Origin of the sequence: Mycobacterium sp. E2699 (assembly GCF_001666745.1) — a bacterium.
Lineage (GTDB): Bacteria > Actinomycetota > Actinomycetes > Mycobacteriales > Mycobacteriaceae > Mycobacterium.
Genome location: NZ_LZJH01000063.1, coordinates 57,672 through 114,978, shown reverse-complemented (window position 1 = coordinate 114,978; position 57,307 = coordinate 57,672). Strand labels below are relative to the sequence as shown.

General features: G+C 69.0%; 49 protein-coding genes, 1 tRNA gene and 2 pseudogenes (2 of these 52 only partly in view). 21 read left to right on the top strand and 31 right to left on the bottom strand.

All coding sequences use genetic code 11. From position 1 onward, the window contains the following. Positions 1–894: the 5' portion of a menaquinone reductase gene (gene menJ, locus A5696_RS10290; protein ID WP_067877356.1), read on the bottom strand. It extends 333 nt beyond the left edge of the window; the window shows 894 of its 1,227 coding nt (coding positions 1–894); its start codon is at positions 892–894; its stop codon lies off the left edge, out of view. A gap of 15 nt (positions 895–909) precedes the next feature. Here menJ and grcC1 point away from each other — a divergent pair, with 15 nt between their 5' ends. From grcC1 to A5696_RS10275, 3 genes are all read left to right on the top strand, one after another. Next, positions 910–1,917 carry a nonaprenyl/(2E,6E)-farnesyl/geranylgeranyl diphosphat synthase gene (gene grcC1 / locus A5696_RS10285; protein WP_067877353.1) on the top strand — a complete coding sequence of 336 codons (1,008 nt, stop codon included), beginning with the start codon at positions 910–912 and terminating at the stop codon, positions 1,915–1,917. An 82-nt stretch (positions 1,918–1,999) separates the two neighbouring features. After that, positions 2,000–2,854 (top strand): zinc metalloprotease HtpX, encoded by an 855-nt coding sequence (gene htpX / locus A5696_RS10280; RefSeq protein WP_067877350.1) that lies wholly within the window; start codon positions 2,000–2,002, stop codon positions 2,852–2,854. A gap of 191 nt (positions 2,855–3,045) precedes the next feature. Continuing rightward, positions 3,046–3,402, top strand: coding sequence for a type II toxin-antitoxin system HicB family antitoxin (locus tag A5696_RS10275; protein ID WP_067877348.1), 357 nt, complete (start codon positions 3,046–3,048; stop codon positions 3,400–3,402). Here A5696_RS10275 and A5696_RS10270 read toward each other — a convergent pair. Together A5696_RS10270 and A5696_RS10265 are read right to left on the bottom strand one after the other, a co-directional pair. Then, positions 3,399–4,907: a SulP family inorganic anion transporter gene (locus A5696_RS10270; RefSeq protein WP_067877345.1), complete on the bottom strand. Its 1,509-nt coding sequence runs from the start codon at positions 4,905–4,907 to the stop codon at positions 3,399–3,401. The two genes, A5696_RS10275 and A5696_RS10270, sit on opposite strands and share 4 nt — an antisense overlap. Positions 4,908–5,108: 201 nt before the next feature. Further along, complete coding sequence (locus A5696_RS10265; RefSeq protein WP_067877342.1) at positions 5,109–6,134, bottom strand: NAD(P)H-dependent glycerol-3-phosphate dehydrogenase; 1,026 nt, start codon at positions 6,132–6,134, stop codon at positions 5,109–5,111. Between the two features lie 144 nt (positions 6,135–6,278). Here A5696_RS10265 and A5696_RS10260 point away from each other — a divergent pair, with 144 nt between their 5' ends. Continuing rightward, entirely contained in the window at positions 6,279–7,754 is a 1,476-nt protein-coding gene (locus tag A5696_RS10260; protein WP_067877416.1) for a trypsin-like peptidase domain-containing protein, read from the top strand. 4 nt (positions 7,755–7,758) lie between these two features. Here the strand turns inward: A5696_RS10260 and A5696_RS10255 are convergent, their stop codons facing one another. Together A5696_RS10255 and A5696_RS10250 are read right to left on the bottom strand one after the other, a co-directional pair. After that, positions 7,759–9,246, bottom strand: coding sequence for an NAD(P)/FAD-dependent oxidoreductase (locus tag A5696_RS10255; RefSeq protein WP_067877339.1), 1,488 nt, complete (start codon positions 9,244–9,246; stop codon positions 7,759–7,761). A 100-nt stretch (positions 9,247–9,346) separates the two neighbouring features. Further along, positions 9,347–9,838 carry a YajQ family cyclic di-GMP-binding protein gene (locus A5696_RS10250; protein WP_067877335.1) on the bottom strand — a complete coding sequence of 164 codons (492 nt, stop codon included), beginning with the start codon at positions 9,836–9,838 and terminating at the stop codon, positions 9,347–9,349. 70 nt (positions 9,839–9,908) lie between these two features. On the opposite strand from A5696_RS10250, the gene A5696_RS10245 reads away from it, so the two are divergent. The 3 genes from A5696_RS10245 (at position 9,909) to A5696_RS10235 (ending at position 10,882) form a co-directional block, all read left to right on the top strand. Further along, positions 9,909–9,994: transfer RNA gene (locus A5696_RS10245), tRNA-Tyr, on the top strand. 141 nt (positions 9,995–10,135) lie between these two features. Next, positions 10,136–10,402, top strand: a complete 267-nt coding sequence (locus A5696_RS10240; RefSeq protein ID WP_156738324.1) for a hypothetical protein — start codon at positions 10,136–10,138, stop codon at positions 10,400–10,402. Between the two features lie 132 nt (positions 10,403–10,534). Then, on the top strand, positions 10,535–10,882 hold the full coding sequence (locus A5696_RS10235) for a DUF732 domain-containing protein (protein WP_067877329.1): 348 nt from the start codon (positions 10,535–10,537) through the stop codon (positions 10,880–10,882). Positions 10,883–10,904: 22 nt separating this feature from the next. On the opposite strand, the gene A5696_RS10230 is transcribed toward A5696_RS10235, so the two are convergent. The 8 genes from A5696_RS10230 to A5696_RS10195 form a co-directional block, all read right to left on the bottom strand. Beyond that, positions 10,905–13,997 (bottom strand): NAD(P)-binding protein, encoded by a 3,093-nt coding sequence (locus A5696_RS10230; protein ID WP_067877327.1) that lies wholly within the window; start codon positions 13,995–13,997, stop codon positions 10,905–10,907. After that, positions 13,994–14,398, bottom strand: coding sequence for an SCP2 sterol-binding domain-containing protein (locus A5696_RS10225; RefSeq protein WP_067877324.1), 405 nt, complete (start codon positions 14,396–14,398; stop codon positions 13,994–13,996). Before A5696_RS10225 ends, A5696_RS10230 begins: the two co-directional genes overlap by 4 nt. After that, positions 14,391–15,413 carry a hypothetical protein gene (locus tag A5696_RS10220; protein WP_067877320.1) on the bottom strand — a complete coding sequence of 341 codons (1,023 nt, stop codon included), beginning with the start codon at positions 15,411–15,413 and terminating at the stop codon, positions 14,391–14,393. The genes A5696_RS10225 and A5696_RS10220 overlap by 8 nt, the downstream gene beginning before the upstream one ends. Continuing rightward, entirely contained in the window at positions 15,410–15,679 is a 270-nt protein-coding gene (locus A5696_RS10215) for a hypothetical protein (RefSeq protein WP_067877318.1), read from the bottom strand. The genes A5696_RS10220 and A5696_RS10215 overlap by 4 nt, the downstream gene beginning before the upstream one ends. Further along, on the bottom strand, positions 15,676–16,134 hold the full coding sequence (locus A5696_RS10210; RefSeq protein WP_067877315.1) for a hypothetical protein: 459 nt from the start codon (positions 16,132–16,134) through the stop codon (positions 15,676–15,678). The genes A5696_RS10215 and A5696_RS10210 overlap by 4 nt, the downstream gene beginning before the upstream one ends. Further along, entirely contained in the window at positions 16,131–17,315 is a 1,185-nt protein-coding gene (locus A5696_RS10205; protein ID WP_067877311.1) for a polyprenyl synthetase family protein, read from the bottom strand. Before A5696_RS10205 ends, A5696_RS10210 begins: the two co-directional genes overlap by 4 nt. A 15-nt stretch (positions 17,316–17,330) precedes the next feature. Next, positions 17,331–18,122, bottom strand: coding sequence for a hypothetical protein (locus tag A5696_RS10200; protein WP_067877308.1), 792 nt, complete (start codon positions 18,120–18,122; stop codon positions 17,331–17,333). A gap of 94 nt (positions 18,123–18,216) precedes the next feature. Next, a complete protein-coding gene (locus A5696_RS10195) occupies positions 18,217–22,530 on the bottom strand; it encodes an AAA family ATPase (protein ID WP_231964281.1) in 4,314 nt (1,437 codons plus the stop codon). A 269-nt stretch (positions 22,531–22,799) separates the two neighbouring features. Here A5696_RS10195 and A5696_RS10190 point away from each other — a divergent pair, with 269 nt between their 5' ends. Continuing rightward, complete coding sequence (locus A5696_RS10190) at positions 22,800–24,092, top strand: NRAMP family divalent metal transporter (protein ID WP_067877303.1); 1,293 nt, start codon at positions 22,800–22,802, stop codon at positions 24,090–24,092. On the opposite strand, the gene A5696_RS10185 is transcribed toward A5696_RS10190, so the two are convergent. Both A5696_RS10185 and A5696_RS10180 read right to left on the bottom strand, forming a co-directional pair. Then, complete coding sequence (locus tag A5696_RS10185; protein ID WP_067877301.1) at positions 24,089–25,102, bottom strand: cation diffusion facilitator family transporter; 1,014 nt, start codon at positions 25,100–25,102, stop codon at positions 24,089–24,091. The genes A5696_RS10190 and A5696_RS10185 overlap by 4 nt on opposite strands. A 267-nt stretch (positions 25,103–25,369) precedes the next feature. Then, complete coding sequence (locus tag A5696_RS10180) at positions 25,370–26,014, bottom strand: DUF5134 domain-containing protein (RefSeq protein ID WP_067877298.1); 645 nt, start codon at positions 26,012–26,014, stop codon at positions 25,370–25,372. A 629-nt stretch (positions 26,015–26,643) separates the two neighbouring features. On the opposite strand from A5696_RS10180, the gene A5696_RS10175 reads away from it, so the two are divergent. Beyond that, positions 26,644–26,910 carry an SHOCT domain-containing protein gene (locus tag A5696_RS10175; RefSeq protein WP_067877413.1) on the top strand — a complete coding sequence of 89 codons (267 nt, stop codon included), beginning with the start codon at positions 26,644–26,646 and terminating at the stop codon, positions 26,908–26,910. Positions 26,911–26,957: 47 nt separating this feature from the next. On the opposite strand, the gene A5696_RS10170 is transcribed toward A5696_RS10175, so the two are convergent. Then, entirely contained in the window at positions 26,958–28,277 is a 1,320-nt protein-coding gene (locus A5696_RS10170; RefSeq protein WP_067877295.1) for a hypothetical protein, read from the bottom strand. Positions 28,278–28,550: 273 nt separating this feature from the next. Between A5696_RS10170 and A5696_RS10165 the strand changes: the two genes are divergently transcribed. Continuing rightward, positions 28,551–29,963 carry an amidase gene (locus A5696_RS10165; protein ID WP_231964280.1) on the top strand — a complete coding sequence of 471 codons (1,413 nt, stop codon included), beginning with the start codon at positions 28,551–28,553 and terminating at the stop codon, positions 29,961–29,963. Here the strand turns inward: A5696_RS10165 and A5696_RS29140 are convergent. From A5696_RS29140 to A5696_RS10135, 7 genes and pseudogenes are all read right to left on the bottom strand, one after another. After that, positions 29,945–30,832, bottom strand: coding sequence for an N-acetylmuramic acid 6-phosphate etherase (locus A5696_RS29140; protein ID WP_369803320.1), 888 nt, complete (start codon positions 30,830–30,832; stop codon positions 29,945–29,947). The genes A5696_RS10165 and A5696_RS29140 overlap by 19 nt on opposite strands. A gap of 117 nt (positions 30,833–30,949) precedes the next feature. Further along, a pseudogene (locus tag A5696_RS29135) lies at positions 30,950–31,747 on the bottom strand (BadF/BadG/BcrA/BcrD ATPase family protein); the annotation flags it as partial. Then, positions 31,692–32,630: a DUF1254 domain-containing protein gene (locus A5696_RS10155; protein ID WP_067877406.1), complete on the bottom strand. Its 939-nt coding sequence runs from the start codon at positions 32,628–32,630 to the stop codon at positions 31,692–31,694. The pseudogene A5696_RS29135 and the gene A5696_RS10155, both read right to left, overlap by 56 nt. 57 nt (positions 32,631–32,687) lie before the next feature. Continuing rightward, positions 32,688–33,923, bottom strand: coding sequence for a cytochrome P450 (locus tag A5696_RS10150; protein ID WP_067877288.1), 1,236 nt, complete (start codon positions 33,921–33,923; stop codon positions 32,688–32,690). Positions 33,924–34,026: 103 nt separating this feature from the next. After that, on the bottom strand, positions 34,027–34,482 hold the full coding sequence (locus A5696_RS10145) for a nuclear transport factor 2 family protein (protein ID WP_067877284.1): 456 nt from the start codon (positions 34,480–34,482) through the stop codon (positions 34,027–34,029). 31 nt (positions 34,483–34,513) lie between these two features. Next, on the bottom strand, positions 34,514–35,716 hold the full coding sequence (locus tag A5696_RS10140; protein WP_067877281.1) for an MFS transporter: 1,203 nt from the start codon (positions 35,714–35,716) through the stop codon (positions 34,514–34,516). A gap of 22 nt (positions 35,717–35,738) precedes the next feature. Next, on the bottom strand, positions 35,739–36,626 hold the full coding sequence (locus tag A5696_RS10135; RefSeq protein WP_067877278.1) for an NYN domain-containing protein: 888 nt from the start codon (positions 36,624–36,626) through the stop codon (positions 35,739–35,741). 105 nt (positions 36,627–36,731) lie between these two features. Between A5696_RS10135 and A5696_RS10130 the strand changes: the two genes are divergently transcribed. Continuing rightward, positions 36,732–37,604: an alpha/beta fold hydrolase gene (locus A5696_RS10130; RefSeq protein ID WP_067877274.1), complete on the top strand. Its 873-nt coding sequence runs from the start codon at positions 36,732–36,734 to the stop codon at positions 37,602–37,604. Between the two features lie 3 nt (positions 37,605–37,607). Here A5696_RS10130 and A5696_RS10125 read toward each other — a convergent pair whose 3' ends face one another. Continuing rightward, complete coding sequence (locus tag A5696_RS10125) at positions 37,608–38,849, bottom strand: cytochrome P450 (RefSeq protein WP_067877270.1); 1,242 nt, start codon at positions 38,847–38,849, stop codon at positions 37,608–37,610. A 95-nt stretch (positions 38,850–38,944) separates the two neighbouring features. Between A5696_RS10125 and A5696_RS10120 the strand changes: the two genes are divergently transcribed. Together A5696_RS10120 and A5696_RS10115 are read left to right on the top strand one after the other, a co-directional pair. Continuing rightward, entirely contained in the window at positions 38,945–39,304 is a 360-nt protein-coding gene (locus A5696_RS10120) for a hypothetical protein (protein ID WP_068278893.1), read from the top strand. Between the two features lie 38 nt (positions 39,305–39,342). Beyond that, a complete protein-coding gene (locus A5696_RS10115) occupies positions 39,343–39,711 on the top strand; it encodes a hypothetical protein (protein WP_067877260.1) in 369 nt (122 codons plus the stop codon). Between the two features lie 3 nt (positions 39,712–39,714). Here A5696_RS10115 and A5696_RS10110 read toward each other — a convergent pair whose 3' ends face one another. After that, positions 39,715–41,850, bottom strand: a complete 2,136-nt coding sequence (locus A5696_RS10110; protein ID WP_067877257.1) for an FUSC family protein — start codon at positions 41,848–41,850, stop codon at positions 39,715–39,717. Between the two features lie 142 nt (positions 41,851–41,992). Here A5696_RS10110 and galT point away from each other — a divergent pair, with 142 nt between their 5' ends. The 5 genes and pseudogenes from galT to A5696_RS10085 all read left to right on the top strand — a co-directional run bounded on the left by galT (position 41,993) and on the right by A5696_RS10085 (position 45,653). After that, a complete protein-coding gene (gene galT / locus A5696_RS10105) occupies positions 41,993–43,075 on the top strand; it encodes a galactose-1-phosphate uridylyltransferase (protein ID WP_369803319.1) in 1,083 nt (360 codons plus the stop codon). Continuing rightward, the gene (locus tag A5696_RS10100) at positions 43,072–44,163 is read left to right on the top strand and encodes a galactokinase (RefSeq protein WP_067877252.1); all 1,092 of its coding nucleotides are present in this window, start codon (positions 43,072–43,074) and stop codon (positions 44,161–44,163) included. The genes galT and A5696_RS10100 overlap by 4 nt, the downstream gene beginning before the upstream one ends. Further along, on the top strand, positions 44,160–44,915 hold the full coding sequence (locus A5696_RS10095; protein WP_067877249.1) for a Mut7-C RNAse domain-containing protein: 756 nt from the start codon (positions 44,160–44,162) through the stop codon (positions 44,913–44,915). The genes A5696_RS10100 and A5696_RS10095 overlap by 4 nt, the downstream gene beginning before the upstream one ends. Positions 44,916–44,962: 47 nt before the next feature. Further along, positions 44,963–45,250: a hypothetical protein gene (locus A5696_RS28300; protein WP_067877246.1), complete on the top strand. Its 288-nt coding sequence runs from the start codon at positions 44,963–44,965 to the stop codon at positions 45,248–45,250. Next, a pseudogene (locus tag A5696_RS10085) lies at positions 45,235–45,653 on the top strand (ANTAR domain-containing protein). The gene A5696_RS28300 and the pseudogene A5696_RS10085 overlap by 16 nt, the downstream one beginning before the upstream one ends. Here A5696_RS10085 and A5696_RS10080 read toward each other — a convergent pair. Continuing rightward, positions 45,650–46,135, bottom strand: coding sequence for a hypothetical protein (locus A5696_RS10080; RefSeq protein WP_067877243.1), 486 nt, complete (start codon positions 46,133–46,135; stop codon positions 45,650–45,652). The pseudogene A5696_RS10085 and the gene A5696_RS10080 overlap by 4 nt on opposite strands. 100 nt (positions 46,136–46,235) lie before the next feature. After that, positions 46,236–46,913, bottom strand: a complete 678-nt coding sequence (locus A5696_RS10075; RefSeq protein WP_067877240.1) for an LpqN/LpqT family lipoprotein — start codon at positions 46,911–46,913, stop codon at positions 46,236–46,238. Between the two features lie 382 nt (positions 46,914–47,295). Between A5696_RS10075 and A5696_RS10070 the strand changes: the two genes are divergently transcribed. Further along, positions 47,296–49,941 (top strand): GH92 family glycosyl hydrolase, encoded by a 2,646-nt coding sequence (locus A5696_RS10070; protein ID WP_067877236.1) that lies wholly within the window; start codon positions 47,296–47,298, stop codon positions 49,939–49,941. 6 nt (positions 49,942–49,947) lie between these two features. On the opposite strand, the gene A5696_RS10065 is transcribed toward A5696_RS10070, so the two are convergent. Beyond that, positions 49,948–52,335 carry a lysylphosphatidylglycerol synthase transmembrane domain-containing protein gene (locus A5696_RS10065; RefSeq protein ID WP_067877233.1) on the bottom strand — a complete coding sequence of 796 codons (2,388 nt, stop codon included), beginning with the start codon at positions 52,333–52,335 and terminating at the stop codon, positions 49,948–49,950. A gap of 119 nt (positions 52,336–52,454) precedes the next feature. On the opposite strand from A5696_RS10065, the gene A5696_RS10060 reads away from it, so the two are divergent. Both A5696_RS10060 and A5696_RS10055 read left to right on the top strand, forming a co-directional pair. After that, the gene (locus tag A5696_RS10060; protein ID WP_067877230.1) at positions 52,455–53,396 is read left to right on the top strand and encodes a class I SAM-dependent methyltransferase; all 942 of its coding nucleotides are present in this window, start codon (positions 52,455–52,457) and stop codon (positions 53,394–53,396) included. Positions 53,397–53,398: 2 nt separating this feature from the next. After that, the gene (locus A5696_RS10055) at positions 53,399–54,346 is read left to right on the top strand and encodes a class I SAM-dependent methyltransferase (RefSeq protein WP_067877227.1); all 948 of its coding nucleotides are present in this window, start codon (positions 53,399–53,401) and stop codon (positions 54,344–54,346) included. A 48-nt stretch (positions 54,347–54,394) separates the two neighbouring features. On the opposite strand, the gene A5696_RS10050 is transcribed toward A5696_RS10055, so the two are convergent. The 3 genes in view from A5696_RS10050 to recB are tightly spaced (at most 35 nt apart) and all read right to left on the bottom strand, a layout consistent with a single transcriptional unit that may run on beyond the window. Beyond that, positions 54,395–55,090 carry a TVP38/TMEM64 family protein gene (locus A5696_RS10050; protein WP_067877224.1) on the bottom strand — a complete coding sequence of 232 codons (696 nt, stop codon included), beginning with the start codon at positions 55,088–55,090 and terminating at the stop codon, positions 54,395–54,397. Between the two features lie 35 nt (positions 55,091–55,125). Next, positions 55,126–56,901 (bottom strand): exodeoxyribonuclease V subunit alpha, encoded by a 1,776-nt coding sequence (gene recD / locus A5696_RS10045; RefSeq protein WP_067877222.1) that lies wholly within the window; start codon positions 56,899–56,901, stop codon positions 55,126–55,128. After that, on the bottom strand, positions 56,898–57,307 hold the end of the coding sequence (gene recB / locus A5696_RS10040; protein ID WP_067877219.1) for an exodeoxyribonuclease V subunit beta. 2,875 nt of this gene lie beyond the right edge of the window; 410 of the gene's 3,285 nt are visible here — the last part of the coding sequence; its start codon lies off the right edge, out of view; it ends in the stop codon at positions 56,898–56,900. The genes recD and recB overlap by 4 nt, the downstream gene beginning before the upstream one ends.

Genomic DNA, 57,307 nt, shown 5'->3' with positions numbered 1-57,307 from the left:
GAGCGGGTTGACGCACGCCGCCGCGTCGCCGATCAGCATCCAGTTGGGCCCGGCCACCCCGGAGACCGCGCCGCCCATCGGCAGCAGCGCCGACGACACCGCCCGCGGCTCGCCGGAAAAGCCCCATTCGTCGCGGCGCAGGTCGGTGTAGTAGGAGATCAGCGGCCGCAGCGCCAGGTCCGCCGGCCGCTTCGACGTCGACAGGGCCCCGACGCCGATGTTCACCTCGCCGTTGCCGAGCGGGAAGATCCAGCCGTAGCCGGGCAACACGGCGCCGTCGGGGGAGCGCAGTTCCAGGTGCGAGGTCAGCCAGGGGTCGTCGGCCCGCGGCGTGGTCAGGTAGCCGCGCGCCGCCACGCCGTACACCGTCTCCTGGTGCCAGTGCCGGCCCAGTTTGCGGCCCAGCGGCGAACGGGCCCCGTCGGCGACGATCAGCCGGCCGCACCTGACGTCGGTGCCGTCGGCCAGTGTCAGCGAAACCACGCGCCGCGACGAGTCATGATGCGGGGCAACCGCTTTCGTTCCGAGCAGCATCCGGGCCCCGGAGTCCTCGGCGCACTTGCGGATCCGGTCGTCCAGCTCGAAGCGGGCCACCGCGCTGCTGGTCGACGGGAACGACGGGCCGGGCCAGTCGATCTCCACCTCGCCGCCGAACCCGCTCATCCGCAGCCCGCGGTGCCGGATGCGGGTGTCGAGCCAGTCGCCGAGCCCCAGCAGTTCCAGCTCGGCGACCGCGCGCGGGGTCAGCCCGTCGCCGCACGGCTTGTCGCGCGGGAAGCCGGCGGAGTCGATGACGAGGACGTCGGCGCCGGCGCGGGCGGCCCAGGCGGCCGCCGCCGAGCCCGCGGGTCCGGCGCCGACGACCACCACGTCGGCCTTCATGTCCACGCCCACCAGTATGTTGGTCGGGTGAGGACTCCGGCGACGGTGGTGGCGGGCATTGACTTCGGGGACGCCGATTTCGCCGGCATCGTGCGCGACGGCGTCGGCCGGATCGAGCAGCTCATGGACACCGAGCTGCGCAGCGCCGACGCGGTGATGACGGACTCGCTGATGTATCTCTTCAAGGCCGGCGGCAAGCGGTTCCGGCCGCTGTTCACCGTGCTGTCGGCGCAGATCGGACCGAACCCGGAGGCGGCGGAGGTGACGATCGCCGGCGCGGTGATCGAACTGGTGCACCTGGCCACGCTCTATCACGACGACGTGATGGACGAGGCGGAGGTCCGCCGCGGCACGCCCACCGCCAACGTGCGCTGGAGCAACAACGTCGCGATCCTCGCCGGTGACTACCTGTTTGCGACGGCGTCGCGGCTGGTGTCGCGGCTGGGACCGGAGGCGGTGCGGCTCATCGCCGAGACGTTCGCCCAATTGGTGACCGGGCAGATGCGCGAGGGCCGGGGTGCCGCCGAAGGGGCGGATCCGGTCGAGCACTACCTGAAGGTGGTGTACGAGAAGACGGCCTGCCTGATCTCGGCGGCCGGCCGGTTCGGCGCGATGTTCGCCGGCGCCGATGGCGAGCAGGTGGACCGGCTGAGCCGGCTGGGCGGCATCGTCGGCACGGCGTTCCAGATCTCCGACGACATCATCGACATCGACAGCGACTCGCACGAGTCCGGCAAGCTGCCCGGGACCGACATCCGCGAAGGCGTGCACACCCTGCCGATGGTCTACGCGCTGCGAGAGCCGGGCCCCGAGGCTGCGCGGCTGCGCGAGCTGCTGTCCGGGCCCGTCGAGGACGACGCGGCGGTGGACGAGGCTTTGACGCTGTTGCGTGCGTCACCCGGCATGGCCAAGGCCAAGCACTTCCTGGAGCAGTACGCGGCCGAGGCCCGGCAGGAGCTGGCCCTTTTGCCCGACGCCCCCGGTCGGCGCGCGCTGGAGACGCTGGTCGACTACACGGTGAGTAGGCACGGTTAGCGCCCCTAACGGACCCAGCGGAACCCCGACCGCCTCTTCGGGCGTTCAATGGGCGATAGGCAATGCTCCAAGGAGGAGACCGATGACCTGGCATCCGCATGCCAACTGGCTGAAGACCTTCGCCCTGTTGGTCGGCATGTCCGCGTTGATCGTGTTTGTCGGCTCGCTGTTCGGCCGGACGGCGATGTGGCTGGCGGTGCTGTTCGCCATCGGCATGAACGCCTACACGTACTTCAACAGCGACAAGCTGGCGCTGCGGGCGATGCACGCGCAGCCGGTTTCCGAGCTGCAGGCGCCGGTGATGTACCGGATCGTGCGCGAGCTGGCCACGGCCGCGCACCAGCCGATGCCGCGGCTGTACATCAGCGACACCAACGCACCCAACGCGTTCGCCACCGGACGCAACCCGCGCAACGCGGCGGTGTGCTGCACCACCGGCATTTTGGAAATCCTCAACGAGCGCGAGCTGCGCGCCGTGCTCGGCCACGAGCTTTCCCACGTCTACAACCGCGACATCCTGATCTCCTGCATCGCCGGCGCCATGGCGTCGGTGATCACCGCCCTGTCCTACATGGCGATGTTCTTCGGCGGCGGAAACCGGGAGGGCGGCAATCCCTTTGCGATGCTGCTGGTTTCGTTGCTGGGGCCGATCGCCGCGACGGTGGTCCGGCTGGCCGTGTCCCGCTCGCGGGAGTACCAGGCCGACGAGTCGGGCGCCGTGCTGACCGGCGACCCGTTGGCCCTGGCGTCGGCGCTGCGCAAGATTTCCGGCGGGGTGCAGCTCGCGCCGCTGCCCCCGGAGCCGCAGCTGGCCAGCCAGGCTCACCTGATGATCGCCAACCCGTTCCGCGCGGGCGAGCGGATCGGTTCGCTGTTCTCGACGCACCCGCCGATCGAGGACCGCATCCGTCGGCTCGAGGAGATGGCGAGGGGCTGAGAGCTTCCCCCCAGCTTTGGTAGCGCATGCGCTACCGATTCCTGGGGAAGTCGCATGGTCTGGAGAGGCGCTCTCCGCTGGGATGATTGGCTCCCGAACCTGGTGGCGCATCTGCTACCAAAGAGGCCCGAAGCTCTCCCTGGGGATGAGTGACTCGCGAATCCGGTAGCGGATGCGCTCTCAAATTCCGCGTGGACCGTTACACCTACCGCGCTGAATGGTCGCCTCATTACAACGAGTACGTCGGCGTGTGCGTCGAACTGCCTTACCTGAGGCGCGAGGCGCCGACCGCCCCGGAGGCCGTCGCCGCCATCCAGGAGGCACTCGTGGAACACCTATGCACCCTGCGCGCCTGCGGGGATCCCATCCCCGCACCGCTTTCCGAACGCCGTTACAGCGGGACGTTCAGCGTCAGGACATCACCGGAGCTGCACGCGCGGCTGGTTCTGGAGTCCATCGAGCAGGGGGTGTCGATGAACCAGTGGATAGTCCAGAAGCTCAGCGGGCGGGCGCCCAGCAGCACGTTCGGGCTGTCCGGTTTCGATTAAGCCGCGCGTCGTTCGGCAACCGCGTCGCCGGTCCGGCTTCCGAGGTGCCCGGTCTCGAACATCCCCCGGACCTCGACCGTGCCGCCGGTGGCCTCGAACTGCCGCTGCCAGTCGTTGATCGCCTGATGCGCGGCGTGGTCGAGGTAGTTGACCGAAAGGTCCACCGTGACCGCGGCGCCGGCAGGAACGGACGCCAGCACGCGCGTCAGCCGTGGCAGCGCCAGGAAGGTGCATGCCGGCCCCTCGATCAGCACGTGCCAGTCATCCCCGACGGGCTTGGCTTCGACCTTGGCACGGATCACCCGCCACCCGGTCAACGCGATGGCCAGTGCGAGTCCGATCAGCACGCCGTGCAGCAGGTTGAGGAAGATGACACTGACAACGGTCACGACGTAGACCGCGAGATCCCCGTGCTTCATTGCCGTTTCGATGTGGGCGGGCATGAGCAGCTGGACGCCGATGACGATCAGCAGGCCGGCCAGCGCGGCCGTCGGGATCTCTTCGACGAGTTCCGCGAAGGGAACGGTGAACAACAGGATCCACAGGCCGTGCATCATCGACGACGCGCGGGACTTGGCGCCCGCGTTGACATTGGTTGAGCTGCGGACGATTACACCGGTGACCGGCAGGCCGCCGATGGCCCCCGACACCATGTTGGCGGTGCCCTGCCCGATCAGCTCGCGGTTGAAGTCGGTGCGCGGCCCGTTGTGCATCCGGTCGACCGACACCGCCGACAGCAGGCTCTCGACGCTGGCGATCAGCGCGACGGTGATGACGCCGATCGCCACCGCACCCCAGTTGCCGTGCGGGATGTCAGGCAACTGCAGCGCGTCCAGCGGCGACCCGTCGAGGTCGATCCGCCGCACATGGAACGGAAACACGACCGAGACGAGCGTCACCGCCACGATGGCGACCAGGGGACCCGGGACGAAGCGCAGCCTGGCCGGAACCCAGCGCCATGCGACCAGGATGGCGATCACCAGCGCGCCCAGCAGCACTCCGGGCCGATGCGAGTCGATGATCTGACCCGGCAGCCCAATCAGGTTGTGCCAGGCCGAGCTTTTGGATTTTCCGCCCAGCAGCACGTGCGCCTGCTGCAACGCGATCGTGATCCCGATGCCCGCCAGCATGGCGTGCACGACGACGGGTGAGATGGCCAGTGCCGCCCGCGCGACGCGGCTGAGCCCCAGCAGAACCTGCACGACGCCGGCGGCCAGGGTGATCAAACACGTTATGCCCCAACCGAAATCGGAGACCAGGCCGGCGACCACCACCGTCAGCCCGGCGGCGGGGCCACTGACCTGCAGCGGCGAGCCGCCGATGGCGCCGACGATGATGCCGCCGACGACCGCGGCGATCAGGCCGGCGAGCACCGGGGCGTTCGACGCTATCGCGATTCCCAGCGACAACGGGAGGGCGACCAGGAAAACCACCAGCGACGACGGCAGGTCGTGTCGGACAATCATTTGTATCCGGTCGCGTCGTGAGCTTTCGATATTGGGCATCGTTCGCTTCCGTCGTCGGGTAGGGTTGCGCTACGTCGGCGTAGCATCTTGGCGCACAACGGATTACGACCGCGCCAATCGGCAGGCGACAGCCTGGCTACCTCGTCCGACGGTAGGGGGCAGGCAAAGCGCCGGTCAAGGAGGCGGGCTTGGCCCATATCGAATGCAAATATTTTCTTTACGAGTTGTTTGGTTGACGGCTCAGAAGCCCGAGCCGTGCACCTCGTGCCCGGGAACCTCGACCATCAGGCCGCGGTAGGCCTGCTCGACGGTCGAGCCGTGGTTGATCACCGCGTCCACCTCGCGCGCAATCGGCATGTTCAGGCCGAACTCGTTGGCGAACTCCATGATCACGCTCGCCGCCTTGACGCCCTCGGCGACCTGGTTCATCGAGGCGATGATCTCGTCGATCGGCTTGCCGGCGCCCAGCTGTTCGCCGACGTGGCGGTTGCGGCTGCGCTGGCTGGTGCAGGTCACGATCAGGTCACCGAGGCCGGCCAGCCCCGGGAAGGTGTCGGGGTCACCGCCCATCGCCACGCCGAGCTTCGTCATCTCCCGCAACGCGCGCGCGATCACCAGCGCGCGCGTGTTTTCCCCGATGCCCAGCGAGTAGCCCATCCCGACCGAGATGGCGTAGACGTTCTTCAGCGCGCCGGCCATCTCGACGCCGACGACGTCGTCGGTGGTGTACACGCGGAAGCGCCGGGTGCGGAACAATCCTGACAGCCGGGTCGCCAGGTGCTGGTCGGGCATGGCCAGCACCGCCGCGGCGGCGTAGCCCTCGCCCACCTCGCGCGCGATGTTCGGGCCGGCCAGGATGCCCGCCGGGTGACCCGGCAGCACCTCCTCGATGATCTGCGACATCCGCATGTTGGTGCCTTGCTCGAGCCCTTTGACCAGCGACACCACCGGAACCCACGGCCGCAGCTCCCTGGCCAGCTCGGTCAGCACGCCGCGGAAGCCGTGCGAGGGCACCCCCATCACGACGACGTCGGCGCAGTTGGCGGCCTCCGCGAAGTCGGTGGTGGCGCGCAGGGTGTCGCTCAGGATCACCTCGTCGCCGAGATAGCGGCTGTTGCGGTGATCCTCGTTGATCTCCTTGGCGGTGTCCTCGGAACGCACCCACTGCAACGTCGGCCCGCGGCGCGCGCAGATGGAGGCCACGGTGGTTCCCCAGGAACCCCCACCGAGGACAACGACGTTGGGTTCGCGCTTGTCAGCTGCCATGGCGATCAGCGTATTGCCGACATCCGAGATTTAGAAGGAGTTCACCTCGAAACCAACGGCCCGGGGGCAGGGGACTTCCGCCCCTACCTACGCAGCCCGATGTGCCGGATCGTCAAGGTGCAGTTCCGCCACGAGGGAGGTTTCATGCCCGGACGCGCTCGCCGAGGCCGTGTATTGGCGTCGCTGGCCGCGGCCGCTCTCGCGGTTTCGCTGGGTGCCCCGGGCATCGCCGCCGCCGACGGCGGTCGCCCACACGTCAACCCGGAGGAACGGGCGGCGGCGATGATACGGCCGGCCGTGATGTATTTGGCCGGTCAGAGTTACGGCGCGGTCCGGCTGCCCGACGGCCAGCTCCTGTCCCAGTTCGGCCCGGGCACGACGATGCCGTTCATCGCGACCTGGGCCTGCACCGCCTTCGTCATCAATCCCGACGGCTGGGTGGCGACGGCCGGTCACTGCGTGGATCCCGACAGCGCCAAGTTGCTGATCCTCAAACGAGCCGCCAGGGAATACATCACGCAGTTTCCCGGCACGCCCGAAGCGCGCGACCCGGCCGCGGCGCTGGAGTGGCTGCAGAAGAACGCGAAGGTCGAAGGCGACACCCCAGACAAGGGCCCCGAAGTCGGTCTCGCGCTGACGTACGGCACCGGCACCAAGGTCGCCGGGAAGGCCGCGGCCAACGTCGTGGATTTCCGGCCGCTCGGCAAGGGCGACGTCGCGCTCCTCAAGGTGGACAAGCACAACCTGCCGTCGTCGGAGCTGGGCACCGACGCCGACGTCAGCATCGGCACATCGGTTCTCGCGGTGGGCTTCTCGCAGAGCACCGAGAACGTCACCGGCCCAACGCTGGACCCGACGAACAAGAGCGGCAAGGTCAGCAAGAAGTCGACGATGGGGTCGGCCGCCGAGTATGAGATCGACGCCGCGGTATCCGAGGGCATGAGCGGTGGCCCGACCGTCGAGCTCAACGGCAAGGTGATCGGCGTGAACAGCTTCGCCCCCGTCGGCGAACCGCAACCCTTCAACTTCGTCGCACCGGCCGACGGCCTGGCCGCGATATTGGCGAGCAAGGGTGTCAAGGCTACGCTGGGACCCGCCGACGTGTACTACCGCAAGGGGCTCAAGCACTACTACGCGGGCCAATACACCGAAGCGATCGGCGATTTCGACCAGACCCTGTCGATGTCACCGGATTACCCCGGCCTGGTCGAGCTCAGGACGAGCGCCGCCAACCTGCGGCAACAGCACGGCGATTTCTCGCCGCTCAGCGGGGCAAACCTGGTGTGGTACATCGCCGGTGGCGTCGCGCTGGTGCTCGCCGTCGGCGCGGCCTTCACGTTCCTGGTCATGCGGAAGCGTCGCCGCCCCGACACGTCGGCGAAAGCTCCTGCGTTGCAGCTGGTTTCGGGGAAACCCGGTGGCGGCGCGAAACGGGCTCCCGCGCGAGCGGGGATCAAACTGGGTGCCGCCCGCCTCATCGGCGTGGCGCCTGCACACGAGCCGGCGGAACCCCATTTCTGTTCGGGCTGCGGGGCCGAGCACCATCCCGCCGAGAAGTTCTGCCCGAATTGCGGCAACGAGATCCTCGGTGACGAATCCGCTCAGGGAGTCAACCGCTGACGTCTCAACCGGCCAGCGGTGCGCGGTCGGCCACGCGGCCGAACACCATCGCCTCCTCGATGCGGTCGAACCGGTAGTCGATGGCGTCGGCGAGGTAGTTCTGCCGCACGTTCCACGGGCGCCTGGTTCCCGACTTGGGCAGCGCGTGCACCGACCGCTTCACGTAGTTGGCCTGGATGTCCCAGGACGGCTTGACGTCCATCGGCTCGTCGCCCAGATGCGGGTAGGCGTGCGTGTAGCCGTGGGCGGCCATGTGCGCCAGGAGCTTTGCCGTCGCCCGCGCGGTGATGTCCGCGCGCAGCGTCCAGGACGCGTTCGTGTAGCCCACGCACCAGAACAGGTTGGGCACGTCCTCGAGCATGTGCGCCTTGTAGACGAAGCGGTCACGGTGATCGATCGTGACGCCGTCCAGGCTGATGGTGGCCCCGCCCAGCGCCTGCAGTTGCAGGCCGGTCGCGGTGACGATGACGTCGGCGTCGAGGTGCCTGCCGGACCGCAGCGCGATGCCGGTGGCGTCGAAGCCCTCGATGGTGTCGGTGACCACCTCGGCGCGACCGCCGCGGACGGCGTTGTAGAGGTCGGCGTCGGGGATCAGGCACATCCGCTGGTCCCACGGGTTGTACCGCGGCTTGAAGTGGATGTCGACGTCGTAGCCGGCGGGCAGCTTCTTGATCGCCTTGCGCCGCAGCAGCCACTTCACCAGGCCCGGCGCCTTGCGCGACAAAGCGAAGAACACCGCCTCCGTCAGCGCGCTGTACATCCGGACCACCAGGTGAGCGGGCTTGCGGGGCAACAACTTACGAGCCACGGCGGCGACCTTGCCGTACTTGGACGCCGAGATCAGGTATGTCGGCGAGCGTTGCAGCATGGTCACCTTTGCGGCGCGTTCCGACAGTGACGGGATGAGCGTGACGGCGGTGGCGCCGCTGCCGATCACGACGATCCTCTTGCCGGTGTAGTCCAGCTCCTCGGGCCAGTGCTGGGGATGCACGACGGTGCCCTGGAACCGCTCGATGCCGGGGAAGTCGGGGGTATAGCCCTCGTCGTAGTTGTAGTAGCCGCTGCCGAAGAACAGGAACCGGCCGCGGTACTGCTTCTCGGTGCCGTTCTCCTCGACGGTGACCGTCCAGGTGTCGGTGGACGAATCCCAATCCGCCGACCGCACATGGCTGTTGAACCGGATGTGGCGGTCGATGCCGTACTTGCGCGCGGTGGCGGTCAGGTACTCGCGAATGTGGACGCCGTCGGCCACGCCTTCCTTGCGGGTCCACGGCTCGAACGGAAACGACAGCGTGAAGATGCTGCTGTCGGAGCGAACACCGGGGTAGCGGAACAGGTCCCACGTGCCGCCGATCTGCGCGCGCCGCTCCAGGATGGTGTACGTCAGGCCGGGGTTGCGTTCGGCGATCCGGTAGGCCGCGTCGATGCCGGAGATGCCCGCGCCGACGATGATGACGTCGTGGCGGCCGTCCCGTTGCGGAGTCAGCGTCATCGAAGAACCTCGCTTACCTGTGTCCTGTTCGCGAGCGTAACTTCACCCCGAAAATCGGCGGTCAATTTCGCGGTGAGGTTACGCTCGCGGCTGCCATGAGCTACCGGTAGTTGACGAACTGCAGCGCCACGTCCAGGTCGGCCTGCTTGAGCATCGCGATGACCGCCTGCAGGTCGTCGCGGCTCTTGCTGGTGACGCGGACCTCGTCGCCCTGGATCTGCGTCTTGACGTTCTTGGGTCCCTCGTCGCGGATCAGCTTGGTGATCTTCTTGGCGTTCTCGCTGCTGATGCCCTGCTTGAGGGTGCCGGTGACCTTGTAGGTCTTGCCGGAGGGCTGCGGCTCGCCGGCATCGAAGGCCTTCATCGAGATGTCGCGGCGGATCAGCTTCTCCTTGAAGACGTCGACGGCTGCCTTGACGCGCTCCTCCGTCGACGAGGTCAGCTCGATGGCCTCGTCGCCCTTCCACGCGATCTTGGTGTCGGTGCCGCGAAAGTCGAAACGCGTGGCCAGCTCCTTGGCGGCCTGGTTGAGCGCGTTGTCGACCTCCTGCCGGTCCACCTTGCTGACGATGTCGAACGATGAGTCAGCCATCCGATTCCGTCCTTCCTCGGGGTGCTAGCCGTTTGTGCCTTGTCTACCCGTTCGTTGTAACCTGTCTGGCGGCAGGTTGCCCGAGCGGCCAATGGGAGCGGACTGTAAATCCGTCGGCTTACGCCTACACAGGTTCGAATCCTGTACCTGCCACCAAGCTCTGAGGCCTTTCGTTCGCTGCTCCGCCCAGTGAAATGGGTCACCATCGCCCCAGGTCGGGCAGCTCTCCCGCCGCGGCGGCGTTATAGCCGACATCGATCCCTACTGCCCCGGGAGGCAGACATGCGGCATATCACGATGAGCGGTAATCATGGCACCCACGACACGGAAGCCATCGCGTTCTGGGTGTTGGCCGGCATCATCATGGTGATCGCTTTCGGCGAAGCCCTGGCGGTGTTGGGCGTCGTCGTGGCGATCTTGGCCGCCATCGCGTGGATCTACCGCGAGGTCGAGCGCCGTGTCGTGCGGAGCCACGCGGTTGTGGCCCCGGTGACCCATCTCCGCCCGGCGCTGACCGGTCAACACAACCCGAAAACGACTTCGGTGGGCCCGCGCGCCGCATAACGGTCCGAAAAGCGCAAAATTCCTACTATTCAGCTTTGCATAAGCTGGTTTTTCCCTGGCATTCTCTATTCTTCTTAGGCCCGGTTCGGACCGACGGCGTCATCAGCGCCAAGAAGAAAGGAAGCGCATCAAATGCCCTCACCTCGTTGGCTGGCCAAGTTGGCCATTCCCGTCATGGTCGGCGCTGCCTTGATTTCGAGCGCTGCGACTGCCACCGCCGATCCGGCCGATGACGCTTACCTCGCGCAACTGCGGGCCGCCGGCTTCAACTGGCCGCCGGACCACGACGACGGCCTCACCGCGACGGGGCGCCTCATCTGCGACGACATCATGTGGGGCTGGACATATGAACAGATCGCCCAGAACATCCACGCCACCCTGGACCCGAGAAACGTTACGTTCGGAGACGTCCATAAGATGGTGAGCCTCGCGCATTCGACCTATTGCCCCAACTTCCAGTGCTGGGGCACCCACTGCTGAGCGCGGCGTTTCAGCGCGTTCCCTAAATCGAAGGCTTTTCCGCGACGGTCGAGTAAAGCGATTGCGGCGCCGTTGGTGGCGCGGCGATGGGCTCGACGCGAGCGTTAAGGCCTTCGAATGCGGACCCCGCTGGAGGTTCGGTGGGTGGACCCCACGTGTGGAACCGGGCGCCGCCTATCGGGACGTTGAACTGGTAACCCGAGTCGTCCCCGGGCGCATTCTGCACCTGCGGCTCATCGACTCCATGGCCCGAGGAGTCGAGGGGTACCCACGATGGGACGCGGGGACCCGACATTTGGGTCCCCGTCTCGCTGGTGGGCGCGACGTTCAGCAGGGGCGGCCAATTCGGTGTGGCTTGCTGATGGACGACCCCCTCCGCGGTGCTGGCGCCCCCACTGGATCCGCCGGATCCGCTGGATCCGCCGGACGCGGTGGGCGCGCCTTGCCAGGCCCCGGGGCCGCCGGTGCCGCCCCCGCCGGCGGGCGGGTTGACCGTGGCGTTGGCGGACTCCGCGGCGCCGGCGGGTTGCGCCGGCGCCGCCTGGGGAGATCCGGGTACCGCGCCGGTCATCTGCTCGAGGTACTGTCGCCACGCCTGAAGGTAGGCGAACAGCTGCTGGGTGTAGTCGCCGGGCGCGGGCGGCGCCGGAGCGGTCGACGGCATCGCCGGCATGGCCGGAATGGTTGGCATTGCCGGCATGAACGGCGCCGTCGGCGGGTACGGTCCGCCCTGCGGCGGGTTGGGCATCATGAACGGGGCGGGAGGGTATGGAAACCCGGCCGGCATGGTCGTCCACTGCTCGAGAAGTTGTCGCCATCCCTGGAGATAGGCGAGCAACTGCTGGTTGTAATCCATTGCGGGCATGAACATTTGCTGACCTCCAGCCGGTAGGGAGACAGGGGACGGGGGGACGCCGAAGTCCAACGGGTGCGGCAACGACCGCTCGCAGAATCTCGAATCCAGGATGCGCAGCGCGCGGGTGTCGGCCGGCTCGCGGTTTTCGAGGTCGAAGATGTAGCAGTAATCACCCGCCGGTGTCGGCAACCGAATCGGGCTCGACAGGCCCTGGTCGAGGAAGTCGAAAGGGAACTCCCATGCGAGCGTGGTTTTCGCGCGCCGATCGACACCGCCGGACGCGACCCAAACGTAGTGGTCGAGAATCGCGTTGACCGCGTGGCGCCCCGACTCGCACGCGGCCTCCATCGACGTCATCCGGGTGAACGTCTTGTTCCACGTACCGGCGAACACGACCGAATTGTTGTGCACCTGGTAGCCGCCGTGGCGGGCCTGCCACACGTTCCGCTGCTCGAGGTCTGCCAGCCACCAGTCCTCGGGTGGCATGGTGGTCCAGGATGTTCCGTGCGGATTCCAGGGGTCGCTGCTGGGCCGGTTGACCCAATCCCCGACGATGGGAACGAGGTACGGCGTCTCGTTGCGTACGATGCGGCCGTGGCCCTGGCCGGCTCCGGAGGCCATCTTCAGGCCACGATCGAGCGCGTACCACACGGGCCACGGCATCACCTCGTCCGCCACGGATTCGATGTTGTTGGTGAGCGCGGAAACGATTTGACGCCAGACCTCCGCGGCGATTTCGTCGGGGGTGCAGTCGCGGGCCGCCTTGCCGCGTCCACGCTCGTCGACCAGGTGGCTGGAGGGGGAGTTGAAATCCCCGATGTCGACCGACAACACCGAGACGTGGCCGTCGCGGTCGAGAATCGGTTGCCTCTCCCACAATCCGTGTTGGTTGATCGACGACAGCGCCCATTCGGTCCCGCCGTACAACATGTGCCCGCGGAGCAACTGGAACTCGGTGTCGAAGTAGTACTGGATGCCGCACAGCGTTTGGAACCGATCCCACGGCACCCGGCCGAGCTCGTCCATCAGGTAGGGGTTTCGCCGCTGCCGGGGCCGGGTCGCGCCCGGTTGCAGGGGCCCGTCGGGCGGGGGAGCGATGGTGGTGAAACCGTCCAGCTTGGCCACGGTGCCACCGGTGCCCGCCGCGCGCAGCGCAGAGGCGAGGTGTTCGGCGGCCGGGGCGTCGACGCTGACGACCGTGTAGTCCGGCGCGACGCGCGTACCGTCGGCGAAGGTGATCTGCACCCGGGGACGCAGATGGGGCGGCTGGCGGGGGTCCAACGCGGGGGGATCGAGGCGAGTCGCCACAGCGCGCACGAAGCGGACGCCGAGCGCGACGAGGTGGCGGTACCAGTGGTCGAACCACGCCTCGGTGGTGGGGCCGTTGAGCACCCCGTCGGCCTTGGTGTCGCGGCGATCCATATTGAGGTACAGCTGCAGATAGGTGTCGATGTTGGTGCGCGCGTCGCCCCAGCGCGAGTCGAAAGCGGCCAGGACCCTTGGCATCTTGCGCAACAGAGCGTCGAAGCGTTCCGTATAAGGGTACTGGGGGGTGAACCCCGTCTGGCTGTCGTGTCCGATGAAGAAGTCGTGCGCCGAGATGTTCTGCAGTTCCTGTGCGCGGCGCAACGGACTCGTGACCAGATAGCGGAGCAGCCGACTCGTAAACGTTGCGACATCGGCGGGGGTGAATCCCAAAGTGCCGAGCTGCCGGACGATCCCGAGAAACTCGGCGGGACTGCGGGGGAGTTCGCGAGGAAACACCAGGGACGGCTTGCCGTCAACCGTCATGCCCTGGGTGACCACCCGCCGGACATTGTCGTAGACGGTCCGGGAAGTCGGTGTCCAGCCGCCCGTCCCATTGGGTTGGTAGACGGGGATGCGCTGGAACGTGTCCCAAATATGCAGATAGTACGCGGGAAAGAACCGGAAGCCGTGTTCACCGGCGACCGCTCGCCCCGGGATACACGGCTGACCCCGTCGGCCCGGGAACGGGCGCAGCTCGGCTTGGCTGCCGCCGAATGCGCCCACGGTCGAGTACTGCGAGGCGGCGAGGCCGCCGAGCTTGACGGGCGGGTAGGTCCCGGCCGGCTCCTGCCCCAGCCCGTTGCGCTCGTCCTCGCGGGTCTCGTACACCGTGACGAGGAAGCCGCGCTCCGCGAGCTCCTGCGCGGCTGTCAGGCCGGCGATGCCGGCCCCGAGGACCGCCGCCGTGGGGCGTCGTTCGCACGACGCCGGCGTCGTGATGCACTCGGTCATGGTTTCCCCGCCCGCAGTTCGGATAGCAGTCTGGGGTGTGAGGACGCCCGGACCGCGGCGTGGACGTACGCCATCAGCGAGTCATGAGCACGCTGGACGTCGTCGAGCGAACCTCGCACTCTGATCCTGCCCGCCTCCACGGCCTCGTTCAGCCCTACCGCGGCGTCGACCAGGTCCAGGATGGCGCCTCGGGAGGCGCCGATCCGGACGCCGGCCTCCTGCGCCGCGCCGTCAGCCACCCGAAGCCTGCCGCCACCGCGCAGCGAAAAGACCTCGCCGTCGACGTCGAGCTCGACCACCATCGGGCCGAGCCGGGTAACCAGCAATCGATAACTGTCGGGCACCTCTTCTTCCAGGTGCTCGACCGAGCGCCGCAACAGCGACGAAACCCGCTCAGCCATAGAGGAACTCGAATACACCGGTGCCGACGAAGTCGACATCCTGTCCGCCGATCGTCCCGCTCGCCCGGGCGTTACCGCCCGTCTCGCAGAGCACGGTCGACCGGTCGAGGCGGAGCTCGCTGGGCTGCGCCAGGCGCGCATAGGATTGCGAACGGAACTCGGCGTGCACCCGGTCGCCCGCCCGCGTCGCGGTGATCTCGATCCGTTCGGGTACGCCCGGCACCTCGCCGTCCAGCAGCAGGCGCATCGGGGGCGGCAACGTGCAGTCCGCCGCGCGGTCCAGCAGGCCGTGCGAGCGCGTTTGCACGGCGGCGTGCCGGAATATCGCCGCGGGCTCGTCGTGGTGCCACACGTAGAGGGCTTGGGACAGGCAGCGCAGCCGGCTGCGGTCGGTCATCTGCAGGAAAACCATCGACCACGGATCACCTTGCACCGCAGGGAGAATGGTGCCCCACGTCCACCCGAAATCGTCGCCCCACCAGAAGCGGCCCCAGTTGTGGTCGTGATAGGCCAGGTCGCCATCGATGCGGTGTTCGCGGTCTGAAATCCGTAGCCACCCCTCGGCGCGCAGCCTCGGCACGAAGAGCCAGCACATCCGACCGTCTCCCACCGGTTGGTTGTTGACGACGAAGGGTTTACTCGCGGAGGCGAAGTGCAGTTCAGCGCGAATCCCGTTGTCGGGCAGGTCGATCGACACGCGGTAACCGTCGGGCAGCACGGCCATCCGGTTACCGCCGATGGTCAGTTCACCCAGATCGGCCGCGACACCGAAACTGCAGCCGTCGAACCGCTCGATGGCGCCGGTCCACTTGTCGTCATGTGCGATCACGATGACGCGTGGCACCAGTCGGACCTGGCCGGCGCCGAACACTTCGTTGGTGAGGCTGAAGTTGATCAAGAGCCGGAAGTCTCGCCCGTGGATGACGAAGTGATGCCATTCCTTGAAACCCTGCGGGCGGGCAGTGGCGAGCACCGGCGCGCGCAGGAAGTCGCTGCCCGCGAGCACCGCGCTCATCGGAGCCACCGTGCAGGCGTCGGGGCGGGCGGTGTCGGGTCCCGTTGCGCCCCGGCCGGATTGGCGAGCCGTTCAATAGCCTTGCCCAGGCTCGCGAGCCCGAGCAGCACGTACTCGAAGTCCCCCGCGGCGCGGTCCGGGCCGGACCGGCGGTCGCCGTCGGCGGCCAACGCGCGAACCACCCGGGCCACTCCGGCGAGGCCGACGAGGTAGTCGATGAAGCTGCTTTGGTCGGCGAGCGCTTCGCGGGGATCCGTCAGCGTCATGCGAACCCCTCGGGCCGCAGGCGGGCCAAGACGGAATCGTCGAGCCCACGCCCGATGACCGCGTCGGCCAACAGATCCGCCCACGCGTCGGGGGCGGCGTTCGGTGCGGCGGGGCCGTCGAGCACGTTGAGGCTGACCGTTTCCCAGACCCGTCGCAGATTCTCCACCGCCTCGGAGGCGACCAACGCGTCGCGCAGCCGCGCCCCCTCGGGTGTGTTCGCGTAGCGGCGGCCCTCGGCGACGAGCAGGTCGTGCAGCCCCCGGGCGGCCGCCGGATTACCCAGGACCGCGCGGCGCGCGCCGAGAAGCAGGTCGAAAACCGTCCGCTCGGAACTGCAGGCGTCGTCCGGTGGAGCCGGGAGCAACCGTGGCGTCTCGCGCTGGATCAGATCGAGGGTGAGCCCGCGGATCCGCTCGAGCTCCGCCAGCATGCCGGCCAGGACTTCGGGGTTCACCGGGTGCGCCCGTGTACGTAGTCCACCAGGTCGGCGAGCACGTCGCGGTGGCGGCTGCGTGGCAACCAGTCAAGGCGGGCAAGCGCGGTGGCCGCCTCCCGCGCGTGCCGGGCGGCGACGTCGCGGGCGTGCCGCAGCGAACCGACGCGCTGCATCAATTCGTAGAGCCAGCGAATCTCGTTGAGGCTCTTGGGCTCCGGTGGATAAGATCCTGCTATCCGTGCCTCGATCTGGACCCTGCCGACTTTGGAGAGTTCGCCGCCGGCGGTGAGTCGATCCAGCAGCTCCGACAGCCCGAACTCTCGGTCGACGCCGGGGCGGCGCTTGGCGAGAATCTGTACAGCCCGTTCTTGTTCTTCCGGTTCGGCGCACCGCAGGGTGTGCAGCAGCATGAGGGTCCGCTTGCCCTCCCACAGGTCGCCGCCGATCTCCTTGCCGTACTCCTCGGGGTCCGCGCGCAAGTTCAGCAGGTCATCGGTGATCTGGAAGGCCGCTCCGAGATGGCGGCCGAGGGACTCCAACGCGGCCATTCGCTCCGGTCCCGCGCCCGCCGCGATCGCGCCGGCCTGCAGCGGGGTGATGAACGAGTACCAGCTGGTCTTGAGTTCCACCATATTGAGGTAGTCGGCGTCATCGAGGCGCCAGGCGTTGGACCGGACCCAGTCGAGCTCGATGGCCTGGCCGTCGACGGTCAGGCGGGTCATCTTGGCGACGGCACGCAGGATGCGCAGCGCGGGTCCGAGCCCGACGCGTTCGACGTTGTCAAGCAGCGGTTGCAGCGAAAGCGACAGCATGGCGTCGCCGACATTGACGGCGATCGGGACGCCGTGGTCCACGTGTAGCGTGGGTTTGCCCCGCCGCCACCAGGATTCGTCCTCGATGTCGTCGTGGATGAGAAACGCGTTGTGGTAGAGCTCCAGCGTGGCCGCGGTCGGCAGTATCGCCTCGAGGTGCCCGCCGAGCCCGAGGCAGGTCGCGATGCTCAGTGCCGGCCGCAGCGCCTTCCCGCCGCGCATCGGGTAGTCGAGGATCATCTCGTGCAGCCCGCTCGAGCCGCCCTGACCGGGACCGTAGAGCCGCTTGATCTCGCCGACGCAGGCGTCCCTGCATAAGGCGAGATATTCCTCGAGCGGGTTCGGCTGCGCTCCGACTGAGCGCGCGTCGGGCAGGGTCGACGTCATTGCGGTCTACGTCATTTACTGATTGCGGATGACGACGTATCCGTTTACATCTTTAATCCGGAGCGCGTAGCCGATGCGGACGTTGAATTGGATCGAGTTGGCGGTCGCCGGTACTTCGCCGACGATCTCTAGGCTCGGTGGAATGCTGACGGCGAGGTCCAAGGCCTCTTCACCCGGTGACGCCTCCGCCGCGCCCGCGGGCGCGATCCGCCGGCGCCGGCCGAGCAGATATGCGACGATGGCTTTCTTGTTGGGCACGGGGTTCTCGAGCTGATCTACGCGTTGTAGGCAGTTGATGTTGGCCGGAGCCAATAGCACATCGGTGGCGGGGATCGCGGCGGTCGTCAATGCGGTCAGTTGCTTGAGGCCCGGGGTGTTTGTGATGAGGCACGACGGCGCCCGGTATCCGCCTTGCTCAACCAGCACTCGGGCATCGAGGAGCCCATTGAGGATGTCGCCAGTGGCCCCCGGTGAATTGATTTGCGCCGGGGGTGCCCCCCCTGTACTAAGCGCTATGAACACCGCTTTGTCGACCGTCGCGGCGAGTGTGACCGTGTTGGCGATCACGCTTGCGAGCAACACATCGGGCGTCGGCGCGATCACCTCGGCGAGAGTCACGTTGAAAGAGACCGGTGTCGTTGCGAGCGTCAGGATGGCTGGTGTCGCCACGTTGTCGTTGGGCACCTGCGTTTTGCTGGGGTCGCGGGTGTCCCAGTGGGGGATGGCCTGCCAGGCGACGCTGCACTGCTCGAAGGTCTCTTTGACGGTCTGGTTGGCGAGGGCCAACCGCTCAGCGCTCAGGTACATGGATGTGACCCTCCTGACAGTCGCTCAAATCATGGCAGACGAGATCGGGAATCGCGTAGCACTTTTCCGCAGTTTTCTGAATTCGAGTAGTGCATTACTTGTTCAGCAGCGCTATTTCCTGACCCGGGGTCATCTCGCCGCGAGCCACCGCGTCGCAGTGCGCCAAATGCAGCGTTGCCACCGGGTCGTCGGGCAACAACTCGCGGCACCGTTCGAACGCGGCGCGTGCCGCGTCGACATCGCCGGCGTCGAACAGCGCGAACGCCTCGTCGAAGGCGGGCTGCGCCGCGCGCTTCGCGGCGCGAAGGTGAGCCGAATCCTCGTCGTACACTTCGTAAATCGTCACCGGCCGGCGTCGGTTGACCACCATGACGCGCTCCATCCGGCGGATGTCGAACTGCTCCGATTGAGCGAGGCGCTTATGCGTGCGGTCGGAGATGAGCAGGGCGGAGCCGTAGCGCTTGTTGGTGCTTTCGATGCGGGCGGCGAGGTTCACCGCATCGCCGATGATGGTGAGCACCATGCGGTTCACCCCGCCGACGAGCCCGACCCCCACAGCGCCGGTGTTGATGCCGATTCCCGCCCGCAGTTCCTCGGAGCCGAGCACCTTGCGCTCCCGGTTGTGCTCGCGCAACGAGCGCAGCATGCCCAACCCCGCCCGCACCGCGTCGGCCTCGGAGTCGAAAACGGCGACGATCTCGTCCCCTCGCACATCCTGGATCATGCCGTTGTAACTGATGATCGGGAGCTCGACGGCGCGCAGAAAGCCCATCGCCAAGTTGCTGGCCTCGGCGACGTCCATGTCCTCGAGCATGGTTGTGTAGCCGCGGATGTCGCTGATGAGCACGGTCATCTCGCGCTCGACCCGGTAGCCTGCTCGGACGCGGCGAAGGTCGTCGATGTCGAGGATGCGCAACAGCTCGTTGGGCACGAATCTCGATTGGACGTCCATCAGGGACTGCCGGTGCTCGTCGGCGGCCCGCAGTCGCTCCTCGAGCTGGAAGTTCCACAGGGGAGCGGCCGCCTGGTCACACAGGAACGCCACCGCCTCCTCGTGGTCGCGGCCGAAGCTGCCGTCCGGCTGATCCCGCTCGGCGTAAATCACGCCGATTGTCCTGTCGTGCAACCTGATTGGAGCCGCCAGGATCGGCGGGCCCGCGGCCTTGCGGTCGGGCGCGGCGATGACGGGCGAGCCACCATCGATCACGCGGCGCACGATATCCCGGTTGTAGGCGACCTCGGTCCATGGCCCGTCCACGATCGAGATCTTGCCGTGATCCTGGAGGGCCCGGACGGCCAGATTGTCTACGTCGCCGGTGAGGAACAGGACGCGACCCGCGCCGGTCGTGTCGGCGACCGAGCCCAAGATGATGTTGGCCAAGGCGTCGGCGGTCCGCGCGCCCGACAGTGCGTGCAGAAGCTGATGCGCGCCGACCGGGTCGATCCCGGCGGAACCCCCCTGAACGAGATCGCGTCGGAGTAGCCAGGGGTGCTCGCGCGCGAGCCAGTCCGTACGCACCGCGAAGCCCAGGGTCAGCCAGCGCTGGTACGCCGACCGCAGCATGTGTTGTTGAAGGGTTGTCCGTCCGGTGCCGGCGTAGAGGGCGGCGGCCTCCTCGTGGGCACAGCCACTGATCACTGGGAGCTGGTTTTCCTCGGCGAGCCGGATCGCTTGGTGCAGGTGGCGTTCGGCCGTGGCGTGTTGGCCCCGCGCTCGCGCCCACGCTCCCTGGATCAGTGCGTGCGATGCCGCGTAGTTCTCCGGTGCGCCCACGGCCCACTGGCGATGCAACCTGAGTGCCTCGCGCACGAAGCGGGCGGTCGAGCGATCGCGAGGCGCGTGATGCAGCGCGCTCAGCGCACCGATCAGGTAGATGAGTTGAACGATGACGGTGCCGGTCATACCGCCGACGTGCTCGACCGCGTCGGGCGTCGCGGCGACCGCTCCGGCGTAATCACCGCACCAGAAGTGCAGGCCCTGTTTCCGCGCCGCTGCGGCGCCCAGGGCCACCTCGTCGCTCTCTCGCCGGGCCGCCGGCAGCACCTCCCGCTCGTCGAAACCGCTCTCGCCGGCGACGAGCAAGGGGTCGGCGCAGCGGCCCATCAGGTTGAGGCAATACTGATGCGTACCTTGGCACAGGCCGGCGGGCACGGGCTGGGAACGGATGTGCGGGACGAAGGTGCTCGCGAGTGCGTCGATTTCCGCCAGGGGGCGGCCGGCCCAGACCGACTGGGAGAGCAGGACGGCGACCAGGAATCCGGCGTACTCCTGATCGCCTTGGTCGAGGGCCTCCTCGACGGCGTCGCGCAGTTGGCTCAGGCCGTCGCGGACCGGTTGTTGCCAGTGGCGAACGAAGTTCAGATACATGAACAGCGTCTCCGGCCGGGCCTCGCGGAACTCCGCCCGTTCCGTCAGTAGCAGGCCGGCCTCGCCGAAACGCTGGCCGCCCGCGCGATCACCCATGATCACCAGCAGCAGCCCGCAACTGGCGAGGACCGTCGGCGAGCTGGGCGTATGCCCATGGGCCAAGGTCAGGTTGACTTGCTTGCGCACGATCAAGGGGAGCAGGTTGGGCCGGACGATGTACGCCATGCTGCGCAACTCGGCGAGGATCCGTTGGATCTCGATGACTCGCCGGTCGTCGCAAAGCGGCAGCCGAAGCAGCCGCTCGTTGCTCCAGCGGCGCATCGTGAGGTTCATCCGGACTATCGCATTGCCCATGCGGGGCTTGCCCGCGTCGGCCGGCAGCGGCTCGCCGAACTCGTCGAGCGCCCGCAGTCCGATCTCGAGCGCCTCCTGCAGACGGTTCTGTGCGACCCGCCCCTTGAGGCGGAGGTACGCCAGCCGCGTGCGGTCGGCCGGCTCGGGCAGCACCTGCTCCGCCTCGTCGAGCAGCGAATGCAGCGCCGCCACGTCGCCGACCAGCAGCGCGGCCTCCGCGGCGTCGAGCTCCAGCTCGCGGCTCAGCGCGAAGTGCGTGTCCCAACGCTGCCGACCGAGGAGTTCCAGCGCATTGCGGCAGTATTCGAGCGCCAACGGGAACGAGGCCTGCGCCCTCGCCTTACGTGCGGCCCGCCGCAGCACCTCGACGAACCGGACGCGCTCGGCGTCGTCGGCGACCCCACCTCCGCCGGCACCGACGTGCCGCGCGGCGTCGAACAACCGGTCGTCCCCCTGGTCGACCAGCCACCGGCCGATCCGCAGGTGGGTCTCGCGTTTGGCGTCGTCGGTCAGGCCGACCCGCGCCGCCTCGGTCACCCGGTCGTGGCTGAAGCGGTAACGCGCGTCGCGGCTGATCGCGTTGGCGATCCTCCTGCCATCGCAGTCGACGGCCTCGAGCAGTCGAAGCTCGAGACACGCCCAGAGCGCCTGGGCCACCACGTCGGGTGGCCGCGCGGCCGCCGCGGTGGCGTCGGCCAGGTCGAACTCGCCGGCGAAGCACGACAGCGAACTGAGCACCGCCCGATCGTCCGGGCGCAGCTGGGCGAGATAGCGGCCGAGGAACTCGGCGGACGTGGCCGTGACCTCGATCGAGGTGAGGACGCGCAGGTCCCACGTGGGCCGTCCGCCGCTGCCGACCGGGGTCAGCGCGCCCTCGCGTTGCGCGCGGTAGAGCAGCTGACGTACCTGCAGCGGATTGCCGCCGGTCCGATGCTGGAATTCGGCGGCCACGTCGCCCAGCTCGACACCGCGCCCGGTCACGGTGGCGAGCAGCTCCTCGACGTCCTCGCGCGAGAGCGGGTCGAGCTCGATGCTGCGCGGGCTCGCGGCGCTGAAACCCGCTGAGCCCGGGTCGAATTCACCCGCCCGATGCGCACCGAGGACCAAGACGTTGCGGAGCGAGACCGTCAACACCTCCGACAGCAACAGCAGCGTGTCCCGATCGGCCCACTGCAGGTCGTCGATCGCGAGCACCACGGGCCGATACGACGCGGTATCGGACAGCAGCCGGATGGTGGCGCGGTGCAACCGCCGCCGCGCATCCGCCGCGTCGAGGTCGGCGACCGGCGGGATCTCGCCGAGCAACCGAGCCAGGTCGGGCACCAGCTCGCCGAGGACGCCGGCGATCGACGACATCCCGCCGGTGATGTCGGCGCGCCAACGGTCGCGTTCGGGCGGCCCGGTGGCCGCCATGGTGCGGACCAGCGAGCCGAGCGCGTCCCGGACCGCCGAGTACGGTGCGGGCGCGCCGTCGCGGCACCTCCCGTAAGCGAACACGCAATCGCGCCCGGACACCTCGTCGCCGAAGGCCTGGATGAGCGTCGACTTGCCGACTCCCGGCACCCCGCTGAGCAGGACGCATGCCCCGCCGGCGCGTCCCGCTTCGTCCACGGCGGCTCGGAGGTCGGTGAGTTCCTGGCGCCGGTCGACCACGCGGCCGTCGATGTCGAGGACTGGCGCTGTCACGGTGCGACGCAAACCGTGGCGGGCGCCGTCCGCCGGACCGCGCGGTCAGCGAATCGCAAGGTGAGGCTCATCGGCATCCTCGGTTCCCTTTGCTGGCGCTGTGGACTCATCGTAGTTACCAGGCCTCCCGCCGCAACACTCTTTGCTACTCGAATCGGCGTGTTGTCGCGGGGACCGGTTGGCCCCGAAAACCGGGGCCGGTGACAACGGCTTGTTAGGCGAGGCTTAGTTTGTTGTCCACTGCTGTCGCACGAAGGAGTTGGTCGAGGGTGACCGATACAACCACGCCGGTGGCGGATGCGTCGGGACAACCGTCGACGTCGGCGTCCCGACAGGGCCGCTGGCTGCGGTGGGGGCTGCTGACGGTATGGGGCCCCGGCCTGGTCGTCATGCTGGCCGACACCGACGCGGGTTCGCTGATCACCGCGTCCCAATCCGGCGCCCAGTGGGGCTACCGGATGGTGCTGCCGCAGCTGATCCTGATGCCGATCCTGTACGTCGTGCAGGAGATGACCGTGCGGCTGGGCATCGTCACCAAGAAGGGGCACGGCGCCCTGATCCGGGAACGCTTCGGCCGGGGCTGGGCGTGGATTTCGGCGTTCACGCTGTTCGCCTCCGCCATCGGTGCGCTGCTCACCGAGTTCGCCGGCGTCGCCGGGGTCGGGGAGTTGTTCGGCGTCTCGCGCTGGGTGAGCATCCCGATCGCGACGGCCGCGCTGCTGGCGTTGGCGCTGACCGGCAGCTACCGGCGCGTGGAACGCATCGGCTTGATCATCGGCTCGGCCGAACTGGCGTTCCTGGTCGCCATGGTGATGGCGCGGCCCGAGCCCAAAGCCCTTGCGGAGGGCCTGAAGTCGATGCCGCTGGGCAACTCGTCGTACCTGCTGCTGGTCGCGGCCAACGTCGGCGCGGTCATCATGCCCTGGATGGTCTTCTACCAACAGGGCGCGGTCGTCGACAAGCACCTGTCGGTGGCCACCATCCGCCAGGCCCGGCACGACACCGCCGCCGGCGCCGTGCTGACCCAGGTGATCATGATCTCGGTCGTCATCACCGTGGCCTCGACGATCGGGGCCCACGGCGGCGCGGGCGCGCTGAACACCGTCGGCGACATCGCCAATGCGCTCACGCCCTACCTGGGCCGCGTCGGCGGCACCGTCCTGTTCGGACTGGGCATGCTCGGCGCGGCGCTGGTGGCCGCCATCGTGTCGTCGCTGGCCGGGGCGTGGGGGCTTTCGGAGGTCTTCGGCTGGAAGCACACCCTCAACCAGCGGCCCAACCGCGCCACCGCCAAGTTCTACATCACCTACGCGCTCGCCCACCTCGTCGGCGCCGCGCTGGTCCTGGCCAGCGTCGACCTGGTCAACCTGGCCGTCGACGTCGAGGTGATGAACGCCTTGCTGCTGCCCATCGTGCTGGGCCTGTTGCTGGCGCTGGAAGCCCGCGCGCTCCCGGAGGAGTGGCGCATGCGCGGACCGCGCAAGTACGTCGCCTGGGCCCTGTGCCTGGTGGTGATGGGCTTCGGGCTCTACATGGTGCCGCAGGCCCTCGGCTTGACCTAAGCGGGGCGGCCCGGCGGCTCGGCGGTGTGCGCCGGGTAGGCGTGGACGAGCGCGCTGTCGAGCCTCGGCACGGCATGGGTGAGTTGGTGTTCGGCGTCGTGGGCGATGCGGTGCGCGTCTTCGAGGCTGGTGGCGGGATCGATGTCGAGCTCGGCGTCGGCGTGCAGGCGATGCCCGATCCAGCGCATCCGGACGCTGCGCACGCCGCGGACGCCCGGCCGGGCCACCAGAGTTGCCTCGGCGACGTCGACGAGTTCGGGATCCACCGCGTCCATCAGCCGGCGGAAGATGTCGCGCACGGCGGTGCGCAGCACCGCCAGGATCGCCACCGTGATGATCAGCCCGACGATCGGGTCGGCCAGCGGATAGCCGAGGGCGACGCCGATTGCTCCGAAAAGCACTGCCAGTGAGGTGAATCCGTCGGTGCGGGCGTGCAGGCCGTCGGCGACGAGGGCCGCCGAGCCGATCCGGCGGCCGATGCGAATCCGGTAGGCGGCGACGAGTTCGTTGCCGAGAAAACCGATCACGCCGGCGCCGGCGACCCAGCCGACGTGCTCGATGGTGACGGGGTGGATCAGCCGCACGACGGCTTCATAGCCGGCGATGATCGCCGACAACGCGATCATGGTGATGACGAACAGGCCGGCGACGTCTTCGGCCCGCCCGTAACCGTAGGTGTAGCGCCGGGTCGCCGGGCGGTTGCCCACCGCGAACGCGATCCATAGTGGTACCGCGGTCAGGGCGTCCGAGAAGTTGTGGATGGTGTCGGCGGCCAGCGCGATCGATCCGGAGACGACGGCGATGACGACCTGCATGGCCGCGGTCGCGCCCAGCCCGACCAGGCTGACCTTGACCGCCCGGATGCCGATGGCGCTGGATTCCAGTGCGCTGTCGACGCTCTCGGCGGCGTCGTGGCTGTGCGGGACCACAAGGTGCGTCAGGACGCCGCGAATCCCATGTGGATGTGCGTGCGCGTGACCGTGCTCGTGATGCCCGCGATCCGCGCTCATGCCGACGCTACTCGGTTATCTGCGTGCATACGCAGATAATAGGTTATTCGGCCGTCCCGCGCGAGCGCGTCAGATCGCCAATGCCGTCCCGGATTCCCTCGTCGATCAGGTCGGGGCCGGCAGGACTGATGCCCGGGAGGGGCCGGCAGGAACAGCTGAGGACACCGAATGCGTTCGGGTCGGCGCCGGCGGTTGCAGCCCATTCCACGGCAACAAGAGCCAGGGCGACGCCGAGCGCTGACTTCGCAGCCAGGTCCGCGGCGCGCGCTACAGCAGTCCGCCGAACATGACGGCCGTGCCGGCCGCGGAGCACACCTGATAGAGCGGTTCCAGGTGCGCCAGCTGCCCGGCTTGCGGCACCGCGTTGATTCGGCGCCTGGCGACGTAAGAGCAGGCGCCCCACAGGGCCACGACTGCGAACCCCAGTGCCGCGATCCGGTTCACGGTCGTGATCCACTCCGCTCCGGATGCCGTGGGAGACATCTCTTGTGCCGACATCGTTCCTGTTCCGGACGTATCCATGGCCACCGCGGCGGACGGCGCATGGCTCGGTGGGTGACCCAGTTGGCCCGGTAGCCTGCCCGCCATCACCGCGAACATCCATGCCATTCCTCCCATCATCACGGCGTAGTAGGCGTTGCTCAGGCGATCGCCGTTCACACTCGACATTCGCCAGGCCGCCAAGGCAAACCAGAAGCCCGCTGCCACGAAGAAACTCACCGCGCCGGCGGTTGGGAGGTTCATTCCGACATCCCAGGCCATCAAGATCATTGCTACCGACATCGCGAGGTGAAGCAGGTGATTGATGGTGTCGGCCGACCGGAGACGTTGAACGCCAAGGAGATACGCGTATGTCGCGATGCTGACGCTGAAGAGAATCGTGACGGCCCATCGCAGCGCGAGGTGGCTCATCGGGCCGGGTGACGCCGCGACGAGGCCGCGCGGTTCGTGGCTGCCGGACCGTGGCCGCTTTCTATCGGTTCGGCGCACACGGGTGCTGTGGGCCTGCGCCCGATCGGGCGCAGCGGGTGCGTCACGACTCCGCCTTCCGGTTCGTCCGACTGCTCATCCGAGCCGCCTTGCGCAAATGCCTTCAGAAGCTGGATATCTCGGGACCGCGCCAGGATCGGCGGATACCAATCATGGGTGGCTCAGTGGCGTTGTGCATCCATGAAATCAGCCAAGGCCTCGACGGGGGTCGAGGCCTTGGCTGAGAAGGTGATCAGTCGTTGCACGTGCAATCGGGATGACCGCACGCGCAGCCGGCAGCCTGGGTGCATCCGGAAGCGCCGCAGCCGCAGCCGGTGGACTTGCAATGGCAGATGTGAGTATCATTCATGAATGGAACCATACCCCCGTAGGGTACCAACGTCAAGCGTCTGGTGTCTGTGGATGCCGCGACTTCGCGGACGACCGCGACCCTGGAATCGAGGGTCGAAGGTCACCGACGGGCGTGCCGATCGGCCCCTGACGATGCGTCCCGTAACGGGTGAAACTAACAGCCAACGAAGATCTTTCGGATCCAATGGGAGGTGCACGCGATGATGTTCTGGTACGACCACAACATGGGTTGGTGGGGATGGGGGATGGGCATCGGCATGGTGCTGTTCTGGGTGCTGTTGATCGCCGGCATTGTTGGGCTCGTCGTGTATACGACGGGGGATCGCCGCGATCACCGAATTCCCCCGGCCACAACGCCGACGTTCACGCCGGAGCAGGTGCTCGCCGCACGGTTCGCGCGGGGCGAGATCGACGAGCAGGAATATCGGGACCGGTTGGCCGTACTGCGCGATCACGCGCGCCCTTAAGGTTCTGCGCGTCCGGTCACTCAACGGGATCCGCGGCGACCTCGAAGCTAGAACCAGGGTCCGGGAAAGTGGCCGTCCTGGTCTTGGACCATCACGATGTCCTTACAGTCGCCGTTCAACGCCGCGGCATTCTCGCCGCGGCACACCAGCGTCCAGCCGGATATCCGCGCGAACGGGCGAACGGCCCAGCTGGTCGAGATCGGGTCGGTGCCGGGCAGGGCGAGAACGGCAAACGTATTGCCGGCGTGGGTGATGTAGAGGTGGTTTTCGAAGAAGGCCAACTTCGCGATCGACATCTTCTGCGCGTCGTCCCGGGTCTTCAACAGATCCCAGTGCTGTGTCCGCAGGTTCCATACGCCGAACCCGAACTGCGAGTTGTCCGAGTTGCGGCCGTCGACGAACAGCTGCCCGTCCGACAACGTCGCGGCCAGGCCACCGCCCGAAACGCGTTCGCTATCGCCGACTTTGATGAGGGACTTGGCGTTCAGGTCATAAAACATCGTCGAGACCACCGGCGGGTTGGACGCATCCTGGTGCGTGATCTTCACCAATTTGTCGGGGCCGTCGGACAATTCGCCGTCGACCGTCGAGATGTCGTTGTCCTGATAGATCGGCTCGCCGCTCGGCCGGCGCAACTCCGCTCCCGACGTCTTCGCGGGGTCGGTGCTGCGCTGAAACGCCAGCACGTCCTGCCACACGCGGCCCGGCTGCGGGTCGTTCCACATCATCGAGAGGTCGCTGCCGGAGAGGACGACCGTCCGTGGCGGCGACGCGGCGCCGTGCCCGTCGGTGAAGGCGTTCACCCACGCCACGCCGGACGCCGTCGCGGCCAGACCCCAGTTGTTCGGTGTGGTCAGTTTCAGGTCGGGCGTCGGCGGTTGCAGGTCCTTGGTCACCAGCGGCTGGCTGGTCTTCAGGTCGAACGCGTACGCCGTGGTCTTGGTGGCGGTCGTCAGCACGTAGACGACCCTCATGTCGTCTCCCGTCCCCGCGAGCGCGCAGATGCCGCCCGTCGCGTTCTCGCCGGCGGGCAGCGTGGGGGCACCGGGCGCCACGTACTGTCCGGTCTTCGTGTCGAAGACCTTGGGCCGAATGTCCTCGATCACTGATTTGCTCTCGGAGAATTTCTCGGGACAACCGAAGAACGCCGTTCCGCCGTACGTTTTCCAGTCCTTCTCCAGGGGACCGGTCACCGAGGGCGGCGCGGGCGCCGACGAGGTGGTGGTCTTGGCGGTGGACATCGTGGTTGTCGGCGTGGCCGCCGGCGGGGCCACGGTCTCCGAACAGGAGCCACAGACGACGCAGACGGCCGCCGCGATCAGGGCGAACCCGCGCGCGGACACGCGTCGCCCCTTGAACGCACGCATCGACAAAACCCCCGTTAAGTTCGTGTAACCAACGAGCGTAAGGCGGGCGTGGACCGACCGCGACTTGGGTACGGCGGTCTTGGTCACACGTCCGGGGCGGGTCTCCAGATTTTGACCGATGTTTGCTGCTCCGGTGGACTGCACGCCCCGCCCAACGGGCCGCGCGTCACGAGTGGCGAGATCAGCTCGTGACGCGGGAAGAGTGACCGATAGCGGTGGGACCGCCGTGGTAGACCGGTTGTCGTGACGGGTCTTGCCGAGGAAACGCGCTGGATGGACGCCACGGACCAGGCGGCTCTGGTGGCCACCGGTGAGGTGACGCCGGGCGAGTTGCTCGAGGCGGCGATCGAGCGCATCGAGCGGTCCAACCCGGCGCTGAACGCCGTCGTCATCGAGTGGTTCGACCACGCCCGCTCGGTGGCCGCCGGCCCCGGCCTGCCGAAGGGCCCGTTTCACGGGGTCCCGTTCCTGCTCAAGGACCTTTACACGAGTTACGCGGGTCAGACCCTGTCGAACGGCAACGTCGCGCTCAAGGAGGCGGGCATCCTCGACACCGCCGACACCACGCTCGTCGCCCGATTCAAGGCGGCCGGCCTGGTGATCGCAGGGCGGACGAACACCCCCGAGATGGGCAGCCTGCCGACCACGCAACCGCTGGCCTGGGGGGCGACACGCAACCCGTGGGCGCTCGATCGCACACCGGGCGGCTCCAGTGGCGGCGCCGCCGCGGCGGTGGCCGCCGGGATGGTGCCCATCGCCAACGCCTCGGACGGTGGCGGCAGCATCCGGATCCCGGCGTCGTGCTGCGGGCTGGTGGGGCTCAAGCCCAGCCAGGGACGGGTCACGGTCGGCCCGGTCCGCGCCGAGACCGGGCTGGGCGTCGAGCTGTGCGTCAGCCGGACGGTGCGCGACACGGCGCGACTGCTCGACGCGGTCCGCGGCCCCGGCGTCGGCGACTCCGTCATCGCGCCGGCACCCCACCGGCCGTACACCGAGGAGGTCGGCGCCGACCCCGGGCGCCTGCGCATCGGGCTGCTCGACGTGCATCCGCGCGGCGACGTGCTGCACGAGGACTGTGTCGTCGCGGTGCGCGCCGCGGGCTCGATGCTGCAGGGTCTCGGCCACATCGTCGAGCCGGCCTGGCCGGCGTGCCTCGCCGACACCACGCTGGTCGAGAAGTTCATGGCGTTGTGGGCGACGCAGCTGGCGATGGCGGCGCGCGGGTTCGGCGAGACGCTCGGGCGGCAAGTGACCGCCGACGACATCGAGCCGGTGAACTGGGTGCTCATCGAACGGGCTCAGCGGGTGACCGCCGTCGACTATGCGGCCGCGCTGGACGCGGCCCACGCGTTCCGGCGCGCGCTGCAGCAGTGGTGGGCCGACGGCTGGGACCTGCTGCTCACGCCGACGGTGGCCGAACCGCCGCCGGCGCTCACGGAATTCGAGAACAATCCCGACCGGCCGACCGCACCGATGCGCCGCGGCGGGCAGTTCGCGGCGTTCACGCCGCCGTTCAACATGAGCGGGCAGCCCGCGATCAGCCTGCCCCTGCACCGCAACGCCGAAGGGCTGCCCATCGGCGTCCAGCTGGCCGCCGCCTATGGGCGCGAGGACGTGCTGATTCGCGTTGCGGCGCAACTGGAATCGGCGCATCCGTGGTCGTCGGTTCATCCCCCGCCGCCCTGACGCTGACGCGCGTGGACGGCTTCCCGCACGCGTCCGCGCGCCCGGTCGAGCCGGCCGGCGGCCTCGGCCGCGTCGACGCCCGCGAGCAGGGCGACGATGGCGGTCTTGGCGTGCCCGCCCGCGGCGGCGAGCGCAGCGGCCGCGGCCTCCTCGTCGACGCCTGCCGCGTCGCGGACGATCCGCACCGCGCGGCGGCGCAGCTTCGCGTTGGTCGCCCGCACGTCGACCATCCGCGGTCCGTAGGCCCGGCCGAGCGCGATCAGCACGCTCGTCGAGAGCGCGTTGAGCACGACCTTCTGGGCCGTCCCGGCGGTCAGCCTGGTCGAACCGGCGAGCACCTCGGGCCCGGTCAGCAACTCGATCACCACGTCGGCCGTCGCCTCGCTGCCCGCGTTGTTGACGACGGCGACGGTCAGCGCGCCCACCGCGCGCGCGTGCCGGAGCGCGCCCAGCACGTACGGCGTGCGGCCCGACGCGGTGATCCCGACGAGCGCGTCCGCGGCGGTCAGGTCGGCGAGATCGGCCGGTTCGAAACGGTCTTCGGCGCCCTCGATCGCGTCGGTCAGCGCCGCCGGGCCACCGGCGATCACGCCGCGCACGCGGTCGGTGCCGAACGTCGGCGCGCACTCGGCCGCGTCGAGCACGCCGAGGCGCCCGGGTGTGCCCGCGCCGGCGTAGATCAGCCGGCCGCCCCGTTCGAGCCGCGCCGCGACCGCCTCGGCCGCCGCCGCGATCCGCGGGACCGCCGCGACCACCGCGTGGTGGGCCTCGCCCTCGGCGGCGACGAGCAGCGCGACCACCTCGCCGATGGGCCGCGCGTCCAGGTCGTCCAGTCCCGGCCGGACGGCCTCGGTGGCGAGCGTGTCCAGGCCCCCCGCGGAGGCAGCGCCCTGGACGCGGATCACGTGCGGCTCGTGGATCGCCCCCAGCCGCAGCGCGCCGTCGAGCGCGTCGCCGGCGGCCGGCACGACGTCGAGCCGCCCGCGCAGGGCCTCGAATCCCGCCAGGCCGCCGACCATGGCCACCGGGCCGGCCCCGGCGGCACGGGCGGTTGCTGCGAGCGCCTCGGCGGCGGCGCCGACGATCCCGCGGGCCGCGGCATCGCTGTGCGCGGCGAGGACGTCGGGCGCGAACGACGCGAGCGCGGCGGCATCGGCGAGTTGCGCGGGCCAGGTCCGCGGCGCGCCGAAGCGGGCGCGGGCCGCGTCGAGCAGCGTGGTGGACGGGCCCCGGCCGTCGTGGGCGCGCAGCGCCGCCCGCAACCCCGCCGCGCCGATCCAAGCCCCGCCGCCCTCGTCGCCCAGCCACGGGCCCCAGCCGTCGGCGGTCCGCAGCGCGCCGTCGGGGCCGATCGCGAGCGCCACCACACCGGTGCCCACGACCAGCACGACGCCCGGCCTACCGCCGAGCGCGCCCGCGTGCGCGATGACGGCGTCGCTGGTCACCGCCACGCGCCCGGCGCCCAGCGAGGCCAGCAGCGCGGCGGCCAGCTCGCGCGCCACGTCCGGCGCCGCCTCGGCCCCGGCGGCGCCCACGATCACCTCGGTCACCGGGCCGAACTCGCGCACCAAATCGCCTGCCGTGGCCAGGATCGCCGCCTCCGCGGCCCGCAGCCCGCCGTGCGCCGCCAGGCCCGGCGCGCCCGCCCCCTCGGCCCTCCGCGCGCCCGCCGCGGCCCGGCAGGACGTCTTGCCGAGGTCGACGGCGAGGATCACCGCACCATCCTTGTCACGAAATCGGTTCAGCCGCTGGGAACTTCCAGTCGCCGTTGAGGACCTTGTCATGGGGTCGGTACAGCCGGACCAAATAGTTCCATCCCGGCGTGATCGGCAGGCAGTTGGCCCTCGCGGCGCCGCAGCCGCCGAACTGAATCGTGATGCTGCCGTCGGGAGCGCGTTGAGCGGTGAGGTTGTTGAGCGAATAGGCGTTTTGCGGGTTGGGGGAGAAGTAGCCGTCTTTGTTGTAGACGGTCACCGACCAGAAGCCGTCGACGGGCACCTCGCCCACGGTCAGCCGGTGCACGGTTGCCCCGTCGTTGTCGGCGGGGTAGACGCTGAAATAGGTGGCGTCTTTTTCCGGATTGCCGCCCCACGCCGACGCGGAGCCGATCAGCCGCCGCACCGGGTCGGTGTCCCGTCTGGTGCCGAACATCCCCTTGGAGTCGGGCAAAGTGGTCGAGAGCTGAAGTAGCGCGTCCCGCACCACCTTCTGACTGACGGGGTCCCACCTGGGAATCTCGAAGTCGCCCGCGTCGTCCTGCCGCACCGCAATGGCGTCCTGGAGCGCATGGACCGCGTCCAGATCGGCGGCGTCGTCGGGGTCGACCAGGGTGCGGATGGCGACCATCACATATCGCGTGCCGATGTCATCGCGGGCGAGGGTGCGTTCGCCCTGCCCGTAGAACACCGCCGGCACGTAATGGTCCTCGGTGATCACCTGCATCGACATGAACCGGGCGCCGGAATCGGGCAGCGAAATCGTCGCCGGCCCGGCGTCGAGGTCGAAGACGCCCGCCGAATACAGCGTGTCCCGGTTCGAGCGCACCACCAGCTGCTGGTCCAGCGGCGTGAGCTCCCGGAAATGGATGAACCGCCCGAAGCCGCCGCCCTTGACGACATTGCCGAAATACGAGTCGGTTTCGGCCCGGATGAAGTTGTCTGCCGACACCGGCTCCGCGCCGTCGGGTGTGGTGCGCGCGTTCACCGTTCGGACGATACGCCGGGACTACCGGTCAGTGTCGAACTCGATGGGCAGGCTGGTCGGGCCGCTCAGGCTCACCATCGGCTTCCACGGCACCGGGCCGGCGGTGCGCGGGTTCAGCAGCCGGCTCGCGATGACGTTCAGCGCCTCGGCGATCTCGCACCGGGCCAGGTTGGCGCCCAGGCAGTAGTGCGCGCCGCCGCCGAATGTCAGGATGGGCGGCGCGCCCTCGCGCGTGATGTCGACGCGGTCGGGATCGTCGTAGACCGACGGATCCCGGTTGGCCGCAGCGGTATTCACCAGAACCGTCGTGCCGGCGGGAAAGAGGTAGCCGTCCACTTCGGCATCCTTTGCCACCAGGCGCAGGGTCCCGCACGCGATCGGCGAGTGGCGCATGGTCTCCTCGACCGCACGCATCGCCAGTTCGGGCCGCTCCTTGAGCAGTCCCCACTGCTCGGGATGCTCACACAGAACGTGCACCGAGGCGGCCACCTGGTTGCGGGTGGTATCGGTCCCCGCCAGCAGCAGGCCGCCCGCCATCATGCGCAGCTCGTCTGTGCTGAGCCGGTCGCCGTCTTCCTCGGCGCGAATCAGGTCGGACAGCAGGTCGTCGGTGAGGCTGTGGCGTCGCCGGGCGACCATGTCGTCGACGTAGTCGTCGAGTTCGCCCCACGCCCGCATCACGACAGGCTCGACGTCGCGCAGGTCGACCGTGAAGCTGAAGGCCTTGAACACGTCGTCGGCCCACAACGAAAACCGCTGCCAATCCTCGCGCGGCGCGCCGAGCAACGCGCAGATGACCGGGACCGGGTAGGGGCGTGCGAGATCGGTGACGACGTCGCATCGGCCCGCGTCGGCAACCTGGTCGACCAGTTCGTTCATCACGGCGACCATGGTGTCGTGCAGGCGCAGGGTCGCCCGCGGCGTGAATGCCTTGGACGCCAGGCTTCGCACCCGATGGTGCGCTTCGCCCTCCATGCACAGCAGGCTGTTGACCACCTTGTCCCACAACGGCCCCGAGTCGATGCCCTGGCTGAGCATGTTCAGCCCCGGCGGGATCTGGAACCGGGGGTCGCGCAGCACCGAACGCACCAGGCGGTAGGAGAGCACTTCGGGGCCGAACGGCCCCATCGCGACGGGAGCCTGCCGCTGCGCCGCCTGCAGCCGGGGATAGACCTCGGCGGGCGTCTCCTCGACCTCGTACGTCAGCGCCGGCAGGTCGGCATCGAAAACGCTTGTGGGAGCGGCACCGACGGTCATGACGGTCTCCTCGCGACAACTTCCGCACAATGTATGGCCACGCCGGGCGGCTGTCAACGACGTCGACGGCAGGTGGCGGCCGTCCGGCGAGAGTCGCCATACATCAAGCCTGGGATGTATTCCCCTGGCCAGGCTCGAGCACGTTCACCTGTCGCACCACCCGGCCGGCCTTCAGGTGAGTGGTTTGCACGACCACGTAGTCGAGCGATGCGCCGGTCGCGCTCGTCCGGTGGCGCAGGCGCGCACGTCGCACAAACGACCCCCGCGTCGCCTCGTCCAGGGAGAGGTTCTCGATGGTGTTCTCGTCGTAGCGGTCGAAGACCGCATGCCAGAAGTTGAACACCGCCTGGCGGCCCCGAAGCGGATCCCCGGTGTACAGCGGGGGCGGCGGGCCGTACTCGACGTCGCGGGCGAACAGGCCGAAGACCGCGGCCAAGTCGCCGCGATTGAATGCGTCGCGGGCGCGCTCGAACGCGGCCCGCAGCACGCGCCGGCGGACCGAGACGGGAAGCCGGGTCACCACCATGACGAGCAGCGCCGCGAGGCCGGGCGCCCTCACCTCGACCCGGTCCGCAAGCGGACGCGAAAACCTAGCCGACGCGCACACCGCGGACCAGTTGGCTGCCGATCAGCAGGACCGCGAACACGCCGCCCGTGATTCCCGAAATGAGTAGTGGCAGTTGGCCGTTCGAGCCCCACAGAAAACCCGCCCACAACCCGGCCACCAGGACCGCCAGCCCGGTACCGCCCTGGAACACCCCCTGCGCGCTGGCCTGGTGCTCCGGGCCGACGAGCCCCGAGATCCAGGCCTTGCCCACACCGTCGGTGCACCCGGTGAACAGGCCGTACGCGCCGAGCAGCAGCCAGGCCGTCACCATGTCGGTGGTCAGTCCCAGCCCGACGTAGCCGACCGCGAAGAAGGTCAGTCCGAAGCCGAACAGCGCCGGCCGGCCGATGCGGTCGGCGAGCGCCCCGGCCGGGTAGCTGGCCAGCGCGTACACCGCGTTGTATCCGACGTAGGCCAGAATCACCTGCGCCACCGAGAAGCCGATCTCGTTGAGCCGCAACAACAACAGGGCGTCGGGGAAGTTCACCACGCTGAAGCCGATGAGCAGTGCGGTGATGCGCCAGTACCGTCGCGGCAGCGTGCGCACGCCGGCCCACATCGACGGGCGGTGCGGGCGCGGGGCGGGACGGTGGCGCTCGCGCACGAGGAAGACGAGGGCCACGCTCAGGATGGCGGGGACGATCGCCACGTACAGCAGGGGCGGGATCCGGTGGTCCAGCAGTTCGTAGCCGGCCAGCCCGAGCAGCGGGCCGACGACGGCGCCCAGGGTGTCCATCGCGCGGTGGAAGCCGAAAGCCCGGCCGCGCAGCGCCTCGTCCACGTCGTCGACGAGCAGCGCGTCCCGCGGCGCGCCGCGGATGCCCTTGCCGAGCCGGTCCACGACGCGACCGGCGAGCACACCCGGCCACGCCGCGGCCACCGCGATGATCACCTTGCCCAGCGCCGCCATCCCGTAACCGGCGGCGATCAGCGGGCGCCGGGCGAACCTGTCACCCAGCGGACCCGCCGCGATCTTGGTGAGCGAGGCCGCGCCCTCGGCGACGCCCTCGACCGCCCCGACCACGGACGGGGGTGCACCCAGCACGGCCGTGAGGTAGATCGGCAACAGCGGATACAACAGTTCGCTGGCCGCGTCCTGCAGGAACGAGACCCCGGACAGCACCCGAACGTTGCGGGTGAGCCAGCGGGGCCCCGAGCGTCCGGGCCGGAGGACTTCCTGCGTCACGGTCGTAGCGTAGGGGAGGGGCTCACTCCGGTACGCGCAACCGCACCATCCGGGTCGTCGAACTCTCATCCAACTCGACGACGTCTGACCGCGACCGCAGGAAATCGCTGAATGACCGGAATCCCAAAGACTTCTCGCTGAACGACGGGTCCATCCGCTTCATCTGTGCCTTCACCGCCGAGTTGTGCAGCCAGTCGACGTCGTCTTTTTCCAGGCCGATCTGCAGCGCGCGCGTCAGCAGCGCGGTGGCGGTGACCTGCGGGTCGGGTGGCTCGTCCGGTTCGTCGCGCCTGTCCGACTTGGTGCGTCCGGCCCGTCGCTTCGGCTCGGCCCCGCCCGAAGCCGGTTCCGCCTCGAGCACCGGAACCCCCGGCAGCGCGTCGTAGATGACGAAGTCGTCACAGGCGGCCGCCAGCGCCCGGCTCGACGAGCCGGCCACCCCGATGCCCACCACGTACCGGCCGAGCCGCTTGCAGCGCTGCGCGAGCGGGATGTAGTCCGAGTCGCCGGCCACCACCACCACGTGGGTCAGATCGGGCAGCCGGAACATGTCCTCGACCGCATCGACGGCCAGCCGGATGTCGGCGCCGTTTTTGCCGTACGCCGCCGCGGGGAACAGTTGCACCAGGTCGACCGCCCGGGCGACAAGCTGCCCGCGATAGCCGGCGTTGACGTCCGCCGACCAGTCCGCGTAGGCGCGGGTGAGCACCAGCGTCCCGAACGACGACGCGAAGTCGATGATCGCGCCGACGTCGACCGTGGCCCTGGCCAGCCGCTCGGGGTGCTTCTCGAGTCCTCCGGCCTTGTCCCGCTGAAACGAGTTTCGGCCGTTCACCTGGTCGTACCGCGAGATGACGATGTTGTCGAAGTCGAGGTAGACCGCTACGCGGGCCGCGCCTGGTTCGGTCATGCCCTCAATCTTGTACGCGAAACCACATCGAGCGGTAAAGAGGAGTTTTCGTCACTATTCGCCTGAGACCCGGCGAAACCGCATAAAAGCGGGTACACGGGCGCCATGAGCGGTTTGAAATTCCTGGAGCTCCACGGTGACCGGGTCGCCTACCGCGACGAGGGCGACGGCGAGGTGCTGCTGCTCATCCACGGGATGGCCGGCAGCTCGGAGACGTGGCGGGCGGTGATACCCCCGCTGTCGAAGAAGTTCCGGGTGATCGCCCCGGACCTGCTGGGTCACGGCCAATCGGCGAAACCCCGCACGGACTATTCGCTGGGCGCCTTCGCGGTCTGGCTTCGCGACCTGCTCGACGAACTCGGTGTCAGCCAGGCCACCCTGATCGGTCAATCCCTCGGGGGTGGGGTCGCGATGCAGTTCGTGTACCAGCATCCCGACTACGCCAAGCGCTTGATCCTGATCAGCAGCGGCGGCCTCGGTCCCGACGTCGGGTGGGTGCTGCGGTTGCTCTCGGCGCCCGGCGCGGAGCTGGTGCTGCCGATCATCGCGCCGAAGCCGGTGCTGTCCGTCGGCAACCAGCTCAGGTCGTGGTTGCGCAACGCCGGCATCCAGTCGCCGCGCGGCGCCGAATTGTGGAGTGCCTACTCGTCGCTGTCGGATCGGGACACGCGCCAGTCATTCCTGCGGACGCTGCGCTCGGTGGTGGACTACCGCGGGCAGGCGGTCAGCGCGCTCAGCCGGCTCGGTGTGCGCCAGGACCTACCGGTGATGGCGATCTGGGGGGAGCGCGACGGCATCATCCCGGTGGATCACGCGTATGCCGCGCACGAAGCGCGTACCGACGCGCGGCTCGAGATTCTGCCCGACGTCGGCCACTTCGCGCAGGTCGAGGCGCCGAGCCAGGTGGTGGAGTTGATCGAGGACTTCATCGCGAGCGGCGACCGCCACGATGTGGACAGCCACCAGGCGAGCTTCTAGTCCCTAAGCCGGGCTGCCCTGGTAGTCGACCTGCCAGTGCTTGATGCCGTTGATGAACGACGACCGCAGCCGCTGGGGCTCGCCCCTCGGGGTCAGGTCGGGCAGGTGGTCGGCGATCGCGTTGAACATCACGTCGATCGTCATGCGCGCGAGGTTGGCGCCGATGCAGTAATGCGCACCGGTGCCGCCGAACCCGAGATGCGGGTTGGGGCTGCGAAAGACGTCGAAGGTGTACGGGGTGTCGAAGACCTCTTCGTCGAAGTTGGCCGAGCGGTAGAACATCACCAGCCGCTGGCCCTTTTCGATCGGCACGCCGCCGAGCTCGGTGTCCGCCAGCGCGGTCCGCTGGAACGCGGTGATCGGGGTCGCCCAGCGGATGATCTCGTCGGCTGCGGTCTTCGGCCGGTGCGCTTTGAACCGCTCCCACTCGTCAGGGTGGTCGGCGAAGGCCATCATTCCCTGCGTGATCGAATTGCGCGTCGTCTCGTTGCCGGCGATGCCCAGCGTCACCACGAACATGCCGAATTCGGCGTCGGATAGCCGCTGGCCGTCGGCGTCGGCCCGGACCAGGGCCGTGACGATGTCATCCCCCGGGTTTTCGGCCTTTCGCGCCGCCAATTGCATTGCGTACCACATCAACTCGCCGGCCGCCGTCAAGGAGTCGTATTCGGCGAACTCCGGGTCGTCGGTGCCGATCATCCGGTTGGACCAGTCGAAGAGCTTGTCGTGGTCCTCCTGCGGCACGCCGAGCAGGCCCGCGATCGCCTGCAGCGGCAGCTCGCAGGCCACCTGGAGGACGAAGTCGCCCGACCCCGCCGCGGCGGCCTCGGTGGCGATGCGCCGCGCCCGCTCGCCGAGGTCGGCGCGCAGCCGCTCGACCGCGCGCGGGGTAAAGGCGCGCGAGACGATCTTGCGCAGCCGGGCGTGTTCGGGGTCGTCCATCATGATCATCGACGTCCGGCCCGCCTCGATCTGGCCCGCTGCCACGTCGTCCCGATAGCGCGGCACGATGGATTTCGCGGCCGACGAGAAGACGTCGCTGCGCAGCGAGACCTCGCGGACGTCGCGGTGCTTGGTCACCACCCAGTAGCCGCCGTCGCCGAACCCGCCCTGACCGGGCGGCTGCTCGTTCCACCAGATCGGGGCCGTCCGGCGCAGCTCGGCCAGTTCCCGCACCGGAAGCCGGTGGGCGTAGATGTCGGGATCGGTGAAGTCGAACCCCGGCGGGAGGTTCGGTGTGTCCATGGGGAGATGGTAGTCGCGCCGGCACGGCGGCGAGCGCAAGAATTTCGCAAGAAATCGGCCAAAACCCGGCAAGCGGCGTGCGGCAACCTGAGCGCATGCACGTCGGCCACATCCCGAGCTCGTTCCTCGCCGGCGCCCTCCTTTTGGCGGTTGCCGGAGGGCCGGTCGCGGCGACCGCCCACGCCGACGACGACCACTGTTCGTCACGGACGGGGTGCTACCACGGCCCCGGGATGCGCTGGTGCCCGGGCGATTACGTCTGGCCGGGGCTGCGGGCCACGGGGTGGGACCTGAACGTGTGCCACGTCTACCACGAGCAGTGCCCGCCGGGCTATTACGGCGGTTGCCCCGACAACATCGTGGAGGGACCTCCTCCGCCGCCACCGCCCCCCATCTTCCGCACCCGAGAAGACTGCGAGCGGGCGCTCGGATTCATCTGCGCGTTCGCGCCCTAGCCCGGAGAACCCAAATGCGAACCCTCCCAACGAGAATCATGGCAATCATTGAGGCCGGCCTGTTGGGCGCCGCGATCCTGATCGGGATTCCCGCCAAGGCCGAGGTGACGGCGCAACCCGCGCTGAGCCAGTTCCACCCACTGCAGCCACCGCCCGCCCCGCCCACCGACGCCAAGGCGGAGGTGCAGGAGTTGCTCCGGCAGACCTCCGAGCTGGACGACCAATGGAACGATCTGCCCCCGGCGCAGCGAAATCAGCGGCTGACGGCGCTGCAGCAGCAGGCCACCACCGTGCAAAATGACGTCAACAACCTTCCTCCCGAGCAAAAGCCCGAGGTGCAAGGCATGCTGATGCTGGCCGTCATCCGGCTGGCGAACATCCTCGGGAAAATGCGGGCGGCGTCCTGAGGTTCAACCCGCCACCGGGCTGGGCACCTTCGGATTGTCGCGGACGCCAAGGTTGGTGGCAGCGGTGATGATGGCCCGCTCGATCTGGCGAAGCGCGTGCACCGCGGTGAGGAACCGCCGGGTGTCGGGCCGTAGTACGCCGTCGGCGTCCTGTTGCCGGGCCAGCGTCTCGGCGGTGTCGAGGTCGTCGGTCACCGACACGATCGCCGGAGCGCTGGCACCGCCGATGGCGCCCAGCAGCGCGTCGATGTTTCGCTGCGTCTGCGCCGCGGCCGACATGAAGGCATCGGCCAGCCCATGCGAGGAACCGGCGGGGTCCTGGTACTGCTCGGCGCTGCGCGCCAGGCTTCGCCCGTAGCGGTCGCACGCGGCGAAGATCCGCAGGCCGCTGCGGATGCTTCGCCGCCCGGCCAGGCCGGCCACCCCGGCCAGCAGCGGCTTGGCGCTGGTCCGGAATTGCTGCAGCGCCCGGTCGAGTCGGCGGGCCTGTTCGGTCGGGCTCGCGGTCTCGTCCTCACCGAACATGGTCGCCGTGGAGATCTCGATCAGCGCGGACAGCGCCGTCAGGAACGCGCGGGTGTCGTTCCGGATGGTGGTCCGGGTGTTCGTGGGCAGCACCAGGATTGCCACCGCGACACCGATGACGGCCCCGATCGCGGTTTCTTCGATCCGCAGCATCAGCACGCCGAACGAGAATTGGCCCAGCAGGCCATACATCAGCGCCAGCATCGTGGTGATCCAGAAGGTCATCAGGCTGTAGGTGACGGTCATGAAATAGAAGGCGCAGAACAGGCACACGAAGATCGCCACCAGCGAGCCCGTCGTGTCCCCGGCGAACAGGGTGGCGACCAACACGCCACAGGGCACCCCCAGGACGGTGCCGAGCAGCCGCTGCCAGCCCTTGGTCAGGGTTTCGCCCCACGAGTTGGTGCCCGCGAAGATCACGAACGCCGCGATCACCGCCCAGTACCAGCGGGCCGGCGACACCAGCTCGCCGGTGACGATGGCCAGCGATGCGGCGATGCTCACCTGGATGGCTTGCCGGGTCGTCGGCCGCAGACCGCCGTCCTGCGCCGAGCCGGTGTCCCCCTCCTCGCCGTCGGGCGGCGCGGCCGCGTTGCTCCGCGGGGCGGCGGCTTTCCCCGCGGCGGCGTCCTCGACGATCGCGTGGACCTCCGCTGTCGCCGTCGCGGCGTTGACGATCGCCAGCGCGAGGCGGCGAACCGCGGCTTCCCCGGCGTCGTCCGCCGCCGTGTGCTGGTCGAGGATCCCCTGGGCGCGGGCCGCGACCCGGGCGAGGTCGCCGGCCCGGGGCGCGCGGATCGCGCGCGCGAGCTGGGTGAGCGCCGCGACCAGTTCGGCGCGCGCGGCTGCAGGCAAGTCGGCGGACAGCGCGGCCGCCCGCCGGCCCGCGGTGCCGACCCATTCGATGGCCAGCTCGGCGTCGAACAGCCAGGGAGCCAGCTGTTCGCTGCTGACCCCGGGCCACAGCATGGCGGGGTCGGCCTTGTCTTCGATCTGATCCTGCATCATCAGGGCGGTCTCGTTGAGCCGGATGGTGCGCGCGCGCATGCGGCGGCGGCGCCGTTCGTCGAGGCGGCCGGTAGCCACCGCCTCGGCGGTGGTGTCGACCACGATGGCCATCCGGGCCCGCAACGCCCGAACGGTGGCGCGTAGCACGCGCTCCGGCCGGTCGGGCAACACGTAGGTGCTCATGACGAACGTGCACAGCGTTCCGACCACCACCGCCCCGATCAACCAGGGCAACTCCGAAATCCTCGCTCGCAGATACAAAGTGAAGAAGTAAGACATGAACGCGACCATGCCCAGCGCCCTGCCGCGCGCACCGAAGCGCCGGATGTACACCGCGGTGAAGACGATGGCGACGAAGGCGACGTCGCTGGCGACGGTGTAGGGAGCGAGCAGCGCGGCCGCGGTGATGGACAGCGCGGCGGGCACCGGCAGCAGCGCCATCGTGATCCGTTGCCTGCGCAGGTCCGGCTCGTTGACGGATCGCGACGCGACCATCGTGACGACGACGCCGAGCAGGGCGACCGTCAGGGGCTGTCCGGCCGCTCTCGTCACCGCGTACATGATCAGCAGCGAGCAACCCAGTGCGGCCGTCGTCCGCGTCGCCATCCGGAGCCGCAACAGGCCGGGATCCGACCCGATCCACCAGTTTCGGGCTTTCTCGTAGAGAACGGTGATCTCCCATCTCGTCTGCGGGACACCCCATGGTTACCCGAACCGCGCCGCGCCGGCCAAGCTAGTGTTCGACCTCGTGACAGCGCCGACGCGGGCAAAGCTGGCCGACGGCCGCGACCTCCTGTTCTTCGCGCTGCCGGGCCACCGCCCGGCGCCCGTTGCCGACCGCAGGCCGCTGCCGGCTCGTGACCCCGACCAGTCGCAGCTGCGGTTCGACCGGTCGACGGGGCAGTGGGTGATCATCGCGGCGCTGCGCCAGGACCGCACGTACAAGCCGCCGGCCGACCAGTGCCCGCTGTGCCCGGGGCCGACCGGCCTCACCAGCGAGGTGCCGGCCCCCGACTACGACGTCGTCGTCTTCGAGAACCGGTTCCCCAGCCTATCGGGCGGCGGCGGGCCGGCGCCCGCGCCGGCCGAGGCCGGCTTCGTGTCGGCCCCGGGAAACGGCCGGTGCGAGGTGATCTGCTTTTCCAGCGACCACACCGGGTCATTCGCGCAGTTGCCGCCGGCGCACGCCCGGCTGGTCATCGATGCGTGGCGGCACCGCACCGCCGAACTGATGGCCGAGCCCGGCATCGAGCAGGTGTTCTGCTTCGAAAACCGCGGCGAGGAGATCGGGGTGACCCTGACCCACCCACATGGCCAGATCTACGGCTATCCCTTCCTGCCGCCGCGCACCGCGGCCATGCTCTCGCAGGCCCGCGAACATCGAATTCGTAACGGCGGCAATCTCTTTGCGGATCTGCTGGCGCACGAGGTCGCCGACGGCGGTCGCATCGTCACCCGCACCGCGCGGTTCACCGCGTTCGTGCCGTTCGCCGCGCGCTGGCCGGTCGAGGTGCACATCTACCCGAACCGGTTCGTGCGCAACCTGGTTGGGCTCGACGACCGCGAGCTGGCCGGGTTGGCGCAGATCTATCTCGACGTGCTGGGGCGATTCGACCGGATGTATTCGGCCCCGTTGCCGTATATTTCGGCGCTGCACCAGTTCGCCGACAACGAAGACCAGGCCGACGGCTACTTCCATATCGAGTTGATGTCCATCCGGCGCAGCGCGACCAAGCTCAAGTACCTGGCGGCCTCCGAGTCGGCGATGGACGCGTTCATCAGCGACGTCACGCCGGAAGCGGTGGCGGCGCGGTTGCGGGAACTCCGATGACGGTGCGGTACGCCGCCCCCGGGCGGGTCAACCTGATCGGCGAGCACACCGACTACAACCTCGGGTTCGCGCTGCCGATCGCGCTGCCGCAGCGCACCGTGGTGACCTTCACCCCCGACGGCGGTGACACCATCACCGTGGGCAGCCAGCGCGCCGACGGCGCGGTGCGGTTTCCGCTGGGCACCGCTCCCGGCCAGGTGGCCGACTGGGCCGCCTACGTGGCCGGGGTGGTGTGGGCGATGCGTCAGGCGGGCCACCCGGTGCCCGGCGGCGCGATGTCGATCACCAGCGACCTGGAGATGGGGTCCGGGCTGTCGTCCTCGGCGGCGCTCGAGTGCGCGGTGCTCGGGGCGATCGCATCCGCGGCCGGCATCCAGATCGACCGCGTCGAGCAGGCCCGGCTGGCCCAGCGCGCCGAGAACGAGTATGTCGGCGCGCCAACGGGTTTGCTCGACCAGCTGGCGTCGCTGTTCGGCGAGCCGTCGAAGGCGCTGCTGATCGACTTTCGCGATCTCACCGTCGCGCCGGTGGCCTTCGATCCCGACGCGCGCGGTGTCGTGCTGCTGCTGATCGACTCGCGGTCTCGTCACCGCCACGCCGGCGGCGAGTACGCGGCCCGGCGCGCGTCGTGCGAGCGCGCCGCCGCGAACTTGCGGGCGGCGTCGTTGCGTGAGGTCTGGGACCGCGGGCGGGCCGAGTTGGACGCGATCCACAACCCGATCGATGCTCGCCGCGCGCGCCACGTTCTCAACGAGAACGGCAGGGTGCTGGACTTCGTTGCGGCGGTGGGTGATTCGGACTTCGTTGAGGCCGGCCGCATCTTCACCGCCTCACACGTCTCCATGCGCGACGACTTCGGCATCACCACCGAGCATATCGATCTGATCGCCGACACCGCGGTGCGCGCGGGAGCCTTCGGGGCCCGGATGACCGGCGGCGGATTCGGCGGCTGCGTCATCGCGCTGGTGCCGGAAACCCGGGCGGACGCCGTCGCGCAGACCCTGCGACGGACGCTGCCCAGCGCGGGCCATCCGCGGCCGGTCATCACCCGCACCCGCGCGGCCGCGGGGGCGGGTCCCGCCGGGTGACCGAGCCCGCCGGCTACGTCGAGGTCCGCGCCTACGCCGAGCTGAACGACTTCCTGCCGGCCGGATCGCGGGGGACGACGGTGCGTCGTCCGTTCCGAAGCCATCAGACCGTCAAGGACGTGCTGGAGGCGATGGGCATCCCGCACACCGAGATCGACCTGATCCTGGTGAACGGGTCGTCGCAGGGGTTCGGCTACCGCCCGAGGGCCGGTGACCGGATCGTCGCCTACCCCGTGTTCGAGGCCCTGGACGTCGCGTCGACCACCAGGCTGCGCCCGGTGCCGCTGCGCGATCCGCGGTTCGTTGTCGACGTGAACCTCGGCCGGCTGGCCTGGCTGCTCCGGCTGTTCGGTTTCGACGTGTGGTGGTCGAGCGGCGCCGACGACACGACGCTGGCCGAGGTCAGCCGGGGCGAGCAGCGCATCCTGCTGACCCGCGACCGGGGCCTGCTGAAGCGTCGCGCCATCATCCACGGCCTGTTCATCCACTCCCAGGATCCCGAGGAGCAGGCGGTCGAGGTGATCAGGCGACTGGATCTGGAGCAACGGCTGGCGCCGTTCACCCGGTGCCTGCGATGCAACGCACCGTTGGCGGCGGTGCCCAAGGCCGAGGTGATCGACCAGCTCGAGCCGCTGACCCGGCAGATCTACGACGAGTTCAGCCGCTGCACGGGATGTGGGCGGATCTATTGGGCCGGATCGCACCACGCCAGGCTGGTCGCTCTGGTCGACAGGCTTCGGCGGCAACTCTGATTTCCGGCGTTAGCCGTAACGCCGGAAATAGCTGTAACGTAACGGTTATGGCCCTGAGCACCTGCTCGATGTGCGGCGCCGGATTCTCCGCCCGGTCCGACGCGGTCTACTGCTCCTCGGCATGCCGGCAGAAGGCCCATCGCGTCCGGACGGCCCGCCGGCTGGCGACGGCCCGGTCCGGCCCGGCCGACTCGCTGCGGTCCTCCGTCGCCGGAACGATCCAGCGCGCACGGGAGCAGGTCGATCGATCCCGCGAACTGTGTCGCATCTCCGAACGTCACCTGCGGGAGAGCGAAGCCATCGTGCGGAAGCGCGCGGCGTGGCCTGGGAATTAGACGGCCAAGCGGCGGCCGTCGAGCAGGCGCTGGCCGGCGGTACGCCGCAGCGTACGGGTTGGTTCCGCTTCTATTTCGAGGACCAGCGCTGGGAATGGTCCGAGCAGGTGCAACGCATGCACGGCTACCAGCCCGGGACGGTGACACGAAAGTCGCCGCAATCTCCGAGCGCCGCGGGGTGATCGACCAGGCCAAGGGCATGTTGATGCTGGTCTACGGCATCGACGAGGACGCCGCTTTCGATGTGCTCAAAATCCTCTCGCAGGTGCGCAATCTGAAGCTGTCGCCGCTCGCCCAGCAGGTCACCACGGACTTCGCCGCGTTGGGCAAGGAGGCCATCGCCTCGCGTTCGCGGTTCGACCAGAGCCTGCTCACCGTGCACCTGTGCTTCTCGGCGCGTTAGCCTGCCGGCGTCAAATGCACGGCCGCCAGGTGCATCCGGTCGACGGCCTCGGCGAACTGCTCACGGGTCGGTATGTGGGGCTCGCGGAATTTCAATCCGATCATGCGCTGTGCGCGCTGCAGCCCATACGACTCGGCGCAGCGGTGGTACAGGTCGGAGACGATTTCGCGGTCGCGGATGAGCTCGCCGCGCATGGCCGTGGTCTTGCCGTCGTAGACGACCTGCGCGGGCGCGCCGTTGCGAAAGTTCTGCTTCCACGGGGCGCCGGTCAGCGCGTAGAGGTCGTGGTCGATCACGTGCGCGCTCAACGGGATTGTGTACTGCCGCCCCGTCTTTCGGCCGGTGAAGCTCAACACCATCAGCTGCCTGCGTGCCGGCCCCGCAAGCGGGGTGCGTAACAGGAAACCCAGGATTGGGTTGACGAGGCGCAGCAGCGCCGACGGTGGGTGGCCGACTTCTATCGCATGCGACTGCTCTGCCATGCCAATACCGTAAGGCCGGCGGGGCGCCGCGGCGCAGGGATTCGCGGCGGCGGCGCGCCGCGGGGCGAGTTCGCCTCCGCGGCGCGATCCGCCTCGGTGGTCAGGGGGTGATGGTCGTCTGGTCGTCGATGATGTTGGTGGCGTCCATCAACGGACCCTGGTCGCTCTGCAGCGAGTCGGCATTGAGCTGGAGCACGTACACCGCACCCTGGCTGGGAATCACCACCGTCTTCTGCGCGACGGCGCGCGTCTTGCCGTCCCTCTGGTACGTGCCGCCCAGCTGCCACGCCTGGAATCCGCCGAGCGTGGAGGCTTGGCCGTTGCCGGTGCCCTGGTAGCCGGGCAGACCGAGCAGCTCGTTGGGCGCGTACTGGATGATCTTCGCCGGGTCCACGTCGCCGGTGAGTTTCGAGAAGAGCGCCGAGATGGTCGGCGGATCGGCAGGATTCGCCGGCTGTGACAACACGATGCCGCCGTAGGACGTGCCGGCATTCTGGTTGATCTGCCAGCCGGCGGGCACCGGCAGGTCGACGTTCGGGCCGGGATCGCCGTGGTGAATCGGGGTTTCGGTGATGTGGTTGTCACGGACATAGTCGGCGATTGTCGGACCGCCCTGCGCGTTGGGTGTCGCGGAGCTTGCCGATGTCTTGGAACTCGAAGTCGAGGTGGATGTCGATGTCGATGTCGATGTCGACGGGGATGACTTGTTGCTAGAGCCGCACGCCACGAGCGCCACACTCAGCGCCACGGTAATGGTTGCTGCGGTCAACTGTTTCATCGATCAATCTCCCGAAGATTGGGCCGGTACCAGCGCCAGCCACGCGGAATGAGACTAGCCGACATCTGGGCGAAAGTTGCCAGTGGTTTTCGCGGATTTGCTATCCGCGCCTGAAGGCGACGGTCCTCCGGTCGTCGACGACCTTCACGGCGTCTTCCAGCGGCTCGGAGCCGCAACCCGCCGGCGCCACGCCGAGGGCGCCGGTAATCGCCGCTGCGGTCGAGTGTTTCAGCGCTGAACCCTCCCCGAAGATCGGGCCGCTACCAGGGTCGGCCACACCGGAACGAGACCTAGCGAAGTCCGCGCCTACGTTGCCGGTCGAGCTCGGGAAATACCCGCCGAAACGCCACGCGAACGCGCGGTCATGCAGTAAGAGACTGCTATGCGGTCACGTGGCCTTTGGAGGGCCCTCCTCGCGGTGTTCGCGGCGGCCGCCGTTCTGCTGACCTTCATCGCGGCGGCCCCACCGATCGCCTACGACGGTGAGCCGCAGTTGGTCGCCAGTCCCGTCGACCACGTCGACACCCTCATCGGCACCGGGACGGGCGGCGAGACGGTGGGGGAGATCAACAACTTCCCCGGTGCCGCCGTGCCGTTCGGGATGGTGCAGTACTCGCCCGACACCGTCGGCAACTACGCCGGCTACAACTACGACAACCCGCGCGCGACCGGGTTCAGCATGACCCACGCATCGGTGGGCTGCGCGGCCTTCGGCGACATCTCGATGCTGCCCACCACCACTCCGATCGGCGCCCAGCCGTGGAACGCCTGGGAGCGGATCGCGCACGACGACACCGAGCAGGGCGCCCCGGGCTTCTACACCGTCCGGTTCCCGCGCACCGGCGTGACCGCGGAACTCACCGCGACCACCCGCACCGGCGTCGGCCGGTTCCGTTACCCGCACAACGGTCGGCCCGCCCTGTTGCACGTGCGGTCCGGCGCGTCGCTGGCCGGCAATTCCCGCGCGGCCATCCAGATCGGCGAGGACAACACCACGATCACCGGATGGGCCACCAGCGGCGGATTTTGCGGCAAACCCAACACCTACACGGTGTATTTCGCGATGAAGTTCAGCCAGCCGTTCAGCTCCTACGGCTCCTGGGACGGCTATTCGGTGTACCCGGGCGCACGCGGGGCGGCGTCGCCCTACAGCGGGGGATACGTGGAATTCCCGGCCGGCTCGGTGCTGGAGGTGAGGACCGCGATCTCCTACGTCGGCATCGACGGGGCGCGCGCGAACCTGGAGGCCGAGGGCTCGGCGAGCTTCGACGCGGTGCGCGCCGCGGCGGGATCGGAGTGGAATGCCACGCTGTCGTCTATAGCGGTGGCGGGCAGGAACGCCGGCAACGTGGACACCTTCTATACCGCTCTGTACCACTCGCTGCTGCACCCCAATACCTTCAACGACGCCGACGGGCGCTACATCGGATTCGACGGCGTCATCCACACGGTGGCAAAGGGACGCACCCAGTACGCGAATTTCTCCGACTGGGACACCTACCGGAGTCTGGCCCCCCTGCAGGGACTGCTCTTTCCGCAGCGGGCGGCCGACATGGCGCAATCACTCGTCAACGACGCCGAGCAGAGCGGGTCGCTGCCCCGCTGGGCGCTGGCGAATTCGGCAACCGCCGAGATGAGTGGCGACAACGTGGTCCCCCTCATCGTGAACCTCTACACCTACGGGGGCAGGGACTTTGACGTCCAGACGGCGCTGCGCTACATGGTCGACGCGGCGACCAAGGGTGGCGCGGGGCGCGGCGGCTACGTGGAGCGGCCGGGGATTGCGACTTACTTGGCAATGGGTTACGCCCCGCACACATTGGAATTTCGCGCCGACGGCAAGATCGTCGACGCGTCGATCACGCTCGAATGGTCGGTCGACGACTTCGCCATCTCCCGCTTCGCCGACTCGCTCGGCGACACCGCGACCGCCGCGAAATTCCAGAGCAGGGCCCAGTACTGGCAGAACCTGTTCAATCCCACCACCGATTTCGTCTCGCCCCGCGGAGCGATGGGCTTCTTCCGCGAGGGTCCCGGATTCTTTTTATCCCCTTCGCTTTTCGGCCAGGACGGGTACGACGAAGGCAACGCCGAGCAATACGTGTGGTGGGTGCCGCACAACGTCGCCGGCCTGGTGACCGCGCTGGGCGGCCGCTCGAACGTCGCCGACCGGCTCGACCGGTTCACCGAAAGGCTCAACGTCGGCCCCGACGACCCGTACCTCTGGGCCGGCAACGAGCCCGGTTTCGGGGTGCCGTGGCTGTACAACTACATCGGCCGGCCGTGGAAGACTCAGCTCACGGTCGACCGGGTCCGGGGGCTGTTCGGCCCCAAGCCCGACGGCGAGCCGGGCAACGACGACCTCGGGGCGATGTCGAGTTGGTACGTGTGGGCCGCGCTGGGGCTGTACCCCAGCACCCCGGGAACGCCGATCCTCACCGTGGGTGCGCCGTTATTCGACCGGATCGTGATCGCCCTTCCCGCAGGCAAATTCATTCGGATCTCGGCCCCGGGGGCATCGGGACCACACCACCTGAGATACATCAGCGGGCTGAGCGTCGACGGGCGGCCCACCGATCACACCTGGCTGCCGGAGCCGATCACCCACACCGGCGGCGAGGTCGCCTTCTCCCTCGCCGCCTACCCCAACAAGGTGTGGGGCACCGCCGAGTCCTCCGCGCCGCCGTCGTTCGGCGCCGGGAGCTCGGCGGTGACCGTCAATGCGCCGCAACCCATCCTGAGGATCCAGCCGGGCCACACCGGCACCGTGAAGGTCGACGTGCAACGGATGGTGGACGATGCCGGCGGCTACGCCATCACCGGCACGTCCTCCGATCCCGGGATTACGGTGGCGCCGGCGTCGGGACGGTTCGGCGCCGACGGATCGGCCGCGGCTGACGTCCGGATCACGGCGGCGCCGTCGGTGCCCGAGGAGTACTACGCGGTGTTCTTGACCACCACCGCTGGCGAAACCGCCCGGAAATCAATCGCTTTCGTCATCGTGACGGCCGAACCCGACCAGCCCTGATCGAGCTCAGATCATCTCTTTCTCGGTCAACCACCGCATCACCGGCCAGCCGGCGAAGACGGGCAGCCAGCAGGTGAGCCCGCGATACAGCAGCACCGACGGCACGCTGGTGGCCGCGGGTACGCCGAACGCGGCCAGACCACCGATCAGGGCAGCCTCGACGGCGCCCACACCGCCGGGTGTCGGGGCCGCCGACGCCAGCGTTCCCCCGACCATCGTGACCACCGTGCACGTGACGAAAGTCGCGCCGCCGCCGAAGGCTTCGACGCTGCACCACAGCGCCAGCGCGTTTCCGAGCGTGGTTCCGGCACAACCGAGCACGATCAGCCCGAGTCGTTTCGGTTCCCGCGCAACCTCGACGAGGTCGGCGGTCACCTCCTTCAACTTCGGACGCAGGTCCGTCGCCAGCCAGCGCCGCAGCCTGGGCACGAACAGGAAGGTGCCGACGCCGCCCAGCGCCACCCCGGCGATCAGGTACAGCACCGTGGCGCTGGGAACGTAGTGCGAGAGGTCCATCGACGCGCCGGCGACGGTGGTGAACAAGATCAGCAACACGAGGTGCATGATCACCTGCACCACCTGCTGCAGCGCCACCGCAGTGGTGGCCCGCACCGGGGACAGCCCTCCCCCCTTCTGCAGGTAGCGCGTGCTGAGCGCGAGCCCGCCGACCCCGGCCGGCGTGGTGGTTGCCGCGAAGGTGTTGGCCACCTGCGCTATTGACAGCTTCCAGAAGTCGACCGATTCGTCGGCGCTCGCCCACAGCGCCACGGCCGCGCCCACGTACGTCATCGCCGATATCACCAGACCCAGCAGCGCCCACCACCAGTTCGCCCTGCTGACTTGGGAAACGAACGTCGGCACGGTGCTGATGAACGGGTAAGCGACGTAGACCAGCGCGACGAGCAGCACCAGCTGAATGACCTGGCGTCGGGTGAACCGGGTGATCGTCTCGGTCTTGATCTGATCCGCACCGGTCTGCCGTTTCACCTCCGCGCGGGCGCCGGAGATGACGGCGCCGGCGTCGGGAACGGACCGCCGGATGTACTTCGGCACCGCCGATTTGGTGAGCCGGCGGGAAGCGCTCAGCACGGTGTCTGCACCGAATTCGCCGATCGCGGCGGCCACCGCGGACTTCGCGTCGTACAGCGCCGACGTCGTCACGAGCAGCTGGGCGATGTCGGATTGGAGTTGGGTCTCCGTCGCCCCGTACTCGGCACTGCCGAACCCACCGAACAGCACCGCGCCGCCGTCGACCGTGATCTCCCGGGCGCGCAGGTCACCGTGGGATATCTGGTGTTCGTTGAGCGTTCGCAGCGATTTCCACGCGTGGTCAACGGGAGTCGTCTTCACGCATTCGTCGAGTGGAATCCCGCGAATTGGCCTGTGCGCGTACATCATCCAGCCCCGGTCGAGGCTGGCGACCGCGATCGTCACCGTGTTGGCGAGGCCCAGCTCGCCCACGGCGATGGCCAGCAGTGCGCGATGCTCGACGGCGCGGCGCATCGAGGCCACCAGCGGCGCGGTCTCCCTGGCCCGCAGCCGAAGCTTTCGCCAGAGCTGAACCAGCGCGCCGCCGCTGCGCTGATGCGGGCCGTACATTTCGATCAGGGCCGAATCGGGGTCCGCGTCGGAGTTTTCACATGTGGCCGACAGGACCAGCGGCCCGGGTCCGGCGGGCCGCACCACTTGCAGCCGGGAGACCATGCATCCGCGCTTCTCCAGGGCGCGCACCGCGCCTTCCAGCGGCACCTCGAGGGCGGGAGTTCCCACCACCAGCACCACCAGCGAGCCGACCAACCACCCGACCGCCAAGCCCAGCAGGGAACGCGCCGGGACGATCGCGCTGACGAACAGGTGGATCGGCACGAAGGCCAGCAGCAGCGCCCACCACCAGTGCCGCCAGCGGGCGGGCAGCCAGGGACCCGACACGGTCAGGACCGCCGCGAGCATCGCGATCCACCGCGGGTCGTCCAGGATCTGAGCCAGCACCGTTTGCGGCCGATCGGTCAGGTCGAAATGCCAGCGCGGCGCCGAGATGCCGTTGCCGCCGATCGACAGCGACAGGACCGCGATGAGTCCGGCGGCCGCGTAGGCGCCGAGCAGTTTCCATTGCCGCGCGGCGACCAAACCGATGAGGATGGCGAACGGCAGCGCCAGGATCGCGATGCCGTACACGAGGTACACCAGATCCGACTGGGTGGGCGTCAGCACCCCGACGATCTCCGAGATCGAACGCTCCAGCGCCACCCACTGCGGCCGGGTGATCAGCGAGCCGGCGATCACGATCGCGAAGAAGACGACCGATGCGGCGAGCCGCAGGATGTCGTTGGTCCGCCGGGTCAGGGGCTGCAGCAAGTTGCCCGAAACGCTGATCTCGCGCCCGTCAACCCGCATGTCGAGACCTTAACCGGATACTTCCGGGCCAGCGCGCATGAACTCGGCGGACAGCTTGTTCACATTTGGCGCGCGTACGGTCGGGTAGGTAGTCGTGCTAGCGAATTGGAGGACATGAGGTGGCCAGAACCGACAACGACACCTGGGAGATCACGGAGAGCGTGGGCGCCACGGCACTGGGCGTCGCGGCGGCCCGCGCCGCGGAAACCGAGAGCGACAACCCGCTGATCAGCGACCCGTTCGCCCGGGTCTTCCTCGACGCCGCCGGGGACGGCATGTGGAACTGGTTCGCGGCCCCCGACCTACCCGCCGAGATCGCCGAGGCCGAACCCGACCTGAAGCCGCGGATGCAGGGCATGGTCGACTACATGGCCGCCCGGACGTCGTTTTTCGATCGGTTCTTTCTCGACGCGACGCGCGCGGGCGTGCCCCAGGTGGTGATCCTCGCGGCGGGCCTGGACTCGCGGGCGTGGCGGCTGCCCTGGCCCGACGGCACGACGGTGTACGAACTCGACCAGCCCCGGGTGCTGGAGTTCAAGTCCTCGACGCTGCGGGAAAACGGCGCGTTGCCGACCTGCAACCTGGTGCCGGTGCCCGTCGACCTGCGCCACGACTGGCCGGCGGCGTTGCGGCAGGCCGGTTTTGACGCCTCGCTGCCGAGCGCCTGGTCGGCCGAGGGGCTGCTGCCGTTCCTGCCGGCGGCGGCCCAGGAGTTGCTGTTCGAGCGCGTCGACGCGCTGGGGGTCGCGGGCAGCCGGATCGCGGTGGAAGCCCCTGGGCCCGACTTCCTCGACGAGGCCGCCATCGAAAAGCGGCGCGCGGACATGCAGCGGGTGCGCGACCTGATCGCCAAGCTCCAGCCCGAACGGGACATCCCCGACGTCCACGACCTGTGGTACTTCGAGGAGCGCGAGGACGTCGGCGACTGGTTGCGGCGGCACGGTTGGGACGTCACGGTGACCCCGGCCGAGGAGTTGATGGCGAGCTACGACCGCAGGCCTCCAGCGGGCGTCGAAGACGCCGCGCCCAAGACGCTCTTCGTGGCGGCCGAGAAGGAGTGAGCGTGGCGCGCACCGACAACGACACCTGGGAGATCACCGAAAGCGTGGGGGCGACGGCGCTGGGCGTCGCCTCGGCGCGCGCCGCCGAGACCCGCAGCGAGAACCCGCTGATCTCCGATCCGTTCGCCCAGGTCTTCCTCGACGCGGTCGGCGACGGGGTGTGGAGCTGGCACTCCGTCCCCCAGCTGCCTCCCGAGCTCATCGATGCCGAGCCTACGGTGCCGCTGCAGATGCAGGCGATGGTCGGCTACATGGCCTCGCGGACGGCGTTTTTCGACCAGTTCTTCCTCGACGCGACCAAGGCGGGCATCCGCCAGGCGGTGATCCTGGCGGCGGGCCTGGACGCGCGGGCGTGGCGGCTGCCCTGGCCCGACGGCACCACGGTCTACGAACTCGACCAGCCCCTGGTGCTGGAGTTCAAGCTGGCGACGCTGACCGAGCACGACGCCCAGCCCGCGTGCGACCGGGCCGCCGTCGCGGTGGATCTGCGCCAGGACTGGCCGAAGGCGTTGCGGCGGGCGGGATTTGACCCGTCGGCGCCCAGCGTCTGGTCGGCGGAGGGGCTGATGCCCTACCTGCCCGCCGCGGCCCAGGAGCTGCTGTTCGAACGCATCCAGGAGCTCACCGCCGCGGGCAGTAGGGTCGCCGTCGAGGCCCTGGGACCGAAGTTCCTCGACCCCGAGCTACGCGCCCGGCGGCGCGAGCGGATGGAGCGGATCCGCGCGCTGATGGCCAAGATAGACCCCGGCCGCGAGATTCCCCGCACCGACGAGCTGTGGTACTTCGAGGAGCGCGAGGACGTCGGCGACTGGTTCCGCCGCCACGGGTGGGACGTGACGGTGACGCCATCCGACGAGCTGATGGCCGGCTACGGCCGCAAGGCCGCCAAAGAGGTCGAGGACCAGGTGCCGGGGAACCTCTTCGTCGCGGCGCAGCGGACGGGGAGCTAGCCGGCGAGGCGACACACTGTGCCGACGCCGGCGCCGGCCGGCTGAACGTCAGCGCGTGCCGCGGGCCTGCTCGCGCCATTTCCGCAACCCGCGCCGCGCCGCGAACGCCCCGACGATGGCGCTCACGCACCACACCGCAATCGCCGCATACGCCAGCGGCGAGGACAGGTGCCTGATGGAGGCGCCCAGCGCGGTGTAGGCGAACGCCCGCGGCGCCGAACCGATCAGGGAGCCAAAGGCCATCTGCCACAACGGGACCCCGAACGCCCCGAACGCATACGAGGCCAGCGCATCGGAGATCCCGGGGACGAACCGTTGACCCACGACGGCCCACAGCCCGCGCCGTTCGATCAGCCCGTCGATGCGGTCGGCGCGTTGGGTCCCCAGCAGGGCCCGCGCGCTGTCCCGGCCCGCCCGGCGGCCGATGCGGCTGGCAACCATGGCGGTGCCGACCGTCGCGCCCAGCGTCACGCAGAGGCCCAAGAGCGGTCCGAAGAGCATTCCGCTGCCGGCGGCCAGGATCGAGCCGGGCACGAACAGCGTGCCCAGGACGGCCGACACCGCGACGTAGGTCAGGGGCGCCGCCGGCCCGGTCGCGGAGACCGCGCGCCGTATCGCGTCGATGTCGATGACCCGCGCCACGGCCACCAGGTAGAACATCGCGGCCAGGAAGGCGGCGAACACCGCGAGGCGCGCGATGTGTCGCCGCCGGGATACGGGCGCGGGCCCCTCTTCGTCTGCCATGGTGACCGCGATTCTAGGGCCGCCGAGCGTGGGGCCTACGTATGTGATCGGCCTCGATTTCGTACCTGGGCCCCACGCTCGGCGGCATCAGACATCTGCAACCGCTGCCGCAGGCCGCTCGCGCGCAGCGCCCGCCGCCCGATCGCGGCGCGCACCGACGCCTCGGATCCGACGACCCGCACCTTGGCCTTGGCGCGGGTCACCGCGGTGTAGAACAGCTCCCGGGTCAGCAGCCGCGAATCCTCCGGTGGCATGAGGACGGTCACCTCGGCGGCCTGGCTGCCCTGGCTCTTGTGGATGGTCATCGCGTGCATGGTCTCGACGTCGGACAGACGGCTCGTCGAAAAGTCCAGCGGCCCTGCGGCACTGGCGATGACGGCGCGCAGCCCCTCGGGGCCGGCGACCGTCACGCCGGTGTCGCCGTTGTACACCCGCAGCCCGTAGTCGTTGGCCGTCACCAGCAGCGGCCGCCCCGGGTACCACTCCGACCACGATGGCTGGCCGGTTTCTTCGGAGAGCCAGATCTCCGCCTGCCGGTTCCAGTGCCGCACCCCGAACGGCCCCTTGCGGTGCGCGCACAGCAGCCGGTGCTCGTCCAACGCCGCCACGGCCTCGTCGACCGCCCCCAACAGCGCCGCCTGCCGAAGCCGAAGCGCGTGCGGCATCAGGACCGAGCGCAGCCGATCGGTCGGGTCCTCCGCCTCGACGAACTCGATGTGTTCATCGCCGGACCGCAGCAGCCTCAAGGCGGCCTCGGTGTCGCCGACCCGAATCGCCTCGGCCAGGGCACCGATCGACTTCCCGAAGCGGTGCGATGTGTGCAACGCCGCCACCCGCACGTCCGCGCGCGCCGACAGGCCGTCCACCAGGTCGGCCAGCACGGCGCCGGCTTCCACCGACGCCAACTGGTCGGCGTCGCCGACCAGAACCAGCCGGGTGCCGGGGCGTACCGCTTCGAGCAGCCGCGCCATCATCGTCAACGACACCATCGACGTCTCGTCGACCACGATCACGTCGTGCGGCAACCGATTTGCGCGATCGTGCCGAAACCGCGAGGACGAGCCCGGCCTGCGGCCCAGCAGCCGGTGCAGCGTCATCGCCTCCAGCCCGTCCAGCCGCGCGCGGTCGGCCGCGTCGAGCCGGGCCACCTCCAGCTGCACGGCCTCGGCCAGCCGGGCCGCCGCCTTGCCCGTCGGCGCCGCCAACGCGATCCGCGGCCGGGCCGATCCGGCGAGCTCCGCCTGCTCGGCCACCAGCGCGAGCAGGCGCGCGACCGTTGTCGTCTTGCCGGTGCCGGGACCGCCCGTGAGCACCGTAACACCCTGTGAGAGAGCGATTTCCGCGGCCTTGCGCTGCTCCTGGTAGTCCGGCGGGAAAAGCCGCCCCGGGACGGGCGCCGTGGTCGCCGGCCTCGCCGCCAGCAGGGCGAGCAGGTCGTCGCACACCTGCTTTTCCTCGCGCCAATACCTGTCCAGGTAGAGCAACCGCTCGTCGTAGAGGCGCAGCACCGGCGGGTCGCGCAGCAGCACGCTCGCCCGCACGGCGGTCTGCCACCGCACCGGCTCGGGCCACGGCAGCGCATCCGGGCCGACAGCCTCCGCGATCGTCGCCAGGTCGACGCACACCGAACCGCCCCGCAGCGCGCGCACCAGCAGTGCCACCGCCAGTGCCACCCGCTCGTCGGGCTCCCGCCCCAACTCGCAAACCCGTTCGGCCACATGCACATCCGCGAGGTCCAGCACGCCCGCCTCGTTGAACGCCAGCAGCACGCCGGCGGCTCCCACGGCGACCTCGACCTCGGAGACCGTCATGCCACTCGCCCTCCCTCGTCGAGCAGATCCGAGATCGCCACCACCAACGGCGCCGGCGGCCGCCAGCTGAACACCCCGCACGGCCGGCCGTCGATCACCGGCGTGCCGGAACCGCACATGCCGCGCACGAACAGATAGAGCACCCCGCCGAGATGCCGCGCCGGGTCATACTCGGGCAGCCGCCACCGCAGGAACCGGTGCAGCACAACGGTGTACAACATGGCCTGCAGCGGATAATCCGAATGCAGCATGGCCTCGGTCAACCGGTCGCGGCAGTAATCGGCCGCCGTGTCGCCGAGATAATTGGTCTTGTAGTCCACCACGAGGAAGCGCCGGTCGGGCAAGCGCAGCACCGCGTCGATCGACCCGGCCAGATATCCGCGCAGCGGCTGGCCGCCCATTCCGG

What these genes read in the sequence shown, in the direction of transcription:
- A5696_RS10070 (WP_067877236.1), top strand. Translation starts at nt 47,296, where the DNA reads ATGCGGTCACGTGGCCTTTGGAGGGCCCTCCTCGCGGTGTTCGCGGCG.
- A5696_RS10200 (WP_067877308.1), bottom strand. Translation starts at nt 18,122, where the DNA reads ATGTACCTGAGCGCTGAGCGGTTGGCCCTCGCCAACCAGACCGTCAAA.
- A5696_RS10235 (WP_067877329.1), top strand. Translation starts at nt 10,535, where the DNA reads ATGCCCTCACCTCGTTGGCTGGCCAAGTTGGCCATTCCCGTCATGGTC.
- A5696_RS10120 (WP_068278893.1), top strand. Translation starts at nt 38,945, where the DNA reads ATGCACGTCGGCCACATCCCGAGCTCGTTCCTCGCCGGCGCCCTCCTT.
- A5696_RS10240 (WP_156738324.1), top strand. Translation starts at nt 10,136, where the DNA reads ATGAGCGGTAATCATGGCACCCACGACACGGAAGCCATCGCGTTCTGG.
- A5696_RS10165 (WP_231964280.1), top strand. Translation starts at nt 28,551, where the DNA reads ATGGACGCCACGGACCAGGCGGCTCTGGTGGCCACCGGTGAGGTGACG.
- A5696_RS10250 (WP_067877335.1), bottom strand. Translation starts at nt 9,838, where the DNA reads ATGGCTGACTCATCGTTCGACATCGTCAGCAAGGTGGACCGGCAGGAG.
- A5696_RS10115 (WP_067877260.1), top strand. Translation starts at nt 39,343, where the DNA reads ATGGCAATCATTGAGGCCGGCCTGTTGGGCGCCGCGATCCTGATCGGG.
- A5696_RS10065 (WP_067877233.1), bottom strand. Translation starts at nt 52,335, where the DNA reads ATGCGGGTTGACGGGCGCGAGATCAGCGTTTCGGGCAACTTGCTGCAG.
- A5696_RS28300 (WP_067877246.1), top strand. Translation starts at nt 44,963, where the DNA reads ATGGCCCTGAGCACCTGCTCGATGTGCGGCGCCGGATTCTCCGCCCGG.
- A5696_RS10265 (WP_067877342.1), bottom strand. Translation starts at nt 6,134, where the DNA reads ATGGCAGCTGACAAGCGCGAACCCAACGTCGTTGTCCTCGGTGGGGGT.
- A5696_RS10150 (WP_067877288.1), bottom strand. Translation starts at nt 33,923, where the DNA reads ATGACCGTCGGTGCCGCTCCCACAAGCGTTTTCGATGCCGACCTGCCG.
- A5696_RS10220 (WP_067877320.1), bottom strand. Translation starts at nt 15,413, where the DNA reads ATGAGCGCGGTGCTCGCGGGCAGCGACTTCCTGCGCGCGCCGGTGCTC.
- A5696_RS10170 (WP_067877295.1), bottom strand. Translation starts at nt 28,277, where the DNA reads ATGCGTGCGTTCAAGGGGCGACGCGTGTCCGCGCGCGGGTTCGCCCTG.
- A5696_RS10215 (WP_067877318.1), bottom strand. Translation starts at nt 15,679, where the DNA reads ATGACGCTGACGGATCCCCGCGAAGCGCTCGCCGACCAAAGCAGCTTC.
- A5696_RS10270 (WP_067877345.1), bottom strand. Translation starts at nt 4,907, where the DNA reads ATGCCCAATATCGAAAGCTCACGACGCGACCGGATACAAATGATTGTC.
- A5696_RS10225 (WP_067877324.1), bottom strand. Translation starts at nt 14,398, where the DNA reads ATGGCTGAGCGGGTTTCGTCGCTGTTGCGGCGCTCGGTCGAGCACCTG.
- A5696_RS10185 (WP_067877301.1), bottom strand. Translation starts at nt 25,102, where the DNA reads ATGAGCGCGGATCGCGGGCATCACGAGCACGGTCACGCGCACGCACAT.
- A5696_RS10125 (WP_067877270.1), bottom strand. Translation starts at nt 38,849, where the DNA reads ATGGACACACCGAACCTCCCGCCGGGGTTCGACTTCACCGATCCCGAC.
- A5696_RS10075 (WP_067877240.1), bottom strand. Translation starts at nt 46,913, where the DNA reads ATGAAACAGTTGACCGCAGCAACCATTACCGTGGCGCTGAGTGTGGCG.
- A5696_RS10180 (WP_067877298.1), bottom strand. Translation starts at nt 26,014, where the DNA reads ATGAGCCACCTCGCGCTGCGATGGGCCGTCACGATTCTCTTCAGCGTC.
- A5696_RS10135 (WP_067877278.1), bottom strand. Translation starts at nt 36,626, where the DNA reads ATGACCGAACCAGGCGCGGCCCGCGTAGCGGTCTACCTCGACTTCGAC.
- A5696_RS10230 (WP_067877327.1), bottom strand. Translation starts at nt 13,997, where the DNA reads ATGACCGAGTGCATCACGACGCCGGCGTCGTGCGAACGACGCCCCACG.
- A5696_RS10205 (WP_067877311.1), bottom strand. Translation starts at nt 17,315, where the DNA reads ATGACGTCGACCCTGCCCGACGCGCGCTCAGTCGGAGCGCAGCCGAAC.
- A5696_RS10080 (WP_067877243.1), bottom strand. Translation starts at nt 46,135, where the DNA reads ATGGCAGAGCAGTCGCATGCGATAGAAGTCGGCCACCCACCGTCGGCG.
- A5696_RS10130 (WP_067877274.1), top strand. Translation starts at nt 36,732, where the DNA reads ATGAGCGGTTTGAAATTCCTGGAGCTCCACGGTGACCGGGTCGCCTAC.
- recD (WP_067877222.1), bottom strand. Translation starts at nt 56,901, where the DNA reads ATGACGGTCTCCGAGGTCGAGGTCGCCGTGGGAGCCGCCGGCGTGCTG.
- A5696_RS10050 (WP_067877224.1), bottom strand. Translation starts at nt 55,090, where the DNA reads ATGGCAGACGAAGAGGGGCCCGCGCCCGTATCCCGGCGGCGACACATC.
- A5696_RS10110 (WP_067877257.1), bottom strand. Translation starts at nt 41,850, where the DNA reads ATGGCGACGCGGACGACGGCCGCACTGGGTTGCTCGCTGCTGATCATG.
- htpX (WP_067877350.1), top strand. Translation starts at nt 2,000, where the DNA reads ATGACCTGGCATCCGCATGCCAACTGGCTGAAGACCTTCGCCCTGTTG.
- A5696_RS10255 (WP_067877339.1), bottom strand. Translation starts at nt 9,246, where the DNA reads ATGACGCTGACTCCGCAACGGGACGGCCGCCACGACGTCATCATCGTC.
- A5696_RS10260 (WP_067877416.1), top strand. Translation starts at nt 6,279, where the DNA reads ATGCCCGGACGCGCTCGCCGAGGCCGTGTATTGGCGTCGCTGGCCGCG.
- A5696_RS10175 (WP_067877413.1), top strand. Translation starts at nt 26,644, where the DNA reads ATGATGTTCTGGTACGACCACAACATGGGTTGGTGGGGATGGGGGATG.
- A5696_RS10100 (WP_067877252.1), top strand. Translation starts at nt 43,072, where the DNA reads ATGACGGTGCGGTACGCCGCCCCCGGGCGGGTCAACCTGATCGGCGAG.